The 57,129-nt window shown below is 36.3% G+C and carries 65 protein-coding genes, 1 pseudogene and 1 riboswitch (2 of these 67 running past the window's edge); of the genes and pseudogenes, 52 read left to right on the top strand and 14 right to left on the bottom strand.

Features of this window, described 5'->3' with window-relative positions:
• Positions 1-154 carry the beginning of a phosphopantothenate--cysteine ligase gene (locus tag HED61_RS16055; RefSeq protein ID WP_219645068.1) on the bottom strand. It extends 599 nt beyond the left edge of the window, so 154 of the gene's 753 nt are visible here — the first part of the coding sequence; it begins with the start codon at positions 152-154; the stop codon falls past the left edge of the window.
• Positions 151-1,140, bottom strand: a complete 990-nt coding sequence (locus HED61_RS16050) for an acrylyl-CoA reductase family protein (RefSeq protein ID WP_003127474.1) — start codon at positions 1,138-1,140, stop codon at positions 151-153. Before HED61_RS16050 ends, HED61_RS16055 begins: the two co-directional genes overlap by 4 nt.
• A 362-nt stretch (positions 1,141-1,502) precedes the next feature.
• On the opposite strand from HED61_RS16050, the gene HED61_RS16045 reads away from it, so the two are divergent.
• From HED61_RS16045 to HED61_RS16010, 8 genes are all read left to right on the top strand, one after another.
• On the top strand, positions 1,503-2,045 hold the full coding sequence (locus tag HED61_RS16045; RefSeq protein ID WP_003127476.1) for a helix-turn-helix domain-containing protein: 543 nt from the start codon (positions 1,503-1,505) through the stop codon (positions 2,043-2,045).
• 16 nt (positions 2,046-2,061) lie between these two features.
• Positions 2,062-3,150: an ABC transporter ATP-binding protein gene (locus tag HED61_RS16040; protein ID WP_003127477.1), complete on the top strand. Its 1,089-nt coding sequence runs from the start codon at positions 2,062-2,064 to the stop codon at positions 3,148-3,150.
• Positions 3,151-3,160: 10 nt separating this feature from the next.
• The gene (locus HED61_RS16035) at positions 3,161-3,970 is read left to right on the top strand and encodes an ABC transporter permease (protein ID WP_003127478.1); all 810 of its coding nucleotides are present in this window, start codon (positions 3,161-3,163) and stop codon (positions 3,968-3,970) included.
• Positions 3,967-4,803, top strand: coding sequence for an ABC transporter permease (locus HED61_RS16030; RefSeq protein ID WP_003127479.1), 837 nt, complete (start codon positions 3,967-3,969; stop codon positions 4,801-4,803). Before HED61_RS16035 ends, HED61_RS16030 begins: the two co-directional genes overlap by 4 nt.
• Positions 4,800-5,873 carry an ABC transporter substrate-binding protein gene (locus HED61_RS16025; RefSeq protein WP_195972049.1) on the top strand — a complete coding sequence of 358 codons (1,074 nt, stop codon included), beginning with the start codon at positions 4,800-4,802 and terminating at the stop codon, positions 5,871-5,873. The genes HED61_RS16030 and HED61_RS16025 overlap by 4 nt, the downstream gene beginning before the upstream one ends.
• 681 nt (positions 5,874-6,554) lie before the next feature.
• Positions 6,555-6,848 carry a hypothetical protein gene (locus tag HED61_RS16020; protein WP_005471757.1) on the top strand — a complete coding sequence of 98 codons (294 nt, stop codon included), beginning with the start codon at positions 6,555-6,557 and terminating at the stop codon, positions 6,846-6,848.
• Between the two features lie 335 nt (positions 6,849-7,183).
• Positions 7,184-7,993, top strand: a complete 810-nt coding sequence (locus HED61_RS16015) for a restriction endonuclease (protein ID WP_029487211.1) — start codon at positions 7,184-7,186, stop codon at positions 7,991-7,993.
• 70 nt (positions 7,994-8,063) lie between these two features.
• The gene (locus HED61_RS16010) at positions 8,064-8,894 is read left to right on the top strand and encodes a sugar phosphate isomerase/epimerase family protein (protein WP_219645069.1); all 831 of its coding nucleotides are present in this window, start codon (positions 8,064-8,066) and stop codon (positions 8,892-8,894) included.
• 264 nt (positions 8,895-9,158) lie between these two features.
• On the opposite strand, the gene add is transcribed toward HED61_RS16010, so the two are convergent.
• The 4 genes from add to HED61_RS15990 form a co-directional block, all read right to left on the bottom strand.
• Positions 9,159-10,175 (bottom strand): adenosine deaminase, encoded by a 1,017-nt coding sequence (gene add / locus HED61_RS16005; RefSeq protein ID WP_003127488.1) that lies wholly within the window; start codon positions 10,173-10,175, stop codon positions 9,159-9,161.
• Between the two features lie 264 nt (positions 10,176-10,439).
• Positions 10,440-11,549, bottom strand: coding sequence for an alanine dehydrogenase (gene ald / locus HED61_RS16000; RefSeq protein ID WP_219645070.1), 1,110 nt, complete (start codon positions 11,547-11,549; stop codon positions 10,440-10,442).
• A 207-nt stretch (positions 11,550-11,756) separates the two neighbouring features.
• Positions 11,757-12,473 carry a C39 family peptidase gene (locus HED61_RS15995; RefSeq protein WP_176333204.1) on the bottom strand — a complete coding sequence of 239 codons (717 nt, stop codon included), beginning with the start codon at positions 12,471-12,473 and terminating at the stop codon, positions 11,757-11,759.
• Between the two features lie 67 nt (positions 12,474-12,540).
• Positions 12,541-14,499 carry an ABC-F family ATP-binding cassette domain-containing protein gene (locus tag HED61_RS15990; RefSeq protein WP_219645071.1) on the bottom strand — a complete coding sequence of 653 codons (1,959 nt, stop codon included), beginning with the start codon at positions 14,497-14,499 and terminating at the stop codon, positions 12,541-12,543.
• Between the two features lie 215 nt (positions 14,500-14,714).
• Here HED61_RS15990 and HED61_RS15985 point away from each other — a divergent pair, with 215 nt between their 5' ends.
• Entirely contained in the window at positions 14,715-15,392 is a 678-nt protein-coding gene (locus HED61_RS15985) for a redox-sensing transcriptional repressor Rex (protein ID WP_060813607.1), read from the top strand.
• Between the two features lie 65 nt (positions 15,393-15,457).
• On the opposite strand, the gene HED61_RS15980 is transcribed toward HED61_RS15985, so the two are convergent.
• Positions 15,458-15,826: a thioredoxin family protein gene (locus tag HED61_RS15980; protein WP_156248190.1), complete on the bottom strand. Its 369-nt coding sequence runs from the start codon at positions 15,824-15,826 to the stop codon at positions 15,458-15,460.
• Positions 15,827-16,021: 195 nt separating this feature from the next.
• On the opposite strand from HED61_RS15980, the gene HED61_RS15975 reads away from it, so the two are divergent.
• From HED61_RS15975 to HED61_RS15955, 5 genes are all read left to right on the top strand, one after another.
• Positions 16,022-16,948: a permease gene (locus HED61_RS15975; RefSeq protein ID WP_003127494.1), complete on the top strand. Its 927-nt coding sequence runs from the start codon at positions 16,022-16,024 to the stop codon at positions 16,946-16,948.
• A 3-nt stretch (positions 16,949-16,951) separates the two neighbouring features.
• Positions 16,952-17,779, top strand: coding sequence for a TIGR03943 family putative permease subunit (locus HED61_RS15970; protein ID WP_029487208.1), 828 nt, complete (start codon positions 16,952-16,954; stop codon positions 17,777-17,779).
• Between the two features lie 165 nt (positions 17,780-17,944).
• A complete protein-coding gene (locus HED61_RS15965) occupies positions 17,945-18,211 on the top strand; it encodes an IreB family regulatory phosphoprotein (RefSeq protein ID WP_003127496.1) in 267 nt (88 codons plus the stop codon).
• A complete protein-coding gene (ruvX, locus tag HED61_RS15960; protein WP_005471772.1) occupies positions 18,211-18,642 on the top strand; it encodes a Holliday junction resolvase RuvX in 432 nt (143 codons plus the stop codon). Before HED61_RS15965 ends, ruvX begins: the two co-directional genes overlap by 1 nt.
• A gap of 22 nt (positions 18,643-18,664) precedes the next feature.
• Positions 18,665-18,988 carry a DUF1292 domain-containing protein gene (locus HED61_RS15955; protein WP_021149327.1) on the top strand — a complete coding sequence of 108 codons (324 nt, stop codon included), beginning with the start codon at positions 18,665-18,667 and terminating at the stop codon, positions 18,986-18,988.
• Between the two features lie 84 nt (positions 18,989-19,072).
• On the opposite strand, the gene HED61_RS15950 is transcribed toward HED61_RS15955, so the two are convergent.
• From HED61_RS15950 to HED61_RS17030, 3 genes are read right to left on the bottom strand one after another with little or no spacing between them, the layout of a single operon-like run.
• Complete coding sequence (locus HED61_RS15950) at positions 19,073-20,218, bottom strand: site-specific integrase (RefSeq protein ID WP_002321409.1); 1,146 nt, start codon at positions 20,216-20,218, stop codon at positions 19,073-19,075.
• A 50-nt stretch (positions 20,219-20,268) separates the two neighbouring features.
• Positions 20,269-21,033 carry a helix-turn-helix domain-containing protein gene (locus tag HED61_RS15945; RefSeq protein ID WP_002321408.1) on the bottom strand — a complete coding sequence of 255 codons (765 nt, stop codon included), beginning with the start codon at positions 21,031-21,033 and terminating at the stop codon, positions 20,269-20,271.
• Between the two features lies 1 nt (position 21,034).
• The gene (locus tag HED61_RS17030; RefSeq protein WP_111230898.1) at positions 21,035-21,265 is read right to left on the bottom strand and encodes a P44/Msp2 family outer membrane protein; all 231 of its coding nucleotides are present in this window, start codon (positions 21,263-21,265) and stop codon (positions 21,035-21,037) included.
• Between HED61_RS17030 and HED61_RS15940 the strand changes: the two genes are divergently transcribed.
• From HED61_RS15940 to HED61_RS15880, 14 genes are all read left to right on the top strand, one after another.
• On the top strand, positions 21,168-21,395 hold the full coding sequence (locus HED61_RS15940; protein ID WP_002340430.1) for a helix-turn-helix transcriptional regulator: 228 nt from the start codon (positions 21,168-21,170) through the stop codon (positions 21,393-21,395). The genes HED61_RS17030 and HED61_RS15940 overlap by 98 nt on opposite strands.
• A 12-nt stretch (positions 21,396-21,407) precedes the next feature.
• On the top strand, positions 21,408-21,692 hold the full coding sequence (locus tag HED61_RS15935) for a helix-turn-helix domain-containing protein (protein ID WP_002321406.1): 285 nt from the start codon (positions 21,408-21,410) through the stop codon (positions 21,690-21,692).
• Between the two features lie 48 nt (positions 21,693-21,740).
• Positions 21,741-21,872: a hypothetical protein gene (locus tag HED61_RS16945; RefSeq protein ID WP_002321405.1), complete on the top strand. Its 132-nt coding sequence runs from the start codon at positions 21,741-21,743 to the stop codon at positions 21,870-21,872.
• 63 nt (positions 21,873-21,935) lie between these two features.
• The gene (locus HED61_RS15930; protein ID WP_211182504.1) at positions 21,936-22,847 is read left to right on the top strand and encodes a DUF6017 domain-containing protein; all 912 of its coding nucleotides are present in this window, start codon (positions 21,936-21,938) and stop codon (positions 22,845-22,847) included.
• Positions 22,840-23,058: a hypothetical protein gene (locus HED61_RS15925; protein ID WP_002321403.1), complete on the top strand. Its 219-nt coding sequence runs from the start codon at positions 22,840-22,842 to the stop codon at positions 23,056-23,058. Before HED61_RS15930 ends, HED61_RS15925 begins: the two co-directional genes overlap by 8 nt.
• Positions 23,045-25,720 carry a pLS20_p028 family conjugation system transmembrane protein gene (locus HED61_RS15920; RefSeq protein ID WP_219645072.1) on the top strand — a complete coding sequence of 892 codons (2,676 nt, stop codon included), beginning with the start codon at positions 23,045-23,047 and terminating at the stop codon, positions 25,718-25,720. The genes HED61_RS15925 and HED61_RS15920 overlap by 14 nt, the downstream gene beginning before the upstream one ends.
• A 13-nt stretch (positions 25,721-25,733) precedes the next feature.
• Positions 25,734-25,919, top strand: coding sequence for a hypothetical protein (locus tag HED61_RS15915; protein ID WP_002340434.1), 186 nt, complete (start codon positions 25,734-25,736; stop codon positions 25,917-25,919).
• Positions 25,920-25,922: 3 nt separating this feature from the next.
• Positions 25,923-26,261 carry a hypothetical protein gene (locus HED61_RS15910; protein WP_002320997.1) on the top strand — a complete coding sequence of 113 codons (339 nt, stop codon included), beginning with the start codon at positions 25,923-25,925 and terminating at the stop codon, positions 26,259-26,261.
• Positions 26,262-26,409: 148 nt separating this feature from the next.
• Entirely contained in the window at positions 26,410-26,907 is a 498-nt protein-coding gene (locus HED61_RS15905; RefSeq protein WP_002320996.1) for a plasmid mobilization protein, read from the top strand.
• Entirely contained in the window at positions 26,892-28,229 is a 1,338-nt protein-coding gene (locus HED61_RS15900; protein ID WP_219645073.1) for a relaxase/mobilization nuclease domain-containing protein, read from the top strand. Before HED61_RS15905 ends, HED61_RS15900 begins: the two co-directional genes overlap by 16 nt.
• A 22-nt stretch (positions 28,230-28,251) precedes the next feature.
• Positions 28,252-28,554 carry a hypothetical protein gene (locus tag HED61_RS15895; protein WP_100970556.1) on the top strand — a complete coding sequence of 101 codons (303 nt, stop codon included), beginning with the start codon at positions 28,252-28,254 and terminating at the stop codon, positions 28,552-28,554.
• Positions 28,547-29,041: a hypothetical protein gene (locus HED61_RS15890; RefSeq protein ID WP_100970555.1), complete on the top strand. Its 495-nt coding sequence runs from the start codon at positions 28,547-28,549 to the stop codon at positions 29,039-29,041. The genes HED61_RS15895 and HED61_RS15890 overlap by 8 nt, the downstream gene beginning before the upstream one ends.
• A 76-nt stretch (positions 29,042-29,117) precedes the next feature.
• Complete coding sequence (locus HED61_RS15885; protein WP_048945431.1) at positions 29,118-29,420, top strand: hypothetical protein; 303 nt, start codon at positions 29,118-29,120, stop codon at positions 29,418-29,420.
• A 110-nt stretch (positions 29,421-29,530) separates the two neighbouring features.
• The gene (locus tag HED61_RS15880; protein WP_002322861.1) at positions 29,531-29,779 is read left to right on the top strand and encodes a type II toxin-antitoxin system Phd/YefM family antitoxin; all 249 of its coding nucleotides are present in this window, start codon (positions 29,531-29,533) and stop codon (positions 29,777-29,779) included.
• Between the two features lie 229 nt (positions 29,780-30,008).
• Here the strand turns inward: HED61_RS15880 and HED61_RS15875 are convergent, their stop codons facing one another.
• Positions 30,009-30,782: a hypothetical protein gene (locus HED61_RS15875; RefSeq protein WP_100970554.1), complete on the bottom strand. Its 774-nt coding sequence runs from the start codon at positions 30,780-30,782 to the stop codon at positions 30,009-30,011.
• 104 nt (positions 30,783-30,886) lie between these two features.
• Between HED61_RS15875 and HED61_RS15870 the strand changes: the two genes are divergently transcribed.
• The 3 genes from HED61_RS15870 to HED61_RS15860 all read left to right on the top strand — a co-directional run bounded on the left by HED61_RS15870 (position 30,887) and on the right by HED61_RS15860 (position 34,952).
• Entirely contained in the window at positions 30,887-31,132 is a 246-nt protein-coding gene (locus tag HED61_RS15870) for a helix-turn-helix domain-containing protein (protein ID WP_025479813.1), read from the top strand.
• 134 nt (positions 31,133-31,266) lie between these two features.
• Positions 31,267-33,141, top strand: coding sequence for an ATP-dependent nuclease (locus HED61_RS15865; RefSeq protein ID WP_100970553.1), 1,875 nt, complete (start codon positions 31,267-31,269; stop codon positions 33,139-33,141).
• Positions 33,138-34,952, top strand: coding sequence for an ATP-dependent helicase (locus HED61_RS15860; RefSeq protein WP_100970552.1), 1,815 nt, complete (start codon positions 33,138-33,140; stop codon positions 34,950-34,952). Before HED61_RS15865 ends, HED61_RS15860 begins: the two co-directional genes overlap by 4 nt.
• Positions 34,953-35,473: 521 nt before the next feature.
• Here the strand turns inward: HED61_RS15860 and HED61_RS15855 are convergent.
• Positions 35,474-35,758: pseudogene (locus HED61_RS15855) on the bottom strand (site-specific integrase); the annotation flags it as partial.
• A gap of 342 nt (positions 35,759-36,100) precedes the next feature.
• Positions 36,101-36,610 (bottom strand): helix-turn-helix domain-containing protein, encoded by a 510-nt coding sequence (locus HED61_RS15850; protein WP_219645074.1) that lies wholly within the window; start codon positions 36,608-36,610, stop codon positions 36,101-36,103.
• A 241-nt stretch (positions 36,611-36,851) separates the two neighbouring features.
• On the opposite strand from HED61_RS15850, the gene HED61_RS15845 reads away from it, so the two are divergent.
• From HED61_RS15845 to HED61_RS15825, 4 genes are all read left to right on the top strand, one after another.
• The gene (locus HED61_RS15845; protein ID WP_219645075.1) at positions 36,852-37,199 is read left to right on the top strand and encodes a DUF6176 family protein; all 348 of its coding nucleotides are present in this window, start codon (positions 36,852-36,854) and stop codon (positions 37,197-37,199) included.
• Positions 37,200-37,235: 36 nt separating this feature from the next.
• A complete protein-coding gene (locus HED61_RS15840) occupies positions 37,236-37,766 on the top strand; it encodes a GNAT family N-acetyltransferase (RefSeq protein ID WP_219645076.1) in 531 nt (176 codons plus the stop codon).
• 880 nt (positions 37,767-38,646) lie between these two features.
• Positions 38,647-39,984: a 2-hydroxycarboxylate transporter family protein gene (locus HED61_RS15830; RefSeq protein ID WP_219645077.1), complete on the top strand. Its 1,338-nt coding sequence runs from the start codon at positions 38,647-38,649 to the stop codon at positions 39,982-39,984.
• A gap of 18 nt (positions 39,985-40,002) precedes the next feature.
• The gene (locus HED61_RS15825) at positions 40,003-40,776 is read left to right on the top strand and encodes an amidohydrolase family protein (protein ID WP_219645078.1); all 774 of its coding nucleotides are present in this window, start codon (positions 40,003-40,005) and stop codon (positions 40,774-40,776) included.
• Positions 40,777-40,828: 52 nt separating this feature from the next.
• On the opposite strand, the gene HED61_RS15820 is transcribed toward HED61_RS15825, so the two are convergent.
• Entirely contained in the window at positions 40,829-41,953 is a 1,125-nt protein-coding gene (locus HED61_RS15820; protein ID WP_162787463.1) for a PucR family transcriptional regulator, read from the bottom strand.
• A 218-nt stretch (positions 41,954-42,171) separates the two neighbouring features.
• Between HED61_RS15820 and HED61_RS15815 the strand changes: the two genes are divergently transcribed.
• The 17 genes from HED61_RS15815 to HED61_RS15735 form a co-directional block, all read left to right on the top strand.
• On the top strand, positions 42,172-42,498 hold the full coding sequence (locus HED61_RS15815; protein ID WP_113849237.1) for a hypothetical protein: 327 nt from the start codon (positions 42,172-42,174) through the stop codon (positions 42,496-42,498).
• 13 nt (positions 42,499-42,511) lie between these two features.
• Positions 42,512-42,910: an acetyl-CoA carboxylase biotin carboxyl carrier protein subunit gene (locus HED61_RS15810; RefSeq protein WP_176333108.1), complete on the top strand. Its 399-nt coding sequence runs from the start codon at positions 42,512-42,514 to the stop codon at positions 42,908-42,910.
• A gap of 35 nt (positions 42,911-42,945) precedes the next feature.
• Complete coding sequence (locus tag HED61_RS15805; RefSeq protein WP_113849239.1) at positions 42,946-44,061, top strand: sodium ion-translocating decarboxylase subunit beta; 1,116 nt, start codon at positions 42,946-42,948, stop codon at positions 44,059-44,061.
• Between the two features lie 10 nt (positions 44,062-44,071).
• Complete coding sequence (locus HED61_RS15800) at positions 44,072-44,209, top strand: OadG-related small transporter subunit (RefSeq protein ID WP_176333107.1); 138 nt, start codon at positions 44,072-44,074, stop codon at positions 44,207-44,209.
• Positions 44,210-44,222: 13 nt separating this feature from the next.
• Positions 44,223-45,614, top strand: coding sequence for an oxaloacetate decarboxylase subunit alpha (locus HED61_RS15795; protein WP_219645079.1), 1,392 nt, complete (start codon positions 44,223-44,225; stop codon positions 45,612-45,614).
• A 13-nt stretch (positions 45,615-45,627) separates the two neighbouring features.
• Positions 45,628-46,686 (top strand): [citrate (pro-3S)-lyase] ligase, encoded by a 1,059-nt coding sequence (gene citC / locus HED61_RS15790; protein WP_219645080.1) that lies wholly within the window; start codon positions 45,628-45,630, stop codon positions 46,684-46,686.
• 9 nt (positions 46,687-46,695) lie between these two features.
• Complete coding sequence (citX, locus tag HED61_RS15785; RefSeq protein WP_176333104.1) at positions 46,696-47,235, top strand: citrate lyase holo-[acyl-carrier protein] synthase; 540 nt, start codon at positions 46,696-46,698, stop codon at positions 47,233-47,235.
• A gap of 299 nt (positions 47,236-47,534) precedes the next feature.
• Entirely contained in the window at positions 47,535-47,834 is a 300-nt protein-coding gene (citD, locus tag HED61_RS15780; protein WP_113849242.1) for a citrate lyase acyl carrier protein, read from the top strand.
• On the top strand, positions 47,831-48,727 hold the full coding sequence (locus tag HED61_RS15775) for an aldolase/citrate lyase family protein (RefSeq protein ID WP_162787464.1): 897 nt from the start codon (positions 47,831-47,833) through the stop codon (positions 48,725-48,727). The genes citD and HED61_RS15775 overlap by 4 nt, the downstream gene beginning before the upstream one ends.
• Positions 48,724-50,274: a citrate lyase subunit alpha gene (gene citF, locus HED61_RS15770; RefSeq protein ID WP_113849243.1), complete on the top strand. Its 1,551-nt coding sequence runs from the start codon at positions 48,724-48,726 to the stop codon at positions 50,272-50,274. Before HED61_RS15775 ends, citF begins: the two co-directional genes overlap by 4 nt.
• Before the next feature lie 284 nt (positions 50,275-50,558).
• Complete coding sequence (locus HED61_RS15765) at positions 50,559-51,902, top strand: CitMHS family transporter (protein WP_113849244.1); 1,344 nt, start codon at positions 50,559-50,561, stop codon at positions 51,900-51,902.
• A 69-nt stretch (positions 51,903-51,971) separates the two neighbouring features.
• Entirely contained in the window at positions 51,972-52,841 is an 870-nt protein-coding gene (citG, locus tag HED61_RS15760) for a triphosphoribosyl-dephospho-CoA synthase CitG (protein WP_176333101.1), read from the top strand.
• Positions 52,842-52,850: 9 nt separating this feature from the next.
• Entirely contained in the window at positions 52,851-53,207 is a 357-nt protein-coding gene (locus HED61_RS15755) for a CidA/LrgA family protein (RefSeq protein WP_113849246.1), read from the top strand.
• On the top strand, positions 53,200-53,886 hold the full coding sequence (locus HED61_RS15750; protein WP_219645081.1) for an LrgB family protein: 687 nt from the start codon (positions 53,200-53,202) through the stop codon (positions 53,884-53,886). The genes HED61_RS15755 and HED61_RS15750 overlap by 8 nt, the downstream gene beginning before the upstream one ends.
• A gap of 36 nt (positions 53,887-53,922) precedes the next feature.
• Positions 53,923-54,981, top strand: a complete 1,059-nt coding sequence (locus tag HED61_RS15745) for an AbrB family transcriptional regulator (protein WP_113849248.1) — start codon at positions 53,923-53,925, stop codon at positions 54,979-54,981.
• Between the two features lie 787 nt (positions 54,982-55,768).
• Positions 55,769-55,938, top strand: a riboswitch (M-box (ykoK) riboswitch).
• 136 nt (positions 55,939-56,074) lie between these two features.
• Entirely contained in the window at positions 56,075-56,758 is a 684-nt protein-coding gene (locus HED61_RS15740) for an MgtC/SapB family protein (protein WP_225585974.1), read from the top strand.
• Positions 56,759-56,762: 4 nt separating this feature from the next.
• Positions 56,763-57,129, top strand: the 5' portion of a protein-coding gene (locus HED61_RS15735) for a GNAT family N-acetyltransferase (protein WP_081131899.1). It continues 107 nt past the right edge of the window; 367 of the gene's 474 nt are visible here — the first part of the coding sequence; its start codon is at positions 56,763-56,765; its stop codon lies beyond the right edge, outside the window.

The raw sequence follows: 57,129 nt of genomic DNA, 5'->3' as shown, positions 1-57,129 counted from the left end.
TTGCTTGACGAGTTGTGACATAATCAATTTCAATCCCTTTTTCTAATAACGCTTCAGCGATGGCTTTGCCTAATGAACCTGTTGAATGATTCGTGATCGACCGTACTGAATCAATTTTTTCGGAAGTTCCGCCGGCAGTGATCAATATTCTCATGCTTCTGATGCCACCTTGACGATCGTCCGACCTTGATGGGTACCGGCTAATAAGGATGCGAGTGTTTCCGGCAATGTTTCAAAGGTAATCTCATGACTATGCAGCTGATCTGCGACATACCAGCCTGTTGCTAGACGTTGCCAAAGTTCGTTACGAGTGGCAGTGTCAACATTGACCGAGTCAATACCGATCACGCGGATGCCGCGAAGAATAAAGGGTAAAACCGTCGTTTCGATGTTGATCCCCCCAGCATTTCCGCATAAAAAGGCACCGCCGCCGTAACGGATTTGCGGCAATAATGCGGAAAGAAGGGAACCGCCGACGGTATCAATAACTGCCGCTACTGTCTGCTTCGCCAGCGGTTTGATTTTTTCTGGTTGCCAATCAGCTGGATCAGTGATTTTGGTTGCTCCTAATGCCAATAACCAGTCTGCCTCTTTTTTACGAGAAAGTGCGACGATGTTTGTATAGCCTAACTTATGCAGCAATGCGATGCTGATACTTCCGACACCTCCGGAAGCTCCGGTAATGACGATCGGCGCTTCTTTTTCAAGGGCAAGTTTTTCAAGTTCGGTGACAGCCAGTGCCGCAGTAAAGCCAGCAGTACCATAACACATACTATCTTTAGCCGATAAAGTTTCTGGTCGTTTGATCAGCCAATCAGCCGGTACCCGTTGGTATTGGCTGAAGCCACCGGGATGAGAAACACCTAGGCCGTAACCTGTCAGCAGTACTTGGTCGCCGGTTGAAAAATCCGGACTTTGACTTTCAATGACTTCACCAGCCAAGTCGATGCCTGGTGTCATCGGATAAGTACGGATAACACCGCCATTTTCTTTAGCTGCTAAAGCATCTTTATAATTGACATCGGAATAAGCGACTTTGACAAGAACGTCTCCCTCAGGTAAATCTGTCAGTTTGCAGGTCTTTAAAGTGGCAGTAAATGTTGGTTCATTTGTTACGATATAAGACGAAAATTCTGTCATTCAAGGCAACTCCTTTAATGGTTTGAACTCATGATACCATAATCTGGTTGATTTTTAATCATTGTTGCGAAACAGATGATTATTCATGAGCCAATTTCTTCGTTAGAATGAGAGAAGGGTATTGAGAGCTACTGAATGAAAATGGCTAAATAAAGGCATTATGTGACAGCTGCCCATTGGCTGCAGCTCATTTAGTCAATAAGAAAGCTTCGAAAAATTCTCTTCAAAAAAGGTAAAAAAAGACTTGTTTTTTTTAGAAAAGTTTGTATACTGGAAAAAGTGAAATTAAACTTGAAGTTTACTATTAGCAAACTTTTTTTGTGGGAATTTTTTACTATATTTTTGATCGAGGGGGAATGTAGATGGAGATTGGCGAGAAGCTCCGCAATTTGCGGGTCCAAAAAAATCTGACACAAGAAGAATTAGGGGAACGAACCGATTTATCCAAAGGGTACATCTCCCAATTAGAAAGGGATTTAAGTTCACCTTCAATGGAAACTTTTTTTACGATTTTAGAAGTCCTTGGAGTGACCCCGGAAGAATTTTTCCGTCAAGAAAATGCAGACCATCAAGTGGTCTATCGAGAAGAAGACAGTACGAGTTATTATGATGAAGAAAATGGCTATGAACTGCGGTGGCTGATTCCAGACTCGAATGAAAAAGAGATGGAGCCAGTCGTGTTGACTTTTGAGAAAGCCGGCGAGTATAAGACATTTGAACCTTCTTTAGCGGAAACTTTTATTTATGTTTTGGAAGGAACGATTGCACTGAGCCTCGGGGAATCAGAATACAAAGCACGTAAGGGACAGTCCATTTATTACCAAGCAACAGAACCGCATCAATTGAGAAATATCGGCCGGCAAAAAAGCCGCGCCTTGATCGTTGTAACTGATTCTTATTTATGATTTAGGGGGAAAAAGTGTGGGAAAAACAATTATTTCGTTCAATAACGTGGTCAAGCGATTTGATGATGATGAAACCGTCTTGAAAAATGTTAGTTTTGATATTGAAGAAGGGCGTTTTTATACGCTTTTAGGTCCTTCGGGATGTGGGAAAACCACGATCTTACGGATCATTGCCGGATTTTCCGAAGCAACAGAAGGCGATGTTTACTTTGATGGCCAGCGTATCAACGATGTTCCGGCAAATCAGCGACAAGTTAATACTGTCTTTCAGGACTATGCGTTGTTTCCACATATGAACGTGTTCGAGAATGTGGCTTTTGGCTTACGGATCAAGAAGCTGCCGAAAGACGAAGTCACAAAGAAAGTCAAAGAAGCATTGCGATTGGTCCAACTTCCAGGTTACGAAAATCGTGAGATCAGTGAAATGTCCGGTGGACAGCGTCAACGGGTGGCGATTGCGCGAGCGATCGTCAATGAGCCGAAAGTTTTACTCTTAGATGAACCTTTGTCAGCTTTAGACTTGAAATTACGAACAGACATGCAGTACGAATTGCGGGAACTGCAGCAGCGATTAGGAATTACCTTTATCTTTGTGACCCACGATCAAGAAGAAGCATTAGCGATGAGTGATGAGATCTTCGTCATGAATAAAGGAAAGATCATTCAAAGTGGGACACCGGTAGACATTTATGACGAGCCGATCAATCATTTTGTGGCGGACTTTGTCGGCGAAAGTAATATCGTGAATGGCACGATGATCGATGATAATTTAGTCGAGTTTGTCGGCAAACGCTTCGAGTGCGTGGATGGCGGTATGCGGGCGAATGAACCCGTTGAAATCGTGATCCGCCCAGAAGATCTAAGTTTGACCACCGCTGAGAAAGGGAAATTGATCGTTGAGGTAGACACGCAATTGTTCCGCGGCGTACATTATGAAATCATTTGTTACGATGAACAAGGCAATGAATGGATGGTCCATTCGACTAGAAAAGCCAAAGAAGGCAGCAAGATCGGTTTGTTTTTTGAGCCTGAAGACATTCATGTCATGCGTTTCAATGAATCAGAAGAAGATTTTGATGCTCGTTTAGAGAGCTACGAAGATTAGGAGGGAGCACATGACGAAAATGCGTCGTTTCTATGCAATACCCTATGTCTTTTGGTTATTGCTATTTGTTATCGCACCAGTATTATTGATCGTCTATCAGTCCTTTTTCGATATGGATGGGAATTTTTCACTGGTCAATTATCAAAGTTATTTAGGTTCCGGCAAGTATTTGATCATGACATTGAACTCCGTGTGGTATGCCTTTTTGATCACATTGATCACGCTGGTCATCAGTTATCCTACGGCTTACTTTTTGACAAAACTACGTCATAAAGACTTATGGTTACTGCTGATTATTTTACCTACATGGGTCAATTTGCTGTTAAAAGCCTATGCCTTTATTGGTATTTTTGGAATTCATGGCAGCGTCAATCATTTTTTGGAAATCATGGGTGTCGGACCAAAACAGATTTTGTTCACCGATTTTAGCTTTTTAACGGTAGCGGTCTATATTGAGCTGCCCTTTATGATCATGCCGATTTTCAATGCACTAGAGGAGATGAATCCTTCATTGATTAGTGCGAGCCGTGACTTAGGAGCGAACAGCTATGAGACTTTTCGCCGGGTCATTCTGCCTTTGTCATTGAACGGTGTCAAAAGCGGCGTACAAGCAGTTTTCATTCCTTCTCTTTCACTCTTCATGCTGACACGTTTGATTGGAGGAAACCGTGTAATCACGTTAGGAACTGCGATTGAGCAGCATTTCCTTGTGACACAAAACTGGGGCATGGGTTCGACGATCGGTGTGATTTTGATTATTGCTATGTTCTTAGTGATGCTCCTGACAGGTGAGAAGAAAAAAGGAGGACAACGAAAATGAAAAAATTCCGCTGGTCAAATCTTTATCTTGTCGTTGTCTTTATCCTATTGTACGTCCCAATTTTTTATTTGATTTTTTATTCCTTCAATGATGGCGGTACAATGAATGACTTTACTGGGTTTACCTTTGAACATTACCAGTCCGTCTTTCAAGATACACGTCTGATGATCATTGTATTGAATACCTTTATGCTGGCATTTTTATCCGCCCTTTTAGCAACAGTGATCGGCACGTTCGGTGCGATGGGGATCTACTATACGAAAAAACGGCGAACACGAACAGCGTTGTTAAGTTTGAACAATGTCTTACTGGTTTCTCCAGATGTCATCATTGGGGCCAGTTTTCTGATTTTCTTCACGATGATCGGAAATTTGTTCCGCGGCTTTAGCCTAGGTTTCTTTAGTGTGTTACTGTCTCATGTGGCCTTTAGTATTCCCATCGTTGTTTTGATGGTTTTACCAAAGCTACAAGAAATGAATGATTCCATGATTGATGCCGCTCGTGACTTAGGTGCCAATAATCTGCAAGTCATCAAGAACATTATTTTGCCGTTTCTGACACCGGGGGTCATTGCCGGCTATTTCATGGCTTTCACTTATTCACTGGATGATTTTGCTGTGACGTTCTTTGTAACAGGGAATGGCTTTAGCACACTTTCTGTAGAAATCTATTCTCGTGCCCGTCAGGGGATCAGCCTAGAAATCAATGCCTTGAGCACATTGGTCTTTTTATTCTCAATGATTCTAGTCGTAGGGTACTACTTTATCAGCAAAGAAAATGTGTCGAAAAAACTACGTAAAAATCGGCGAGCGGAGGTGGCAAATCTGCGATGAAAAGATTACAATCTTTGGTCATAGGAATTGTCGCCATCATTTTGGTACTGCTGTTTGGTGTACGGGAGTTGGAACATTCTTCAGGAATGGCGGGCGCCAAAGTTTTGAATATCTATAACTGGGGTGATTATATCGATCCAGATCTTTTGAAGAAGTTTGAGAAAGAGACCGGCTATAAGGTCAATTATGAAACCTTCGATTCCAATGAAGCAATGTTTACGAAAATTCAGCAAGGAGGAACGTCCTATGACATTGCCATCCCAAGTGAATATATGATCCAAAAAATGATGGAAGAACACTTGCTGAAACCTCTTGATCACAGCAAGATCAAAGGGTTAGACAATATTGATCCCCGCTTCTTGGATTTAAGTTTTGATCCTGATAACCGCTATTCGATCCCATATTTTTGGGGGACTCTTGGTATCGTCTATAATGATAAATTTTTTGCTGAAGGTGAAATCAAGGAATGGGATGATCTGTGGAAACCAGAACTAAAAGACAGTATCATGCTGATCGATGGCGCGCGGGAAGTCATCGGTCTAGGGTTAAACAGTTTGGGGTATTCATTGAACAGTAAAGACGACAAACAGCTTGAAGCAGCCTTCAACAAATTGCGCAAAATGACGCCAAACATCAAAGCAATCGTAGCAGACGAAATCAAAATGTATATGGCAAACGAAGAAGCCTCTGTCGCTGTGACTTTCTCGGGAGAAGCAGCCGATATGATGTATGAGAATGAACATATCCATTATGTGATCCCATCCGAAGGATCCAATCTTTGGTTTGATAATATGGTTATTCCCAAAACGTCAAAAAATGAAGAAGGGGCCTATGCATTTTTGAACTTTATGCTTGAACCAGAAAATGCTGCCCAAAATGCTGAGTATATCGGTTATTCCACTCCAAACAAAAAAGCACTCGCGTTATTGCCAGATGAAATCACGCAAGACAAACAGTTCTATCCTTCAGATGAGCTGATGAAGCATTTGGAAGTCTATGAAAATCTAGGCGCCCAATATTTAGGCATTTATAATGACCTATTTTTGGAGTTGAAGATGTATCGAAAGTAAGTATGCAGCTGATTGACTGATACAAGGGAAGGAAGCAAGTTTTAAAAAATCTTTCCCCATTGTGTTTTAAAATAGTTACAGCTTCCTAGCGACCTGTAGAGAGACAGCAAAAGTCTTTGTCTACAGGTTTTTTTGTCTTAGAAAAGAGTCGCTGAGACAATTGGAAGCAGCTGCCCTGCAGAAGAAATACTAAGCAGTACTAGGTCGAAATAAGGAATAGTCCCAAACAAAGCGCTATCCTATAAAAACTAAAAATACAATGCGTCAGTTACAGTAACTTTTTTTGAAAAGTCATGGGTTTATAGCCGTAGTTTTTAGAATGAATCAGCTAATTCGAAGATAATAATATGGAATTTTTCTAGAAATTATCGCATGAAATGACCCTTGATTGAGAACGCCATGAAAGGTGGGAGAAATGCAGTTGTGTATATAAGCGAAAGCTGTCTCTTCTTTCCCAAGAAGACTGGATGATTTTGGAATCTGTTTTTCTTTGGCTTAAAGGGCAAAATAGTTTGTTTTTTTGGGAGATTAAATTTATACTAATTTTTATAGCTAATTTAGTGACTTGTTAAGTAGATACGAAACAACTCCTGAATTAGAAAACAAATGAATGGGAAAGCGAATGTTTGATGACAGCTATCATTCGCTTTGCTGAACCGTTTGCCTAAGGAGTGGAATGTTGTGCCAGATTTAGTAAAGTTTGTATTGGTTATCTTAGTTATTTGGGTTATTTATCAATTGGTTACTTCTGTTTTATTTAGCTTGTCGCAAAAAGCCGTTAAAAAACGACTGAAGAGTAATAAGATGACAGATCAACAACTTGTAAACTTGTATCATTCTGTTGCAAAGTCAAATCAATATAATACGATGCAAGCCATATTTTCTTATGGAATTTTTTACAAAAGTCATGAAAAACAAAGTAATGAAGTGTACAAGTTGTATCGAGATGAAATGGAAAAAAGAAACTTGCTATAAAAGAAATTTTAATGTCACTTATTTTTCTGATAAGTGACATCAAACATAGATATGGCTAAAAAATAGATCCTTCTTTGCAATTTTGTGAGGAGGGCTCTATTTTTTTGAGCAAACAAAATAAATAGGTGAATAAAAAGGGACTCTTTTTTTGATGGAACATCGTCTCTGCGCTTCTACTGGTGATAGTAGTGTAACAGTAGAATTTTTAAAGAGTCTAGCTAGATATGCAATGCTGCTTATCAAAGACAGGATTTCATAAAAATCTATGAATCTAGTTTGTTTAGGGGTATTATAAATATAGCAACAAAGTGGATAAACAATCTGGAGGAGGAAGCATGATTCAACAATTTTTGCAAAAATTTACACGAAAAACTGGGAAAGTAGAACAATCATTCGAAGTAGTATCTAAAGAACACAGAGAAATAAAAGGGCTTTCTTTTGAACAAAACGAAGATGAATCGATCGTTATGGACTTTTTGAATCATATGGACAGAGAGTATGACACAACGCCTGCAGGACGGAAACAGCAAGGGGATGCCTTTGAGCAATTTTTGGCAGCGGTCTTTCGGCTAGCAAACTACGATGTTGAGATCACCAGAAAAAGCTATCTGCAAGGCAAACAGGTCTACACTGGTGATGACAATGTAGACTTGATTTTAAGCAAAGATGCGGAACGGATTGCTGTTCAAGCCAAACATTACCGCTTGAACACGAAAGCACCCAACTTGATCACAAAAGAGTTTGTCAATAAATATTCAGGAATCTCAGATAAAAATTGGACAAATAAACTTTTTATCACAACATCTTTATTTAATCCCCATGTTTATTTAGAGATCGAGAAGAATGAAAAAGCACAAAACATTGAATGGTATGACAGGTACGGGTTATTGCAGTTGTTGAACACATTGATCCCAGAAACAATGGAAAAGCACATGTTTTTAAATAGTTTGCCAGAACAAGTAGTCAAATGTCCGGAATGTGAATCAGGGTTTATTGTCCAAAAATGGAATAAGCAAAAACATAGCTATTTCAAAGGATGTACGATGTTTCCAGAGTGTGCCCATACGGAAAGTGTTTCATTCAGGCACACACGTAAAAGTTTTACTACGTCCTCAAAAGAACTAGATAATAGCATTTCTTCTTAGGATAACTGGTACTCTAAAAAGCTCATTTGTTGAACGAATCAGACACTTAGTAGAAGAAAGGAATGAAAAGATGTTTAATCTCGCTGTTCGTGGCCACGACTTAACCAAGGTTTGTGATCCACAAGATCTCGCTTGTCAAATCGCTGAAAAAGGCATCAAAAATGTTCAATTTGCACTAAATGCTTCATTTCCGGAACTTAGTGCTGCTGCCCAGATCAATCCGGGAATGGGGACTTTTTTTAAAAATGAATTTGGGCAACAGAATGTTCAAGTGGCATTGTTGAGCTGCTATAGTAATTTGATTCATCCAGATCCTCATGAACGAGAAAAAATTCTGCAGAAATTTGAACGCTATCTTTTTCATGCACGCTATTTTGGGGCGTCAATGGTTGCTTCGGAAACGGGTTCCGTTATTCCCACACTTGGTTACAGTGAAGAAAATTTCACAGATGAAGTTTTTGATGAGCTTGTAACTGTTGTCCAGCGGTTGGTAAAAACCGGGGAACGTTATCAAACAATGGTTGGGATCGAAGCGGGATTAAATCACCCCCTATTTTCCAATGACCGAATTCAGGAATTGATCGCAAGCGTTCCTTCTGATTTTCTGGGCATCGTCTATGACCCTACCAATCTCATCACTCCAGAAACGGCAAGTAAACAAGTAGAAATCGTTGCAGAGGCCTTTGAGAAGTTTGGTGAACGAATTGTCTGTCTCCACTTGAAAGACTACGTGATTGAAGAGGACCGCATTGTTTCTGTCCCTTTAGGAGAAGGAATCATTCCTTATCAAGCCATTTTACAAATCGTTGACCAATACAAACCTTATTGCTATGTCGTATTGGAGGGAACAAAAGATGAAGGAATCAAACGGGCGGTTGCTATGATAGAGGGGCTAAGCTGAATCGAATGAACCCATTGGCAAAAAAATCATTTGACGTCAAAGAAGTGATTGCCTCTAACCGCGAACACATTTAGAGAGCACGCTTATTTAAAAGAAGCGACAGCATAAGTTAGAATGGGACAAACAGACACTAGCGCATAATCCTGCCAATATTCTGAATTAACGCTCAAAATATGCGATGAGGCTGTTTGTGTTCTGTCCCGTTAAACGTTAATCTGTCGCTTCTTTTTTTGTTGGGAATGATACGTTCTAATTGAGGCTGTTTTATTCGTTGATCTGCCAATGACGAATCCTATGGATCAGCTGTTCTTTCTCTTTTTCACTGGCAAAGGAATGGCGGGCGGCGGTCTCATTCAATAAGCGCAGCTCACTTTCCGACATTTGGCAGTGACGGGTCATGTGTATGTATTCATCAGTCAATGTTGTTTTAGAAACGGTGCGGTTATCTGTGTTTAAGCAAAAAGGGACCCCAGCTGTCAGCCATTCCCTGAAAGGATATTGGTGATAATCCGTGATGGCTTTGGTATGCACATTACTAGTAGGACAACCTTCAATACAGATTTGATTGCGGGAGACAAAATCTTGGGCTTTCTTATCCCCTTTCAAAATGATACCGTGGCCAATGCGTTTTGCACCACTTTCGATTGCTTGATAGACATTACGGATACAGCCGCATTCACCGGCATGCAATGTCAATTGCACGTTTTGACCGTCTATGAAAAGTTGGTAAGTTTGCGCTAATTTGGGAACATAGTCATCTTCTTCAGGACCAGCTAAATCGATGCCCACGACTTTCTCTTCAGAAACAGACTCCGAAAAAATCTGGGAGATTGCAGCAGCAGACTCTTGCCGCATCCCGATGATCAAGATATTCCCTTTTACCGGATAGATGGACTCCGCACGAGCGATCCCTCTAGCTACTGCTTGAATCGTTTGTGGGCAGGAAAGACCCTGTTCCATTGACTGACTAGGAGCAAAGCGGATTTCGATATACGCGACACCATCTTCAAACGCTTGTTCCATGACATCAAACGCTGCGGCTTCTAATGCAAATTCACTTTGGAGATAAGGAAGAACAAAATCAAAGCGTTCCAAGTACTCATTAAGATCAGAACAGTCTTGGGGGGCTTGCATCCGTTCTTCAAGGATCGACAGTTCTTGTGGAATAGGCAGATTTTGCTGATTGGCGATCTTAAGTAATGTTTCTGGACGAATCGATCCATCCAAATGGCAGTGCAATTCTACTTTAGGGAAGGCTTGGATTTGGCTTTTCGTTAACACGTCATTCCTCCTCGCATACGCAGGGTACGCTGAATTTTTTTATGTATGAATATAGCATAGATACGGGTTATGTGCTAGTGAAAAAAGGAAATTCTCATGATAAAACTCTCCCTCTCAAAAAAGCTTCTATAAAAAGCCTCTATAAAAAGCCTCTATAAAAAAGCTCCGGTCAAAAAAGCTCGTATCAAAAAAGCCGCTGCCATGGGAGGATTGTCCCATGGCAGCGTACGATTTTGTTGAGCTGGCACTTTTTTGCTGAGAAAACTAAATCAGCTCTGAGAGATCGACGGCATCGATCGCCAGATCTTGTGCGGCTTCCTTCAACGTGAAGTGACCGTCAAATGCGATGACACCACGCGCCAGTGCAGCGTTTGTTCTTAATGCCTTTTCAGGATCGGCAGCTAATTGTTTAGCGTAGGGTAATGTGGCGATACTCAATGCCAATGTAGCAGTCTGTGGAACTGCGCCAGGCATATTGGCAACAGCATAATGGATCACATTTTCTTGGATGTAGGTAGGATCGTCATGAGTAGTGACACGATCTTCTGTCTCAAAAATGCCTCCTTGATCAATCGCAATATCTACAATCACTGATTTTTCTGCCATGGTTTTCACCATCTCACGAGTTACTAGATTTGGCGCTTTTTTGCCTGGCAGCAAGACGGCGCCAATCACCAAGTCTGCTTGTTGAATAGCGGCTTCAATGTTGAAACGATTAGAGAAGAGTGTCTGAACTTGTCCGTCAAATAGCTGGTCTAATTCTTGTAAGCGTGGGATGGATACATCGAGAATCGTGACTTGCGCACCTAGCCCTAACGCCATTTTCGCGGCATTGGTTCCGGCAACGCCACCACCAATAATCGTGACCTGACCTTTTCGAACGCCCGGGACACCGGACAGGAGGACTCCTTTGCCGCCATAGATTTTTTCTAAGAATTGTGCGCCGATCTGAACTGCCATTCGACCAGCAATTTCACTCATTGGAGAGAGGAGAGGCAGCGTCCCATTAGCCAGTTGGACATTCTCATAGCCAATCGCTCGAACCTTGGAGGACATGAGCGCTTTTGCTAATTCTGGATTGGCAGCAACATGTAGGTAAGTAAATAACAGCAATCCCGCTCTTAAGTAGGAATACTCTTCTGGCAGCGGTTCTTTGACTTTCATCACCATGTCAGCCGCCCAGACGTCTGCAGCGTTAGCAACGATCGTTGCGCCGACTGCTCGATAGGCTTCGTCTGAAAAAGTTGATCCGATACCTGCATTTGCTTCAACCAAGACCTCGTGCCCTTCTTGAACCAATTCATAGACGCCAGCTGGCGGCAAAGCTACACGATTTTCATTGTTCTTGATTTCTTTAGGAATTCCGATTTTCATATGCGTCACACCTTTCTTTCTTCTATTATAAAGGAAAGCGGATCCATTGTAAGGAGAAAGCGAAGATTTCTCAAGGTAGCTGTCAAGAGGCGCGGTCATTATCAACATGCATTGATGAGGACTATTTATAAAAAAACTACCTATAGAGTGTCAAGAAAGAGGTAATCGTGCTTGATCCTTCCTGACAACTTATAGGTAGTTTCTTTTTTATAAATTGGTACTTTTGTCCTCTGTAAATGTCCAAAAATGTAAACTTTGAGCAGCGATTTCTTCCAATGAATAGGACGTTAAATAATGTTTTTTTTCCGGCGTATCGTTTGGATCTAAAACAACCACATTTTCGTCTTGCATAGCAGCCAGCACCATGATATGACCAGTATCTGTGAAATCTCCACTGGTCACAGAGACGATCACTGGCTGTCCAACTGCCAGATAATTGGCTACTTGCGCGGTGTCTATGCCCAAATCGTGATACGAGTAACCAAAGGAATCCGAAAAATCAGAGAAAATCCGCCAATCGGTTCCTTGCCCATCGACATAGTAGCTATCTTGTGCCCAATCCAAAACTTCAAGCGGCGAAACGTTATCCTCTCGCAAATAAGCGAGTACCATTGAAAGAGAGAGCAGGGCACAGCCGTTATCGCTTAAAGTTTGCGTACCATCTGAACCATAGGAATAATCAGCCCATTCTTCATTTGTTTGTAGGTAAAGAGGCGTAGTCACTCCATTTTCTTGTAAATACTCGTTCGCTTGTTCATTGTAAGCTGCTTGATCAAAATCCATGTCATCCATCATGGGATATTCTTCATAATCTTGGCTGGAATAGCTCACATGAGAAAGTCGGATAAATGCAGCAAAAATCAATAATAAACCCAACAAAACAAGAAAGACATAACGCTTTCTTTGTTTCCCTTTTTTCTTCATAGCTTCCCTCCTGAAGTATCGTGCCTTTTTTGCCTTACTTCAAGTAAAGCAGAGGGAATGAAGGTTGTCATCCGCCTGTGGACTGATTCGTGTCAGTTGTTTCTAGTTCTTCCAATTCCAGACTCGTGTTTTCCCAAGCTTCCATCAGCTGTTCTTGCGTGGCTTGGACAGTCTCCATTGCTTGATTCAGCGAAGACAAACGGACGTGGTCGTTCAATGCGTCAGGACGAGTCATCGCTTGTTCGATTTCTTCAAGCTCTGCTTCGGTTTTGGCTAGGTCTGCTTCAATTTGAGTGACTTTACGCTGCAATGAGCGAATGGCTTTTTGTTGTTCTTTGCTCTGGAAGAAAGATTGTTTGCCTTGTGAGATGGCTTTCTCTTGAACATCAGATTGCTGCATCGCAGCTAGTTCTGTTTCTTCCAGTTTTTTCTCCACGTAATAATCATAGTCCCCTAAATACAATTTGCTGCCGGTTTCAGATAATTCAATGACTTTGGTCGCGATTCGATTGATAAAGTAGCGGTCATGAGAAACAAAAAGCAATGTGCCTTCATAATCAATCAAGGCATTTTCGAGTACTTCTTTGCTGTCGATGTCCAAGTGGTTAGTCGGTTCATCTAAGATCAGGAAGTTGTCATGATCCATCGCAAGTTTTGCTAAAGCGACCCGTGCCTTTTCGCCGCCACTGAGCAATGTGATTGGTTTTTCAACATCTTCACCAGAAAAAAGGAAACTTCCTAAAATTGTGCGGATCTCTACTTCTGGCGTAGTGGGGTGCTCATCCCATAATTCTTTCAAGATTGTTTTTGTTGAATGGAGATCTGATTGGGTTTGATCATAATACCCAATTGAGACATTGGCACCTAGATGAACGTCACCGCGAATCAAAGGAATCTTGTGGATCAGTGATTTTAATAATGTCGATTTGCCAATTCCATTAGGGCCGACTAATGCAATGGCATCTTTCCGGCGAACATCCAAATCAATCGGCTCGGATAGAACAGTCTCTTGATAACCGATGGCTGCGTTGGCTACTTGCATTACCACATTGCCAGAAGGTTTACTGATTGAAAAAAGGAAATTTGCGGATTTTTCATCTCCTTGAGGCCGATCGAGCCGCTCCATTTTTTCTAATTGTTTGCGCCGGCTTTGCGCCCGTTTAGTTGTGGAGGCACGAACTAAATTACGCGCTACAAAGTCTTCTAATTTATTGATTTCTTCTTGTTGTTTTTCGAAAGCTTTCCATTCACTTTGCAGCTGCTCGGCTTTCAAAACCAGATAACGACTGTAATTCCCTTTGTAATGGTGCATTTTCCGTCGGCTAAGCTCATAGACCTCATTGACGACTTTATCTAAGAAATAACGGTCATGAGATACAATCAAAAGAGCACCGGCATACCCTTGAAGATAGTTTTCAAGCCAAGACAATGTCTCAATATCCAGGTGGTTAGTCGGTTCATCCAAAATCAAAATATCTGGCTTTTGCAACAGCATCTTTGCTAGTGCTAGACGAGTTTTTTGACCACCAGACAATGTTTCAATGTATTGCTCATAAAAAGTGCCGTCGAACTTAAAGCCGTGTAGAACAGAACGGATCTCATTTTCATATCCGTAGCCGTTTTTTTCGGCAAATTCATGTTGTAGCTGGTCATATTCTTTTAATAGACCATCATAATTGACTGCTGTCGGGTCTGTTTCTGAAATGGCGACTTCTAATGAGCGCATCCGCTGTTCCATCTGTCGAATGCCGGCAAAAGCCGTCAACATTTCTTCCCAGACTGTAGCAGTACTGTTTAAACCAGTGTCTTGGGCAAGATAACCTAGTGTCGCAGTTTTATTTTTGGCGATCGTTCCTTTGTCGGGGCTTTCGATCCCGGCAATGATTTTTAACAGGGTCGATTTTCCGGCGCCATTTCTTCCCACAAGCGCGATCCGGGAATGGCTGGCAATCTCTAGGTTGATATTCTCAAATAAAACTTCAGCGCCAAATAGTCTAGCGATTTGATTTGCTTGTAATAGTATCATATGTATTCATTCCTATTCTTGAAGTCACTTGTCTCCTTGGTTGCAATACTATCAGTCTATCACATTTTGTGATAAACAGCGATTATGAAAAAAGAATGATTGTATCATTAAATAAAAAAAATTTCAAATTGTGAGCAATCAAATTGATTTTTGAGCAAACTATTTGATATGATAGCTACATCACACGTGAATTTTTCACAATGGGGGAGTATTTCTTGAAAGATCATCAAATTCCAAAGGCAACAGCGAAACGTTTGCCTTTGTATTACCGCTATTTACGCATCTTGCACAATGCTGGAAAGTTGAAGGTTTCATCTACTGAATTAAGCGAAGCTGTCCAAGTGGATAGCGCAACGATTCGTCGCGACTTCTCTTATTTTGGGGAATTGGGAAAACGCGGCTATGGCTATGACGTGGAAAGCCTGATGCAGTTTTTTGCTAAAACGTTGAATGAAGACCACATGACAAATGTCGCGCTAGTAGGTGTTGGTAATCTAGGTAGCGCACTGTTAAAATATAAATTCCATCAGAGCAATAGCATTCGGATCAGTGCTGCATTTGATGTGAATGAAGATATCGTAGGACGAATCGTGGATGGCGTTCCTGTCTATCCAATGAGCGATATGAAAGAACAAGTGAAGATCCAACAGATCGATGTCGCGATCTTGACGGTTCCCGCACAACATTCGCAAGACTTAGTCAATGAGCTTGTGAAAGCAGGGATCAAAGGAATCTTGAACTTTACGCCTGCGCGCATCACTGCACCAAAAGGTGTGCTGATCCAAAATGTTGATTTGACCAATGAATTACAAACACTGATTTATTTCTTGCATTCTGGCAACGTTTTAACGACAGATGAACCGGAAAACCACGAAACGACTGAATCAGAATAAAACCCAAAAACACTGTCTTTCCATCAACCTTCGCGTCTAGTAGGTGATGGAAAGACAGTGTTTTTTTATTCCATCAGTTGATCAAAAAGATCGTCATAAGAGATGGTCTCGGTTTTGGTCAAGGCAGTCCTATAACGATCAATAATAGCAGCCAGCCTATTAAAATCAATGATTCGTGCTTCTCTGTGGCGTTCATCTCCTTGAAAATAAAGAAGGACGACAGGAGCAGTCAATGCTGAAAATTGGCCAGCCGCCTCTGGGACTTCCGCTACATCGACAGCATAAAGTGGAACATTCTTCTCTAAAGCTAATTTATTAAGACGAGGTTTGTCTGCTAAGCAGACACTGCAAGCCGGCTGTGAGAGATAAATAAGTGCCAATGGGGTTTCTTTTATCTTCGTCAGCAGTTCATCTAATGTATTCATTTGTATCATGCAAATTCCTCCAAGCAGATTCTCTGTCTAATGTACGTTTTGAGGGACAACTTGTCAAAGAAACTGCTGGAAAAGAATAAAAACTAAAGCAAGCTTTAAGGTGCCAGCAAAGACTGTAAAAAACATTGTGCATTGAGGCAAAAAAACGTATAGTAGTTCCAGCGCAATTATTTTTTTATAAAGAAGGTTGAATATATGTTACAAAGCTTACCTAATTCTGTTTTGCAGATGAGCGTGATCTTTCTCTCCATCGTCATTGAAGCTTTGCCTTTTGTCTTATTAGGCTGCTTGATTTCAGGGGCGCTGCAAGTTTTTCTGACGCCAGAACGAGTGACAAAAATCCTGCCAAAGAATAAATTGGCCTCCATTGCAATGGGGTGTGGTTTAGGCGTTTTCTTCCCGTCTTGTGAATGTGGAATCGTTCCGATCGTCAATCAATTCGTCAAAAAAGACGTACCAGTTTACACGGCTTTTGCTTTTATGCTGACAGCCCCTATTGTGAATCCCATTGTGATTTTTTCGACATTCATCGCATTTGGCAATTCAGCGAAGTTTGCCTTTTTGCGAGTACTTGGCAGCTTGTTGGTGGCAATGGTGGTAGGTGTTTGGCTGGCTTATTTCAGTAAGCGAGAGATTTTGAAAACCCAATTGATCACAGCTTCAGAGGATACCCATCAAGGACATCACCATGGGCATGCTCATGATACAGGTTCTGAGAAACGAAAATGGTCCCATCAAATACGGCATTTGTTGCAACACAGTATTGATGAATTCTTCGATACTGGTCGGTATTTGATCATTGGCGGATTGATTGCAGCAGCGATGCAGACGTATTTGCCAACGGGAATGATGTTGACTTTGGGTTCTACGAAATTCTTGGCGGTATTGGTCATGCTTGTTTTGGCATTGACGATGTCGCTGTGCTCTGAAGCAGATGCGTTTATCGGTTCTTCGCTGCTTAGTCTGTTCGGCGCCGGTCCAGTCGTGGGTTTTCTGGTCTTTGGTCCTATGGTGGACATCAAGAATCTTCTGATGATGAAACGATATTTTACCGGTCGTTTTATTGCAACAATGGTGGGATTAATTGCTGTTGTAGTCTCAATTTATGCATGGGTGGTGTAAACAATGATCCGTTTTTTGATTTTATCTGGATATTTTGAGTTGATGATGTACTTGCAGGTATCAGGAAAACTGAATCAGTTCATCAATGTCCACTATCGTTATCTAGCGATTCTTTCGATGATTGTCGCTTTATTTTTGGCATTAGTCCAGTTGTATTTTTGGGTCAAACAAACGCCTGATGAACATGAAGATGAGCATCACCATGGACTCGAAAAAAAATCTCAGCGCATCATTGCGTATTTCTTATTAGCATTGCCAATCATTGTTGGTTTGTTTTTCCCAACAGTCAGTCTGGATACGACCATTGTTGAAGCAAAAGGGTTTAATTTCCCGCTGAGTGAAGAGTCTGTCGGCGATCCCGAAATGAATACCCAATACCTTAAACCAGATACTAGTCTTTATTACAATAAAGATGATTATGACGAGCAAATGACGACTTCGTTAGCGAAGTATGCCGATAAACAAACGATTGCTGTCACCGACGAGAATTATTTGGAACTCATGGAATTGATCTATACGTATCCAAGTGAATTTATCGGGAAAAAAATCAGCTATGACGGTTTTGTTTATCACGCAGCGCAAGATGATCGTAATGAAATCTTTCTGTTTCGTTTTGGGATCATTCACTGTGTAGCGGATTCAGGTGTTTTTGGATTACGTGTTGAGTTACCTGAACAAACGGTTACCGAGAATGACCAATGGCTGCACATTGAAGGAACCATCCAGTCGCAATACTATCAACCCTTTAAACGAGATTTGCCAATGGTAGTCGTTGACCAAGAACAAACCATCGAGGCACCGGCTAACCAATATGTTTATCGATCATTCTAGCGAAATGAGAGAAATATCGGTTTTTTTGAAAAAGTTCACAAAAATATCATAAAGCTTTGTTATAATAAAGATAAACTAGTGCAGATGTTTGTAGTTTTACAAAACGTCGAGTACAATAGAAACGTACAATGTGCTAAAAAACAATATAAAGAGAGGTGTCGTGAAATGGGTTTTACAGATGAAACAGTACGGTTTGATTTTGATGATAGCCGCAAGAAAGAAATCAGTGAAACACTGGCTATCGTGTATCGTGCATTAGAAGAAAAAGGTTATAATCCAATCAATCAAATCGTCGGTTATCTCCTTTCTGGCGACCCGGCTTACATTCCTCGTTATCGGGATGCCCGGAACTTGATTCGTCGTCATGAACGCGATGAGATTTTGGAAGTTTTGATTCGTTATTACTTAGGAAATCACGGGATCAACCTATAATGAGAGTCATGGGTTTAGATGTCGGTTCACGAACAGTTGGTGTAGCTGTTAGTGATCCTATGGGATGGACTGCGCAAGGGATCGAGATCATTCGAATCAACGAAGATGAAAATGACTTTGGCTATGATCGTCTTGGAGAATTAGTCAAAGAGTATGAAGTGACTCGTTTTGTGGTGGGACTGCCCAAGAATATGAATAACACCATTGGTCCAAGAGCAGAGGCTTCACTAGCTTACGGCAAGGCCATCGAAGAACGTTTTGATTTGCCTGTTGACTACCAAGACGAACGCTTGACGACTGTTCAAGCAGAACGAATGCTAGTTGAACAAGCCAATACATCTCGTGCCAAACGTAAGAAAGTCATTGACAAATTAGCAGCAGTAATGATTTTGCAGAATTATTTAGATGGTGCTGGAAAACAACTGTTTTAGTTTACAGAAAAGAGGAAAAAATATGTCAGAACATACGCATGATCACAATCATGATCACAACCACGACCATGAAGGTCACGAACACATTACATTGGTCGATGATCAAGGCAATGAAACATTATACGAAATTCTTTTGACAGTAGATGGACAAGAAGAATTTGGACGCAACTACGTGTTGCTTTATCCAGCTGGAGTACCAGAAGAAGAAGATGTCGAATTACAAGCCTATGCCTACGTTGAAAACGAAGATGGTACAGAAGGCGAATTAGAACAAATTGAAACAGAAGCTGAATGGGACATGATCGAAGAAGTCTTTAACACATTCATGGCTGAAGAAGAAGAATAAGCTTTAAATGGTAGCTGAACCCTTGGTAGATAAGGGTTCAGCTTTTTTGTATTTTGAATTGAATACGAGATTGAATACGTTCCGCTAGAAATTTAGGTGCTCTGCAAGCTTTTCAACGGTTTTTTCTTTGGTTTCTTTAGTTAGATGAGCATAGGTATCCATTGTTAATTTGATTGATGAGTGTCTAAGGCGTTCTTGAACTTCCTTCATGGAGACTCCTGACTCTAACAGCATACTAGCATGAGTGTGTCTGGTTACATGGTTACCTAGAAATGGAATACCAGAATTCTTGCAGATTGTTATCATACGAGAATAAATAGCGTGTTTAGTAATGATTTCCTTGTAGATTCCACAAAAAATCATTGTTGGATCAGTAATACCAAGGGTTAACATATATCTTTTTTGATTGATTTGCCATTTCTTTAGCCAATTAATGGTTTTATTGTCTAAAGATAGAGAACCATAGCTATTTCTCGTTTTTGGACTTGAAATTTTGTACCCATATTTTGTTTGGCTTAAGGTTTTGTTTATAGTGACGGTGTTTGAATTAAAGTCAATATCTGACCAATCTAAAGCTAAAGCTTCGCTAATTCGACAACCACTAAAAAATAGAAAGCGAAGTAGCGTTTTATCGTAGTCGGCTCTATAGGTGCTTCTTTTTGATTCCAAGTATTGGAAGAGACTTTCTAGTTGATCCCGTGAATAAATTTTGACAGTATCTTTCTTTTTTTCAACGTTTCTATTGGGCATGATTACAAGTTCACAGGGGTTTTTAGTAATTATCCCTAAAGTCATTGCATATTTGAAAATACGGCTTGCAGTAGAATGTAGGACTTTATATTGATCTGTTGTTTTAGCCCACTGATTCAATATCTTCTGAACATGTTTTGTAGTAATTTCTTTAATTCTAAACTGCCCATATTTTGGAAGAATCCATTTATTAAACTTAATCTCAATTTTTAATTGAGTGACTTCCTTTACAGTAGTTTTATAGCTCTCATACCAGAGATCATACACTTCTTTGAAAGTTTCGTTTGTTTCCTTTTTAAGTCCGTTCTCTTCAAAGTCTACAAGTAGTCTATTAAGCTCGATTTGAGCTTCTTTTTTTGTTTTAAAATTTCTACGTGTAGTACGGACTTCTTTACCAGTTAATGGACTGATTCCAAGGTAGGTCTGAAATAGCCAAGCTTTGGTTCCGTCTTTCTTTTCATATTGCTTAATTGTTGCCATTGTTTTTCCTCCTATCAGTTGCGTGGCGTGCTTTTGATAGAAAAAATGAATTAAAAATTATTGTGGTTTTTTGAAAGAATCTGTGCGGTATTGCTTCCTTTTTGGAATGGAATGCCAAGCGATTTACAAATGGTATATATAAGTTTTTCGGTATCTTCAGTGTTTACAGTCATGGCAGAAAAATACGCATCTATTGACTCATATGGATTATTTAATTTATAAGAATCGTCAAATTTCTCAAGTAATGCAATTCCATATTTATAAATTAAATCCGTATCGCCGTATTTATATCCGCTGTTAGATACTCCTTCATGAAAGGAGGATAAAAACCTATTTTTAAACTTGTCAGAGGAGATGGAATGTCTCTTATTTATAAAGTCCTCCAAATCCAGTTCAATAATGTCTAGACAGTAATCATTGAATATAGGTAAGTATATCTTATTGAATAGTCGTAAAATAGAATTTTCGTAATCAGGAAACTGTAAATTTTCCGAAATAGGCATTAAATCATTATAAATAGTATCTACTGTTTCAGGAAAATCATTCAAAAAATTTGTGTATCCTTCTTTATCTAACAATGATGAAATAAATTCTTTAAAAGTTCCCCATAATAACCAGTTAATATCTTTATGAGCAATTTTAGCAATTTGAGTTAGCCTGTCGTTATTAGGTAAGCTAATCCCTCGCTCCCAACGCGAAACAATACTATCTGCGGCGGTAGGAGTTATCTTTTTTCCGAACTCTTTCATGGAAAGCCCGAGTTCTTTACGAACTAAACGAATACGGTTTCCTACTGATGTCTTATTAAGGTTCATATTATATCCCTCCGACAGTAATGTAACACAAAAACGGAATGGAATCTACGAAAAACGACGGGTAAGTATTGACGGACAATGAAATAAATGCTATTCTATCGTTGGTAAAGACGAAAAAAGACGAGGTGGTAAGGTTGGACTCTCCAGTTAGAAAATACCGCAGGTTCTGTGGATATAGACAAAAAGAACTTGCGGAGTTATTAGAAATATCGGAACTAACGTATCGTAACAAAGAGAAAGGAAGGGTGCCGTTTAAAGATTATGAAATAGAAAGAATCGTAAAGCTATTTCATAAAGATGGAATTCATTTAGATATTGTGGATATTTTTTTTAGTGATTTGAAGACGAAAAAAGACGAATGAGGAGTGGGCATCATGGATGTATCGAGTGTACAAGTTATTCTACCGCCAGATCTTGATCAATCATTACGTAAATATTTTTATCAAGTTGCTAAGGAAGCTGTTGATCAAGTTCGTATTGAGACATCTTTAAGCAAAGAAATTTTCCGGCTTGGAGAAGCGTGTGAATATTTGAGTTGTAGTAGAAGTACACTAAAAAAATTCATTAATCAGCGTGGTTTAAAGGTGAGTATCATCGGAGACTGTCAATTTATCAGAAAAGAAGAGTTAGCAAGATTTATCAAAGAATATGAAATATAAAAAAAGTTGCGTGGTGTGCTTTTGATATGAAAAAAAGGAAGTGTTTGTTTGAACGATGATGAAGAAGCAAAGTTGAGTTTAAAAGAAATCAAGATTTATTTTCTATTTGATTTAATAAAAGGTGAATATACAAAAAAAGAGTGCTCCTTACAGTTTGCAGACCGGAAGAACACTCAATAATAAAGTTCTGTGAAAACTTTATTTGACTACATTTTAACATTGACAGGAGGAAGTGTGGAATTTATGGCAGAAAAACGTATGTTGTCAAAAACTTTTTTAAATAATGCGAGTTTTATGAAGATGTCGGATTCAGCAAAATTATTATATGTATATCTGAATGTAAACGCAGACGATGATGGGATTGTCGAAGCATATCCATATGTACGGATGCTTGGAACCCCTGATGATGACGTGAAAATTCTTTTAGCTAAAGAATTTCTCTATATGCTGAATGAAGATTTATTAGTATTTCTTCCCCATTGGCTGCAAAATCAAACGTTAAGAACTACAAGATATACACCCTCTATATATCGATTTAAATTATTAAATAGTAATCCAGACTTTTTTACAAGATTAAAACAAATTAGTATTGAAAAAATTTTAAAAGCAGGTCAAACGGAAATGCTTCGAAATGATTTGATTGAAAAATGGTATCCCGTTGGTCTACCAAAGGACGACCATGGGCATGCCCAGGTTAGATTAGGTCAGGTTAGTTCAGATCAGAGTAGGTCAGGTAAGGTTAGTTTAGGTGAGATTAGGGAAGATCAATCTATCAATCTATCGGATGACATGGAAGTCGAAATTATGAGACAAAAAATAAAGAATCAAATTGGATATAATGCGCTAAAATCCAATCCTTGTTACAAAAGAATTGTTGAAGATATTGTTAATATAATTCAATCAATATACTCTGAAAAGAGCAAAACATACAGGATAAATAGAGAAGAAAAATCTGCAAATGAAGTGATAGAAAAAGTAGAACAACTCAATCAATTTGATATTGAATCTGCTATTGATTCATTTAACGCAATTGATCATGAGATACACAATCTCAATCTTTACTGGATTACAACTTTATATAACTGCAAAAATACTGTAAGTTCCAGAGCATATAATAACTTTGTTACTCAAACAAGAGAGGTGTTATATGATTGAAAATCGTCTAATAGACCAAATCTGCTGTCTCGATCAAAATGTAGATACTCTCGAATTAATCGAGAGTATCTGCTTTAACACCGTGGTTCTCGATTTAAGAGCTGAAAATGACAATTGTGTAACTCATATCATAATTAATCAAGAAATGGCTCAGAAGCTCTCGGAGAGTCTCAAAAAATGGGCTGAGGGAGGTAATAATGAAAATAGTTAAAGAAAAGATTGCCAGTAGAAAAATACACTGGTTAGCTTTGAGCATACTTGTTTTAATGTTTATCGTTGTTTTCACCGGTAATGTTGTTCAAGCAAGCATTTTCAATTGGTTTGATGACACAGAAAGTCAAACTGAATTTTTGAATAATCCTCTTTATCAACCGTACTTGAAAAAATTCAATGGAGACTTTTACGGACAGTTCGGCATGTGGATAGGCTGGGGAGTCATCAAAGCAATGTTTGCAATCACAGATGGTATTCAAAATATGATTCCCGAAGTGTTAGATTTGTTTAGCTTTATTGAAAATACGGGAATGAATAAAGTTTATCAATCGGTCTTAAGTACAGTTGTTATTGGTTTAATGATACTTTCACTGATGATTATCGGATATAAGATGGTGATTGGCAAAGGGAATTTGGATTTGAAATCCGTTGGAATGAACGTTGTTATGTCGATTGCGTTGATTCTTTTAATGCCAACTTTAATTCACAGTGGAATAGAGTTTTCTAAAACTTTTTATAATGATACGACTACGATTACAAACTCAGACGAAGGTGTGGCGTGGTCACTGATTGAACAGGGAGTGACAGATTTAGCTTATATCAATAAAACAGATCAGTACTCAATGATTGATAAAACGAATGATCGGAACAATTTAACAAAGAAAAATTTTTGGAAAACGGATCTTACACAAGTATTGACAGATAATGTACTTGAAAAAATGGAAAAAGAAAACGCAACTGCTGATAATTTGCGTTATGAATTAGTTGAAAATTCCGATAATGAATTTGTTGCTTCAAAATTTGAGGATAACTTTTTATCTACATTTACAGATGGATTGAAATCGGGATATTATCGCTATCAAGCGAATCTATGGGGCATTTCAATTGGGCTGATAGCTTTAGCAATAGCCTATGTTTTTAGCGCCTTTGTGATTATTACTGCAATACTCGAGTTAGCATTTAAACGTGTACTCGGAGTTTTAGTATTTGCTACTGACTTAGAAACAGGACAGCGTTCAAAAGTTGTTCTATCAGATATTCTACAGTGCTATTTGACTGTAGGCTTTCAAGGATTTGGACTATCCATGTTTGCTATGTTTATCAATTTTCTGAACTCAGGACAAGGTATCTCAACAAATATTTTTATAAAAACAATTGCTTATATCTGTGCCGTTTTTGTTTTAATCAAAGGCAGTGGAACAGTCATGAGATACTTTGGTGTTGATATTGGACTCAAAGAAGGTTATGGGCAACTTGCTTCTGCTTTTGGTATGGGCGCAATGCTGTTTAGAAAAGGATCAAATGGATTTAATCGTGCTAAAGGAAGCGGAAATGGAAATGGATCAGACAGCGGAGAAGGAGAAGATCGAAAACCAGAAAAGAATTTCGGCGAAACTCTATCAAAAAAAGCTGGCAAAACTGGAAGAGCTTTGGGATATGCCCATGAACGTGGATTATCAGGTTTAGCTTCAGATGGAGCTACAATGGCTAGTGAAAGAGCAATAAAACCATTTAAGAGTATGCGTGATATGGCTAATGGTACCAAGAATAAGTTCAAAGAAGGTTTAGATGATGGTACCGTGTCCGCTATTAATAAAAATAGCAAACCTATGTTAGCTAAAAATAAAGAAGATGAAACTGGAAAATATGCTGATTCCATGCCAACACGTCTTTCGGATAGAAAAGATGGTGCTAAGGTTGAAAATGCCGATAGAATTATGTCTAGTTCTGAACGTATGCGTGAAGCAATGAAAAATAATGCTGAATCGAATAATAATCCTGTAAGTGCAATTCAGCAAAAAGTTCAACAAGATATTGAAGAACGTAAAAATGCTATGCACGGTCAAGCTAAGTCTGCTGAAGAATTAATTAATCAGAAGCGACAGGGAGCGAAATACACGCCTGAAGCAATGAATCGTGAGGAAATGTTAAGCAAACGTGTAGAAGGGCGTACAGGCGCTAATATGGACGAAAAAGAAGCGTTGACCAAAGAAAGAATCCAAGAAGCTAAAAATTCAAATACCGGATTAGAAAAATTGGTCAAAGAAAATGTACAAAATTCTACAAGTAGTCAAGGTGGCCGATCAGTAGATGTCCGAGAAAATATTCAAGGTTCATTGAATGGTCATGTCGGACGGAATGTTGATGTAAGAGAGAATTTACAAAGTTCTTCAAATGGTCAAGGTACTAAGACAATTGATGTTCGAGAAAATCTGCAAAGTAGCAGTACAAGTCAACCAAAAACAGTAGATGTTCGAGAAAATGTACAAAATTCTACAAGTAGTCAAGGCTTTAAATCAGTGGATGTCCGAGAGAACGTGCAAAGTAGCAGTGCAAGTCAACCAAAAACAGTAGATGTCCGAGAAAATGTACAAAGTTCTACAAGTAGTCAAGGGTTCAAAACAGTAGATGTTCGGGAGAACGCTCAAAAAGATAGTGGAGAAATGAAAGAAAAAACACAAAAAATCAATATCGTTGAAGACAGAAAGTCAGCGAAAAAATTTGATTCAAATCATGAAACAGTGATTATTGATAGTGAAATCCGTGAAAATGATAAGGGATCAAAACCAAGACGAAGATTTACCTATGAAGACAACGAGTTATTCAGAGATACACTTAATGATCCTAATCCACTTTTCGATAGTTTACTTAAAAAATAAAGAGGTGATTTTCATGCAATTAATTCTACAGATTAGTACACATGATTTCTTAGAACTTGACGAATTATGTGAATCAGTAAAGAAAGCAACAAATGAAAAAATCACGGTCACTAATTATATTGAACTGATGATTCAAGAAGAATTAAAGATGAAAAATGAGCTTATGAATGAACTTAGTCACATACAAAAAGGAGCATGAAAAATGGCAAGGAAAAAACAAAAATCAATTGCAGATTTGAAAAAAGAACTCGCCGAGTTGGAGAGAAAGCTTTATCCCGAACTGGGAAAGTTTGCCTATGAAAAAACAGGAATTTCATCAGTAAAAGAGTTTGAAGAAACTTTTGAGATTAATCAAAAAGGTACTCGAGAAAAATGGCAAAAGGCGGTAAATTTCGCGAATAGCGAATTTACCCTAGTGCATGAATTTCTTGCAAGCGATCAATTGTTGGAAACGAAGTTCCAACAATTTTTGAGAAGAAAAGGAGAGACAGCGTATCGAATTTTCTATCGAGAAGAGACGCAAGAAGAAAGTGTTAGGTAGCTGATTTATCGACTATCTAATCTCGATAAAATGCGGAGCATGAGGGTGCTCGTAGGGAGTTTACTCCCTCGACAAGCGGGGAAGGGTTCCCTTTCCCCTCGCTTGCTTCTTTTGAACTTAAAAATAATATTGGAAAGGAGAAGTGCGCATGGCAATTGATGTCAGTAAACTACCATTAGAAGAAAGGCGAAAGCGATATAAACGTAATGAAGATAGTCGACGACAAAATAGGCCGATAAAGTTTCGAGTAGACGATTATCAGTACCAAGAGCTAGAAAAAACAGCAGACATTTTTGGTTTATCTGTTCCAATGTACGTGAAGAAAATCGCAGTAGACAACGCAGGGAAAAGTCTAAAATATACCGATCGACAATATAAAGAAATTAATTTTCATTTACTAGCAATAGGAAGAAATTTGAATCAATTAGTGAAAACAGCAAATTATTTGCGTGTTCAGTTAAATAAAAAAGATACCGAGATACAAAAAGAAGAACATCAGAGTGTTTACTTATCTTTTACAACTAAGCAAGAGCGCTTAAAGCGGCTATATGCTAAAAAAAATGACTTAATGATACAAATAAAATCAATAAGTGATCCATTGAATCGCTTGGAAAAAGAGTTGAATAAGTTATGGGCTCGATTATAAAAATTGCTTCAAAAAGTAGGAGTATTCATAATACAATTTCATATATGTTAAATAAACAAGAAGATTCTGAACTCGTGACAGGAATTGGCGTATCGAATGATTTAAATGCTATTGAGGATTTTAAACGAACCAATGAAATTTTTGGTGATAAAGGGAAAATAAAGCTTTGGCATTTTACACAAAGCTTTGATCCACTAGAAGATATTTCCGCTGAAAAAGCACATGAGTTGGGTGTTAAGTGGGCAGAAAAAATGTTTCCTAACCAGTCAATTTTGGTCGTCACACACACAGACAAAGGGCATGTTCACAATCACTTTGGTATTTCACCAAACGATCAGCGAACAGGAAAGAAAATGGATATTCGAAAGAATGATATTCGAGTTTTGCAGGCCTGGAATGATAATATACTTATTGATAATGGAATTAGCCCACTTGATATGTATAAGTATAATCATTTAGTTGCAGATCGTGAAAATTGGAAAGAACGTGAATTTAGAACTGAAAATAAGATTTCAAATCGAGAAAAAATAAAACTAGCTGTTTCTGAAGTTGCTCAGTATGCGAAAAATTATGATGACTTTCATGCGGAATTGAAGAAAAAACATTCTGTTGAGACCTATCGATTTGCCAAAAATCAGCGTATTGGGTACAAACTCTTAGATTCTGAAGGTGGGTTAATCTTAAAGATTGGCGGAAAGCGTTTAGGGCAAAACTATGATATGAATTATCTTGATGATTTGTTCACAGAAAATAAAAAAGCGGAGCAAATTCAATCTGAAGAGGTACTCACTGAAATTGCTATTCGACATCTTGGTAAATCGTTAAATGGTAGAGCGGATAGTAGAATTAATTGGCAAGAACGGGCGCAACGCTTTGAATTAGATAATGAGAATATACCATTTCTTAGATCATCAAAAGATTATGAAGAATTTTATGACAAATATAAATTTGAAATAGAGGACAGAATAGAAATTTTATTAGATGTTTTTGGTGAGAATAAAGACCAATTCTTTGGATTTGCAGTGGAAGAGGAACCTTTAAAGTATAAGAAGAAATGTGTAGATTTGGTGTATAAAAAAGTTGTTTATGATATCTCAGAGAGTTTATCAACTGATTATAACCAATCTAACATTCATGATACTGAACCCACTTTAGAACGTAATTTTAAGAAGCGTTATATTCAAGAAACAAAACGTGTTCTTTATTTATTTAATCGTGCAATTGATGATGGTACGATTGAAAAAGCTCGGAAAGAGTATGAAAAAACAGCAAGAGAAATTGATTATCAAAAACAACAAAATCAATATGATATGGATTTTTAAGTAAACAGGGAGAGGGAAAAGAATGTCTGATCCGTATATTAAAGTATATTGTTCAAAGGAAACAAAAGAATTGTTTGACAGCTTTTATGAGAAGAATAAAGGAACTCTTGGAACGAAAGCAAATATGTTTCGTGTGATGGTTTCAAATTTGCCAATGTTGGCTAGTCAATCAAATAAAAAAGTTAGTGATCCTGAAAGCATTAAACTTGAACAAACAATTTCAGAACTAGAATCAATTATAATGAAAAAGTTGAATGGTATTGATCAAAAGTTATCGTGTTCTCTAAAAAATAAATACAAAAATGAGGAGGGGAAAGATGTTTAAAGTGTATTTCCCGTTTCAGTGGCTAGTTAAAGGGATTCTTTTAGTGCTACTAGGATTGATTCTTTTTGGAAGCTATATAACAATTAAAGCCAGATATTTTCCAGAAGAAAAGCCGATAAAAATTGTAACAAAAGATTTAAAAATAGGTGAAACTTATCAGGCAGATGGGGTTGAGTTAATTTTTAAAAAGGTTGAATTGACCGAAAAAAGAAATGAATTTGCACAGCATGATCGTGTATTACAAGTGACCTATACAATGAAAAATGATACAGAAAATCCGATACGTCCGCAACAATGGTCGATTGAAAATAAGAATGGTGAAGAACTTTATGAGTATGCTATGATATTGGATAATCCAGAGTATATTGAAAATGGTAAATCAGAAACAATAAATTACTATTATGAATTACCTAGTGAAAGGCAGGAATACCAAATCGTAGTACGTAGAGCGAATGGTTATTTTGTTGGATTACCCTTTAATTTGTAAGTCTTATTTTGTTAGTGGTTTTTAAGTTAATGTCATTTTTGTGATTATTGAAAATGAAAGTGAGGAAATTGGAAGAATGGCTGATGAAAATAAAGTTGTTCCGCTTGAAACACTAGTGATAAATAAGGAAGAGTTTGAGCAACTTTTTCTTGATTTTTTTGTTCAATATGACAGGATTTATGATTTTAGTTCGTCACTAGATTTATTTGAATTAGAAGCAGAAATAATAAAAAACAGTCAAGAGGAAGATGGTAACATTATCATTTCAGTAGAAAAATTCAATGAATTATTCTCAGAAACATTTGAAATAGATACAGATTATTATCAACCACAAGAAGTTTTTCGATCGTTTAGAGATCAGATTATTGGTATTAGTTAAACTATAAAATGAAAGCTTAATAAAGCAAGCGTTGAAAGAATTATTCCTCAACGCTTGCTTTATTTGATGGGCGCTTCATAATAGAGGTATAGAGAAGAGAGGTGTTCATTTTGGATACTATTACTCCAACAAACTTCAAAAAAAATATAGGTAAAGTGTTGCAAGAAGTAGTTCATTCAAATTCTGAAATAGAAATTACTAGGGATTCTAAAAATGGATTGAACGATGGCGTCATTATGATTTCTAAGAGAAAGTGGGAGCTGCTACAAGAAGAACTTTATTTACAACGAACGGGTACATGGGCTTATGTATCTGATTTAATGAAAAACGAGAAGGAAGATGACTTTAAAGTAGTTTAGTATGAAGGTCGATTGATAAAACGATGTGGATTAATGCTAAATAATGAGTAATTTTTCAATAACACAAAAACTGTGTACAGTATTAGAAGTAGAGAAACGCTAGCGTCGAAAAAAAGATATTTTTCGTGAAAAGTAATAGGGGCTAAAAAGAAAGTATACAATTTATTTATGTTTCTAAGCATATAAAAAAGAGCGTTGAAAGGAATATTTCTCCTTCAACGCTTCTTTTTTAGAAGATTTTAATGACCATCTCAGCTTCATTTTCAGGTTTAGGTAATTCATGGAAGCTTGTGTTTATCGTGCTTAATTGATCAACTAACCATGTTTTACTTTTTGACTCGTAGACAAATCTAAAATTAATATCATTGTTCTCGTGTTGAAGAGGTTTCTCCAAATAATCTGGTGAATATTCATAGTCAACGTAACCTGCTAATACAAAAGAAAGCAATCCATTATTTAGTGTCAGATTTAACGGATGGTCGTAAGCTTTTATTTTTTTTAATGTCATATTGTACATATCTTCAGCCATAAAAGTTGAGTTCATGATTTCATCTTGGGTTTCATTAAAAAAGTTATCCGAATAATCGCTTATTTTTGAAAAGTTTTTATTGGCACCAGCCTCAAAAAATTGTTCAACTTTTTCAGTATAAAGTTGTGCTAATGCCCCTTTTTCAATATTAACTTTAATATTTTCATGTCTATCAATTTGTGTGCTGTTCAGTAAGGGAAGATCAGCTTTTAGTTTTATATCGTCTTGATTTCTTTCAATTTCAATTGGCAAAATCTTTTCAGTAGATTCAGTTTCTGATAAAGGAACATCTAGTTTTTTATCATGATAATAAGCTTCAAATCCATCTGGAACCGGAAAAAAATGTATTGGGTAATTCTTTTCTGAGGTTGTTGTACTAGTTTCCGTACTTGTATAGCTTGTGTCAGAAGTGGTACACCCGCTTATAGTTCCGATGAGTAAAGCGCAAGTTAGAATGATTGCAAATTTCTTCAAAAAAATTCCTCCTTAAAATTGAATGTGGACTAATACTAGTCCCATTGTAGCATACCGAATCTTTAAGATTAATAAGAAAAAGGACTAATTTTAGTCCGAAAGGTGTGCTATTCTTGAAAGAGGAAAAAATTATTGATAAAGAAAATGTAATCGGTAGCAATATTAGACGAATCCGATTAGAAAAAGGAATTGGTCAAACCGAGCTGATTAGAGACCTACAGCTTCATAAAATTGCTATAACTAGGGAAACGTTGGTTAAGATTGAAGGTGGCCGCCAACACATTAAATTGGATCAATTGAAAGCCATCAAAGATATTCTACAGGTGTCTTATGAAGATTTGCTTCAATGACTACTTGTAGTCATTGGGAATAGATTATTTATGTTATGTCTATATCTGTTATAAAAAAATATTGATAAAATGGTAGAGAAATTATAGTGAATGTTTTGTAGCTACACAAGTAAATTTGTCGAGGAGTGTTATTTATGGGTGTTTGTATAGAAGAATTAAGAATTAGAAATTATAAGTGTTACGAGAACGTTGATATTAAATTGAATGAATCGAATCTTTTACTAGGAGTTAATAACGTGGGTAAGACTTCTTTGCTAGAAGCTTTAGAACTTTGCTTTCTCCAATATAAAAGAGTTAATGGAGATATTATTTTTGTGAAAAAGGATGAGATACTTTCTAAAGATAAAGTAATAATATTAGATGTATTGATTGGTTCAGATACTGAAGAATTTGATGATAAATGGTTTGACTTATTTGGTGAATTGATTTTTGAAAAAAATAATAATCAATACATAGGTTTGAGGACTACAATAAAATACAATCGATTAAAGGGTGATTATGAAATTGAAAAGAAAGGAATGAATGATTGGCCAGATTCCCAAGAAGTTGAATCATTCGAAAATTTCAGTACCCAAAGAATTACTAAAAATCTGATAGAGGCATTTCCTGTGTTCTATTTAGATGCAAAAAGAGATATTGTATCTGAAATGAGTGATAAATTTTCATATTTTGGAAAATTAGTAAAAGATATTAAGCTTTCGGAAGCTAGTTTAGAAGAAATGGAAAGGCATTTGAATGAAATTAATGACAATATTGTAGAAAATAGTGAAGTGCTGAAGCACTTATCTAATAGTCTAAATGAAATAAGCCAGGTTTTAGATTCCGGAGAGAGCTCTATACAAATAAATCCTGTAAGCCGGAAAATTAAAGACTTGAACCAAGGTATGGAAATTCGATTTACAGATAAAAACTCGGAGTCTTTTTCAATTGCTAACCAAGGAATGGGTACTAGAAGTTGGGCTACGTTTTTAACGTTATCAGCATATATAAAATGGAAAAATTCTGAAATGGAAAATAAAGATATTGCTTTTCACCCTATTTTACTGTTAGAAGAGCCAGAGGCTCATTTGCATCCTCAAGCACAAAGAAAAATTTATAAACAAATGAATAATCTCAAAGGACAAAAGATAATTAGTACACATTCGCCCATAATTGCGTCTCAAGCCAATATTAACGAAATTATTCATGTCTATAAGAAATATGATCATTCAAATACTAATCATATTTTAACTGGTAGTTTGAAGAAAAATGAAATCAGGAAAATTAAGGAGGAAGTATTTAAAACTCGAGGGGATGTGCTGTTTGCTGATATTTTAATACTATGTGAGGGGGAAACTGAAGATCAGGTTCTACCATTATTCTTTAAAGAATATTTTGGTTGTGAACCTTTTGAACTAGGAGTCAATATATTAAGTGTTGGAGGTTATGGAAAATATAAACCATTTCTCAGAGTGGCAAAGGATTTAGATATAGAGTTATTCATTTTGAGTGATGGCGAGAAAAAGGTAGTTCGAGATTTGAAAAAGCATTATGGGAAAATTTATGAAGTAGATACTGATGACAATATTATTGATGAAAGAATCAAATTTTTACCAGAAGAAAATGATTTCGAAAAATACTTAGTGAGCAATGGATATACCGAAGAATTACTGGAAGTTATTGATAAAATAGAAGGTACAAAGAATTACTTGGATAAGTATATACAGAATAACAACGGTAAAAAGAGAAAGAGACAAGCAACGGAACAAGTGTGCCCGGAATGTAAACAAAATATCTTTGATGCTCCTACAAGAAATTATGATGGTGATGAAGGTTTTAAAGAAGCTCTTTTGGAGTATCTGTCAGCACACAAAACAGAATACTCCTCCTTAATAGGAGATGTTATTCTTAAACGCAAGGATAAAACAAAAATACCCCAAATTATTCAAGAATTATTTTACGAGATTTCAAAAATAAAATCTTTATCAATTGAACCACTATTCAAATTATCTAGGGAGGAACAAGCATGAAACTAACTGTAGATCAGCAAAAAATTGTCGATTATATAGATGGTCCTTTACTAGTAACTGCAGGACCGGGTAGTGGAAAGACAAGAGTTTTAACACACAGAATTGCAAACATTTTAAAGTTGAAGAAAGGTAAAGTATTAGCTTTAACCTTTAGCAATAAAGCTGCTGAAGAAATATCAGAGAGAGTAAAAACTCAAATTGATGTAGAAAGCCATGAAAGAGTAAAAGTAGAAACCATCCATAGTTTCTGTTTAGATTTAGTTCTAAATAGAGGTGCTGAGATTGGACTTGATCCTAATTTAGCAGTCATTGAGAATATAAATGATAAGATTGAAATGTTAAGAAGGGCACATCTTAATTCAAAGATGTCGCTTCCAGAAGATAGAGTACTACGCGAAGAATTAAGAAACATTGAAGAGCATAAGAAAAATTTTTTGTACCCAGAATATCTTACTAGCAATGATAATTTTCGTGATATTTTCGAAACATATAATAATTTATTAAAGTCTAATAGAATGATCGATTTTAATGATATTTTATACTACTCTTATAGAATTTTATTAGATATTCCGTCAGTACCGAAAAACTATACTAGGCTGTACAGATATATACTAATTGACGAAGCACAAGATTTAAATAATACACAATATAGGATAATAAGAGCATTAACTGCTAACTTTGAAAATCTGATGATGGTTGGAGATTCAGCACAATCAATATACGGGTTCAATGGATCAGATAGTAGGATCATGACTAAATTATTTGTCAATGATTATAATCCTAAAACGTTTTGTTTAGAAGAAAATTTTAGATCAACATCCAAAATTATAGAAGCGGCTAATAGAATACAGCCAGATTCAAAATCAATGTCCGTTTATCCATTAGAGGGAGAACTTCAAATTTTATCTTTTGAAAATGAAATTGAAGAAGCCAATTGGATCAGGCTTAAAATTCAAAATCTGTTAGAGAATGGCAGTGAATGGGTTGAAAATGAAATAGCTTTGGAAGATATCGCGATTATAGGAAGAAATAGATATTTATTTTCAAAACTTGAAGAAGAATTTGTTGATAATAAAATAGAATTTTCTTTTGGAGGATCAAATTCTAACTCAGAATGTGAAACCGTTGAAATGAAGATATTCGAGCTTGGTTTAAGAATATTAATAAATACACATGATGATTTACATTACAGACAATTAAATAAATATCTTTCACGTGATAATACGGAAATGAATTTTTTAGACGATTTATTGACAAATAGTGAAGTTAACTCTCCCGAGGTAGATAAACTGGTTTTTGGTGCTATAATTAAGGCTTGGAATATATTATCAAGTAATCAAGAAGATTTTATAAAAGCGCTAAATGTAATAAAAAAAGCCATTGATGATGGGGATTTTAGTGAAGAGTTTAAGTTTTTAATTCAAAATGATATAGACTTATGGGAGAAACGTTGGAAAAAGTATGCTAAACAATCTGTAAGAGGAGATAGAAGTTTAGCGTATTTTAGAAATCAAGTATCTCTGGGCAAATTAGACTTCAACAATGGCTCCGGGGTTTCATTCTTAACCGTGCATATGTCTAAAGGTTTAGAATTTGAGGTAGTCTTTATAATCGGAATGGTAGAGGGCACTTTCCCTGATTATAGAGTAAAAACTTCTGAACAAGAAAAAGAGGAACTAAATAATATGTTTGTTGCTTTAACAAGAGCCAAGAGAGAGTGCTACTTAACTTATCCATTAGAGAAAAAAATGCCGTGGGGGAGTAATAAAAGGCAAGTAAGGTCTAGATTTCTAAATAGGATTCAAAATTGATTCTTTATTTAGTAACTTTATGAGTGCTTTGTATGTAATATAAGAAGTTTGTTGTTCGAAGAATTTTCGTCTATACTAATAATTTTGCTATCAAAAGCATGCACTCAACTAAAATACAATTGAAAAACCACTCATTAGAAATTATTATCAATAGAGTGATAAAGTTTATTGATGAATTATAGAGATATGAACTATCCTTTATTTTCGTTAATGAACTTAACTTCATGAGTGAATAAGAATAACTTGAATCCTCAAATAACTTCTCTACCTGCTGTTTTGGATACGATATTGGCTACGTTCTCTATGGTAGTACCTGATAATATATACTGTCAGTCTATGGCAATTTGTTAAATGAAATATCTATATAAAGCCTATTCCTTTCCTTTGATTCCCAAAAGAGTCATTGGAAGGCAGTGTAGGGTAATTCGATTTTTATCGCTAGAAACGTTTATATATAAGCGTTTCTGGCGTTTTTGTTTTTTCAAAAAGTCTACTAACTACAAAACTAACTACAAAAAAGATTAAAAGAGATATTTTACCTTTTCAATGAATTGAGCGAATTGATCTGCACTTCGTTCTTCCCGTTCGGGGTAGAAGTAGTTATAAACTTGACGGGTAATTTTAGAATCTTTATGACCGACACGATACATAATGTCTTCTAAATTCATATTCGCCATTGCGCAAAGAGAAACGTGTGTCTTTCTAAATTCATGAAGTGTAATCCGTTTCAGATTATATTTCGTAGCAATGACATCATACCAATCATTTGGCTGACTAGGACGGCAGAAATCCTTCTCCTTGTTGGGAATACTAATAGTAGTATCTGCTTCAAATTCTCGTTTTTTCAAGTCCATAAATGTATCCCTTGATGGTATATAAATTGTTTATAACGAATATAGAAGTAACGGTAAAAAAGTGACTAGTATTATGATACTAGTCACTGCGATAATCATTATAAGGTTGTAAGGGAGAACGGCAATTCCAGCAATTAATATTTCAATCAGGATGCATAAGCTATTACATGGTCAATAGAAATATAATTAACGTAGGCAGGAACAAAGCAGTTAACCATATAGATTAACTATCTGTGTTTTGAATAGGAAATTATAGATAAAAAGTTTAACTTATATTTCCAATGTAACGTAGTCTTACACTTTCTTTCGTATATAGTAAATCCCAGCAACTGCTCCAATAAGAATAAGTGGTGCGAATCTAACAAATAGCCATTCAAATGCATGAAGACTTACTCCTAGAACAGCAGTTTCAGGGTCATTGTAATTCCAATCTAAATAGGAACTTTTAAATACAATTAAGCTCACTGAAATTATTACTATAACAGCAAAGAGTGTAATAAGTAATCCTTGAATAATTTTTTGCTTAGTTCTCTTCCTTTGTGCAAGTTGTAAATTTATTACCTCTAATTTTTCTGAAATTACTTTTAAGTCATCACCTTTAGTTTCAAAAACCTTTTCTCCAAGTAAAGTGCTGACAGGGGTTTCTAGTATTTCCGACAGGGAAATAAGCATATCTGAATCAGGAACTGACAATCCTTGTTCCCATTTAGAGATTGTTTGCCTTACTACATTCAGTTTAATAGCTAGTTCTTGTTGTGAAAGCCCTTTTGATTTTCTGATTGCCTTTATATTTTCATGTAACATTAAATCTGTCCTCCTTTTTTTATTTTCTAACAATATTGTATGAGGAGTTTCTCGTTGCTACAAGCAACGCATTTTAACATTCAAGCTATTTACAAACAATTCTAGTTCTTAAGAATATTATATACCATTAATTGCTCGAAGTAGTAGTTGCTTATTTTTGTCTTGTGCCTACTTTAAGAGCAAAAATATAAGCTATAAATAGTGATATACTAGTAATATGACGATGAAAGGAATGGATTTCATGCTTCAGAAAGAACTGACAAGATTTAAAGTAAAAGTAGGAAAAACGGCTATAGTTGATGAATGGATGTCGTTCTTAAATGAGCATATGGAAGAAACATTACTCACATTGGAAAATGAAAAAATGTTTGTTGAGACAATCTTTAGAGAACAGCTCAACGGGGAAGAATTTTTGTACTGGTATTCAATACAAGGAGAAGGTGGAATTCCTGTTGAGAATTCTGAAAGTTGGATTGATAAAAAACATTTAGAGTATTGGGATGAATGCATAGATTCTACATACAAACCAATCGATTTGGCAACTGAAGTGGTGATGATTTCTGAAAAAATACGTAGTAATATGAAATAAAAACAACTTTCAAATATAAGAATTGGGGCTGAGATAATGTTACATACAAAGAAAGTAACTAAAGAACTGAAAGAGTATAATGAGATTATCAGTATTTATCATTCTTCTTTTCCAGAAGACGAAAGACTACCAGTGTGGTTAATAAATTTGTTTAGTATGCGGAAGAAGATCTATTTCCTTGCCTTTTTTGATGCTTCTAAGTTTTTAGGATTTTCGTACATATTTCAAGACGAAGAACAGAGCTTCGTGTTATATTTAGCGACTGATCCAAGCCTTCGATCTGAAGGATATGGTAGTAAAATACTTGCATGGATAAAAGAAAATTCTCCTTCACATAATATTGCGTTAAATATTGAAACAGTGGACAAAAAATTTGATAACTATGAGCAGAGACTAAAAAGATTGCATTTCTACCAAAAAAATGAATATTTTGATACACAATTAAGAATTTCCGAAGAGGGGAATAGCTATTCGATACTGGCTAACAGTGCTCAATTCTCAAAAGAAAAATACTCACGTTTAATCAAGCAATTCTCGTTTGGACTTTATAGACCAAAATTTGTTTGATTTCCAGAAAATCCTATTATTAGAGTTCTCCTTCTCAGGTTAACGTTGATGACTATTTGTAGAATACCTCGTGCGATGTTTTCCATTTTAGCGTTTTTGGGTCTATCGTTTAGTTTATAAATGGTGGACTCAATATTTTTTTTTACAGAATTCATATCCTAACGCTTTGGCAGGTACTCCGTATCAATTGGTTGTTTTTTCATTGATTTTCATAAAAGTAGTTTCCGGATTATCTCATTATAATAAGGGGATTGATCTAGAATTATTTTTCTTCAACCTTTTCGCTTATTTTTCCGATAAGATTTTTTCGCTAAAGAAGACGCATAGGATTTGAATTTTGAAGTATTCCTCTTAATCTCCCTCATTACAATTGAAGGAGCTTTTTTATCAAACGTTCAATTCTACGAATGGAAAGTCCCAAACTATGGTATAAAAATATCTTTTCTCTCGTACAGTAAGTGTGCATTATAAAGTCATAGGTAAACTCCTCTTGATAGTTATTATTAGTTAACACCATTATAACAGGGAGCGACTGTGACTTTTTTGTTGCACTTGGATTAAAAATTCTAGCAGATTTAGCTGGCTTACTTCTTAAATGGGTAAGATCTTAAATTCATTTTTCATAAATGCCATTTTAGATCAATGCTTCTATTTTTCTTTTCGCTTAGAATAGTTCGTCAATTACAATATTCTAATTTACTACCTAGCAGTATGAAGATAGCAGAAGAGTGTATCATTGTCTTTGTAAACCTTTACAATATTAAGATATCTTCGTAGAGTTTTAATGGATTGTTGCACATTTTAAAGAAATCGCTTTCTTGAGATGATAAATAAACAATACCGGTAATTGAATATAAAAAGGATGGAGAAAAATACTCTAATGGAAGAAAAACTATTAACAGGAGCAAAAAAAAGTAGAATAGGAACAGTTATTTCATTTTATGATATTTCGCCTAAAATTTTTATACCCTTGGCTATACCTGTCATTCTTTCTGGTTTTTTATGGGATAATGTGCCAGTCCAATTAATTGGAGCAACTGCAATTCTTTTAACTTTTGGGATCCTATTAGGAGAAATTGGTGAAAAAATGCCATTTTGGAACAAGTATTTAGGTGGAGGAGCAACATTTTGCTTAATTACAATGTGTATTTTGTCAGGTGCAAAGTTATTACCTACAACATTTTCTGAGAATGTGAATGGTTTTATGTCGGATTATAATTTTTTAACTCTGTTTGTAAGCGTTATCGTTGTTGGCTCGATTCTGGGAATTGAACGAACTCAGATTTTTAAATCTTTAGGATTGTATATTCCTGCGATTATTTCTTGTATAGTTGGTTCCTCTATTTTTGGTATTTTAATTGGGCTCCTGTTTGGAAGACATCCATTAGAAATACTAACTAGCTATGTTTTTCCTATGCTAGGAGGAGGGATTGCTGCTGGTGCAATACCTATGTCACAAATTTATTCTGAAATTACTGGCAGTGATGCGACACAGTTTTTATCTCACGCAGTCTCTGTAATTACAATGGGCAACCTAATAGCTATTCTACTAGCTGTTGTATATGATTTCATAGGTAAAAAAATTCCTAGAATGACTAGTAATGGAATTTTGATGAAATCCGCGAAAGAAAATATTGCTGATGAGGATGATGGTGAGGAATATGAGCTGTCTCCAACAAACATCATTGCGAGTTTTTTTGTTGTAGCAAGTCTATTTATGACTGCTACTATACTTTCAACGAAAATTTTGCCAACAATTTTAGGAGTTCCCATTCATACCTTTGGTTACCTAATTGTTTTGGTAGCTATTGTAAACGCAATTGGTTTTTTACCTGATCCATTACGATATGGTTGCATGAAACTGCAAAAAGTTTTTGGTGGTAGATTAGGTTGGATTATGATGACAGGTGTAGGTATGTCTTTGATTGACGTTTCAAATTTAGTATCAGTATTAAATTTTGAGACAATAGCTATCGTATTTTCAATTGTCTTAGGAGGCTCAATCTTTGCCGGATTCTTTGGAAATTTTGTTGGATTCTATTTTATTGAAAGTGCGATGACAGCGGGACTCTGTATGACAGATATGGGAGGAGCCGGTGATTTAGCAATTTTAGGTGCGGCTAATCGATTAAGTTTAATGAGTTATTCATCCGTATCTACTCGCGTGGGTGCTGCAATTATTCTGTTATTAGCCAGTATTACATTTACTTTTCTATAAGTCGGGAGGAACTATTAAGTGAAAGTTTTTGATGCACATTTTCATATAATTGATTATAAATACCTTATTCAAGAGAATAACGGATTTAAACCAGACGAATTTACTTATTCTGATTATGATGAAAAAACTAGAAAAATGGGTTTGGATATTGAAGGAGGTGCGATTATCTCTGGCTCGTTTCAGGGATTGGATACAAAATATTTAGACGTAATTAAAAAAATTAAAGAGCAGGATGGAAAATCAGATTTTGTTGGTGTAATTAATTTACCTCCAGATATCAATTATAAACAAGTGTTAACCCTGAATGAGCTTGGTGTAACTGGAGCGAGATTCAATATCTTCCGAGGAAATGCTACCTCAGTAGATCAACTGGTTGATATTGCTAATCGCTTATATGAGTTAGTAGGGTGGCATGTAGAAATACAGATTAATCCGGATGAGCTTGAATTGATTAAACCTCAATTATTGTCAATACCTCGATTGTCAATTGATCATGTAGGTTTAAGAAAATCTTCTTTGAAACATTTGTATGAGTTAGCAGAAGCCGGTGTGAAAATTAAAGCATCAGGTTTCGGACGCTTGGATTTTGATCCTATAGAGCCACTCAAAAAAATTCATCAAATCAATGAAAACTGCTTAATGTTTGGCACAGATTTACCCTCTACAAGAGTAGACCCAGATAAGGTATTCTCTGAAAAAGACATTCAGAAGATGGCAAATGCATTTACTGAGCATGAATTGAAACGAATTCTATATGAAAATGCGTATGACTGGTATATCAAGAGACTCTAAACACAAAAGAAGTGTCTGGGAAAAAACTAAAAATAGTTTTTTCCCAGACACTTTAACTTTGTAAATTCAGATTTCTAAATAGACAAAGTTGGATAAAAAGAAAAGTACAATTATATGGCTGAAATAAGTCACTATTAACTAATTCAGATAATTTTTTAATTCGATAATAGACAGTGTTTTTGTGAATATACATGCTCTCTGACGTTTTTTTCGTATCCATATTATTCTTAAAAAATTGAATGAGCGTTTCAATCAAATCATGATTTGACTTGGAAATTTCAGTTAGAATTGGAAAAGAATTAGAGATAAAAAAATGTTGATCATTGTTACTTACACTAGTTAAAAGCAATTCAATTTGATTATCATCAACGAAAAAAATCGGTGTATTTAAATTTTTACGAGCAAAATTTTCATGTAATTCTGTCATCTTTTTAAATTCTGTTCTGTAGCTTTCTAATGTCAAACATGGTCTACTTACAACAAATTGAGAACCTAAAGCAAGTTCTTCCATAATTTCTTCTCTAATTCCCAAAAGATCTTGTTCAAAATTGTTACTTTCTTTTTTGAATAGAACAAACTTGTCATCATAAAGATAAGCGGCATATTCTGAGTAACTATAAATACTGTTTTTAAGAATTTTATGGACGGTGTTCAGATTTTCTTGAACTTCTGTTTTGTCGGAGCTATTTCTGACTACCTTTTTAAAATGGGTAATATCAACTAAAACTAGTCTTCGGGTGACCGAATGATCAAAATGCAAGAGATTAGCTCTTTCTAGTAGATTGTTAAAAAGATCACTTGTATCTCGTAAAAGTAATTCTGTAAGAAAGTCATTTAGCATGTCAATCTTTCCGCCATAGGAATAATCATTTACAAAATCCAAACTTGTTTCCAAAGTGTTTTTTAATGTAGTAGCAAATTTTAATGTGTAACTGCTATTCATTTGATCAACTTTTTTGAATCTTAAAATGAAACCTATTTCTTCCTGAATAGCGATAGGAATATAGATTTCATTTTTATTTTCAGCAACATCAACAAATTGAGTTTGTGAGATATACAGATCAAACTCGTTGGTAAAGTAATTATTCCCTTTAAGATCAAACATTTCAATTTGGTACATTGTAATGTCAGACAAAAATTTTTTGGTAAAAAGCAAATTTAGTTTAGAAATATGCATTGTTTTCCTCCTGGTTTGTTTTTCTGTCCAAAAAACCAATGATATTGCAAACCATTTATGTGTATATGGACATAGATACAGTGACATAATTCACTTACACTTAAGGAAAATAATGAGTGGGCAAATTCATTATAACTTACTTATTGCAAGTTTGAGAAGAAAAAGATGAAAAGGTTTTCTTTACTTGTGAACACACGCATGATTGGAAGGAGGAAAAAATGAGTTTTTTTAATTTTTGGAGAAACAAAAAAAAGGAGATCCCAGAAAAAAAGATGAATACTGCTTTACCACAAAACGAGCAAAAAACAACCTGGAAAGCAATAACATTGTATGTTGAAGCAGACTTTAGAGATTTTCAACTCGTAAGTATTATTACTTCGGCGATTGCAGCAAACGATGATCCCAAAAGTGAGTTTGTGGTAAAAAAGATTGTACAAATTAATCCAAGAGTAAAGGAAATTGCTTTAATTATGGCCAGTGTTGCAACTGGGGATGAAGCACAAAAATACTATGTAGTAAAAAACATTAAAGAAAAAGAAGATTAAGTGGAGGCCGATGATGCTAAGAAAATTTAAAATTTCAATAGACAACAAAGAATATTTGGTGGAAATGGAGGAAGTTGGCGTAGAGAATCGCCCGGTAACTGATGTCGCAGTAGCGCCTGTTCAACAAGAAAAAACTGCAGAAATATCAAAAATGGAGGAAGCAGTAGTAACCCAACCTAAAACTACAGCACCTGCTTCAGAAGATGCGTTAACTGCTCCAATGCCTGGAACTATTTTAAAATTACTGGCAAATGTTGGTGATGTGGTTAAACAAAATCAACCAATTATGATCTTAGAAGCAATGAAAATGGAAAATGAGATAGTTGCTAACCATGACGGGGTTGTAAAAGGAATCCACGTCAAACAGGGGGATGTAGTTAATCCTGGCGATCCGTTAATAACAATTGGTTGATTTATTGATATTTATTTGGAAGAGGAAGTGACTTTTTGGAAACGTTAATTGAAGGAATTATAGGCATGGGGCAAGAACCTGGGAGAATTGTCATGATGGTTATTGGAGCTATCTTGATGTATTTGGGAATTAAAAAAGAGTATGAACCAACATTGCTGGTTCCAATGGGATTAGGAACAATTCTTGTAAATTTTCCAAATTCAGGTGTCCTAAGTGCTGGCGGAGAAGCAGGGCCATTTCAAGTCTTATTTGATTTCGGTATTAGTACAGAATTATTCCCGTTATTATTGTTCATTGGCATAGGAGCTATGATTGATTTCGGACCATTATTACAAAACCCGTTTCTATTACTCTTTGGAGCTGCTGCACAGTTCGGTATCTTCTTTACAATTATTGTTGCAGTGTTGTTAGGCTTCGATTTGAACGATGCCGCTTCAATAGGGATTATCGGTGCTGCAGATGGACCAACATCTATTTTTGTAGCAAATACTTTGAATTCAAAATATATGGGAGCAATTATGGTTGCTGCTTACTCATATATGGCTTTAGTGCCAATCATCCAACCAGTTGCTATTAAGGCAGTAACGACTAAACGCGAACGGAAAATAAGAATGTCCTATCGAGCTGGAGAGGTATCTCAAACAGCTAAAATTTTGTTTCCAGTCGTCATTTCAATTGTAGCTGGTTTAATTGCTCCTGTGTCGTTACCATTAGTTGGCTTTTTGATGTTCGGAAATTTATTACGAGAGTGTGGCGTGTTGGATCGTTTATCGCTTACAGCTCAAAATGAATTAGTAAATATCATCAGTATATTACTTGGATTATCTATCTCAGTAAAAATGCAATATGAAGAGTTCTTGCAAATAGATACTTTAATGGTTATCGGATTAGGACTGGTGGCTTTTGTGATGGATTCGATTGGTGGTGTTCTTTTTGCCAAGTTGTTGAACCTATTCCGTAAGGAAAAAATCAATCCGATGATTGGGGCAGCTGGTATTTCAGCATTTCCGATGTCAAGTCGCGTTATTCAAAAAATGGCAACTGAAGAAGATCCCCAAAACTTTATTTTGATGCACGCAGCTGGTGCCAATGTATCAGGACAAATTGCTTCAGTAATTGCTGGTGGATTACTTCTTGCATTACTAGTTTAGGAGGAAAAAAATGACGACAGATTTATTGAAATCATTAGAGTTACTAGTTTTTGGTTGGGGTGGAGTATTTATCGTCATTCTGATTATCTATGTTACTTCACAGCTTTTATCTCGAATGTTTCCTGTAAAAAAAGATAAACAGAGTTAAAGGAGCTTAGTTCATGAAAAAAATTCAATTTACAGAAACAGTTTTACGTGATGGGCAACAAAGCTTAATTGCTACGCGAATGCCTACTTCGGATATGATGCCAATTCTACAAACTCTGGACCAAGCTGGATATCATGCATTAGAAATGTGGGGCGGAGCAACGTTTGACTCTTGTATTCGTTTTTTAGATGAAGATCCTTGGGAACGCTTAAGAAATATTCGTGCTAAAGTCAAAAACACTAAGATGCAAATGCTGCTAAGGGGTCAAAATTTACTTGGTTATAAAAATTATTCAGATGATGTCGTACGAGCTTTCGTTGAAAAATCTATTGAAAATGGAATTGATATTATTCGCGTCTTTGATGCTTTAAATGACGTTAGAAACTTAATAACGTCCATCATTACCGCCAAAGAAGCTGGAGGACATTGCCAAACAGCAATTTCCTATACTACCAGTGATATCCATACAATTGATTATTTTGTTAAGCTTTCAAAAGAAATGGCACAGGTTGGAGCCGATTCGATTTGTATTAAAGATATGGCAGGAGTTTTAACACCTTATACCGGTTTCGAATTAGTTAGTCGCATAAAAGATTCGATTGATATACCTGTTGAAGTTCATACGCATGCTACGAGTGGAATCTCTGAGATGACATATCTTAAAGTCGCCGAAGCGGGTGCTGACATAATTGATACCGCAATCTCATCGTTTGCTGGTGGAACAAGTCAGCCTGCAACTGAGTCTGTGGCGATTGCACTAGAAGAATTGGGATTTGAAACAGGACTGAATATGAATAAATTGTCCGAAATTGCGGATTATTTCAATCCTATTCGAGATCGATATAGAGCCGAAGGAATATTGAATCCTAAAGTTAAAGACATTGAACCAAGAACGCTGATTTATCAAGTCCCAGGAGGAATGCTATCGAATCTGTTAAGTCAATTAACAGAACAAGGACTACAGGATAAATATGAGGAAGTTTTAGCTGAAGTTCCAAAAGTTAGAAGAGATTTAGGGTTTCCGCCGCTAGTCACCCCTTTATCACAGATGGTTGGTACACAATCGCTAATGAATGTTATTTCTGGAGAAAGATACAAATTGATTCCTAATGAAATTAAAGAGTATGTTAAAGGGATGTATGGTAAGCCACCAGCACCTATTTCAGAAGAAATTCAGAAGAAAATTATTGGAGATGAAGAAACCATCACAACCCGTCCTGCTGACCTGCTTGAGCCGCAATTACCGCAGTTTAAAAAAGAAATAGCAAAATATGCAAAAACAGAAGAGGACGTTTTAATGTACGCATTGTTCCCAAAACAAGCTAAAGATTTTTTAGGTAGGAGAGAAGATCGATTCTATGATGTTCCAATTCAAAAAATAAATGTTTCCATTGATATAAACTAGTAAGGAGAGCTTTTTGATGAGTGAGTATGTTGTGACAAAAATATTCTCTGAAAATCGCAAAAATTACGAACAGGTTATGGAGCTTCTAAAAAAAGAAGATATTCGAATGGATAAAAATTTAGAATATACTTGCGGAATTTTTGACAGTGAACATAATCTGATTGCTACAGGGAGCTGTTTCGGAAATACACTTCGATGTTTGGCAGTAAGCAGCCAATATCAAGGTGAAGGATTAATGAATCTAATTGTTACTCATTTAGTAAATTATCAATTCAATAGAGGTATTTTTCATTTATTTGTTTATACTAAAACTGGCTGCGAGAGTATTTTTAAAACTTTAGGATTTTATAGAATTGCTAAAGTTGCTGATCAACTAGTCTTTTTAGAAAATAAGAAAAACGGTTTTGAAAGCTACCTGCATCAATTACAAGCAAATACAGAGTCTGTTTCGTCAGATTCTAAAATTTCTGCAATTGTTATGAATGCTAACCCCTTTTCTTTAGGCCATCAATATTTAATTGAAAAGGCGTCAAAAGAAAGTGATTTGGTTCATGTCTTTGTTGTGAGTGAGGATACTAGCGTATTTCCATTTTCAGTAAGAAAACAACTTATCGAAAAAGGGACTTCTCATTTAAACAATATTGTCATTCATCCAACAGGGCCGTACATGATTAGTAATGCTACTTTTCCAAGTTACTTTCAAAAAGATGAAGAGTCTGTGATTAGAAGTCACGCACTTTTAGATGTTGTTTTATTCGAACAGATTGCTTTGAAATTGAAAATCAAATTCCGATATGTTGGTGAAGAGCCATTTAGTATGGTCACTGGTATTTACAATCAAATTATGAAAGAAGAATTTAGCAAAATAGGGTTGAAGTTAATAGAGATAAAAAGAAAAGAAAATAATAAGCAAATCATTAGTGCATCAAAAATACGACAAGCAATAAAAAATGATGATATGGATATAGTGAAGACTATGGTTCCAGAAACTACTCTGAACTATATTCTTAGTAATGACGCAATATCTGTAATACAAAAATTAAAAATGACCCCGAACGTGGTTCATTATTGAGGTGATTTTGTGGGGTTTAACATTTTTTCGAATGGCATAAAAGTCACAATGGCGGACATGCTTCAAGCAAGAGAAAATCGCACCATCCTACAAACTAAATTGTTGCGAGCAAATCCCCAAAGTGTTTTGATTAGCCTTACTTTGAATATTCCCGGACCAGTAAAAAATGTAGCGATTTTGAAGGAAGTCTTTGATGTACTTTATAATGAGATAATCGCAAGCATTGATGAAGATCAATTATGCTCTTCATGGTTTTATCACCGGAAAACGGGATCAGAATTATTTATACTGTTATTTGGCAATCCGGCAGAAATTAAACATGAAATGATTAAGATCGAGAACACAAATATTTTTGGTAGACTCGCAGACTTAGATGTTCTCTATTTAAAGAATGAGAAGTTTGTTGTTACCAGCCGTAAAGATTTTAACATTGATCCAAGAAAATGCTACCTCTGTGGAAATGATGCAAAAGTTTGCGGGCGAAGTAGAAAGCATTCGTTAGACGAAATCCAACAGGCTATTTCAAGAATCATATTACACGCAATTTAATTGAGGAATGAATCAGGTGAACGTTATGTTCTACAGTTGGCTAGTGATGATATGGTATGCTGCCATATCATCACTAGCCATTTTCTATTTATATACTTCATTAGGAAAGTTTTACTTATATTTTCCTATAATTCATGTCATAAAGAATCTTCAAAAGCATTAGAAAGATTGTCTTATGTCACAGAACAAAAAAACGTTTTCGTAAAGGATTTTTCTTGTGTATAGAAACATGTATCCCAACAGTAAGAGTCGCTAAACTTATCTTGTAAATGAAAAAATTTACGGAAGGAGATTTTTTAATGGAGCTAAAGCACAGTGCTGTAGCTGGAAGTTATGAATCTAGTGATGTTTATGTGGTCGTTGAACCTAACGAAAGTGGACTGAACATTGACATTGAAAGTAGCGTAATGAGCCAGTACGGTAAACAAATTAGGGAAACAATTGAAAACGTTTTAAATCGCTTGGAGGTTGATCACGCTAATGTAACAGTCAATGATAAAGGAGCTCTTGATTGCACAATAAAAGCTAGAGTAGAAACTGCTGTTTTACGTGCATGTGAAGTGAAAAAAGATATTGCATGGGGGGAGACCATCGTATGATTAAGAACAGAATTCGAAGAACCATGATCTTTTTGAATATGCAAAGAGCTTCACTCGTGAAAGATGCATTTGTATATAAACCGGACTGCGTGATTTTTGATTTGGAGGATGCTGTAGCGGAAAGTGAAAAAGATTCTGCGCGAATCCAACTTTACCATACTTTAACTGAATTAGACTATCAAGGTGTTGAAAGATGGGTTCGTATCAACGCGTTAGATTCTGATCTTTTTGAAGAAGATATACGAGCTGCTGTTGCTGGGGGCGCAGAGGGTATTCGTTTGCCTAAAACGGAAAAAGCTGAAGATGTTCAACTAGTTGAACATCTGGTGGAAGCAGCTGAAAAAGAATTTGGCAAAGAGGTGGGTTCTACAATGCTAATGGCTGCTCTGGAATCTCCTTTAGCAATCATTAATGCTTATGAAATTGCTTGTAGTAGTGAAAGACTGATGGGGATTGCACTAAGTGCGGGAGATTATACTCGTACAATGCATTCTAAGAGAACCAATGAAGGTAAAGAATTATTTTATGCGAGAAGTCAGATGTTAGTCGCTGCTCGGGCAGCGGATGTTATGGCCTTCGATACGGTTTACACAGATGTAAATGATATGGAGGGCTTCGTGAATGAAGTGCAAATGATTGCGGATATGGGATTTGATGGTAAATCATGTATTAGTCCGAAACAGATCAGTGTGGCACATGAAATCTTTAATCCTACACAAAAAGAAATTGATCATGCAATTCACGTCATTGAAGCTGTTAGAGAGAGTGAGGATCAAGGAATTGGTGTACTAGTGGTAGATGGTAAGATGGTCGATATTGCATGGGTTGAAGGCGCTCAACGTGTTTTAAATCTTGCCAAAGCTTCTGGTCAGTATAAGGGGGATTTAGCATGAAAAATGTGTTAGGAAGAGAAATTCCGGATGAATTATTAACTAAAGGACAAGAAGTTTTTCAAGGACAATACTATCGAGATGGTTATGTCTATACCAAAAGTGCACCTACTGTTTCGGCTCATGTAAAACCATCCGGAGATAAGATTGTAGCAGATATTCGAGAGGCTATTATTAAAAGTGGTTTGAAGGATGGTATGACGATTTCTTTCCATCATCATTTTAGGGATGGAGATTATATTGTAAATATGGTAATGAAGGAAATTCATCACTTAGGCATCAAAGATTTGTTTGTGTGCGCATCAAGTTTAGGAAAAGCGCATAATTATTTAGTTCCATGCATGGAAGATGGTACTGTGACTGGTCTTTCTACAAGTGGCATTCGCGATGAAATTGGCGAAGCAGTTTCAGCAGGCAAATTAAAGAACTTAGCATACATCAGAACACATGGAGGACGAGCTCGGGCAATCGAAGATGGTACCATAAAGATTGACGTGGCATTTTTAGGAGCCCCGACAAGTGATGCTTACGGAAACGCAAGTGGAAAGGGCGGAAAGTCCGATTGTGGAGTTTTATCATATGTTGATGGCGATGCTAAGTATGCAGATAAAGTGGTAATTATTACCGATACGTTAGTTGAAACACCTAACTTCCCTGCTAGTATTCAGGGAGTAGACGTAGATTCTGTGGTAATTGTTGATACAATAGGTGATCCTTCAAAAATTGTCTCAGGTGCACTGAGATTAACTAAGGATACCCGTGAGCTAAACATGGCAGAAACAGTTGCAAAATGTATGTATCATTCAGGTTATTTTAAAGATGGCTTTACTTTCCAAACGGGGGCAGGAGGCCCATCTTTAGCAACGACTATTTTTTTGAAGAAGTATATGGATCAAGAAAAAATCAAGTGTAAATGGGCAATGGGTGGAATCACCGAACCAATTGTGAATCTTTTCAAAGAAGGTTATATCAATAAAGTCATTAATGATCAGGCATTTGATCTTGCTGCGGTAGCATCAGTGCATACTGATCCCAATCATTTTGAAATATCAGCTTCACAATATGCGAACCCGTTTAATAAGGGTGCTTTTGTAAACCAACTGGATTTTGTAATTCTGGGAGCTTTGGAAGTTGATATCGATTTTAATGTCAATGTTGTTCAGGGAACGACTGGAATTTTACAAGGTGCTCCTGGTGGTCATACAGATACTTCCGCAGGAGCTAAAGTATCAATTATTGTTGCGCCTTTGATCAGAAGCCGGTTGGCAACCGTAAGAACAGAAGTTACATCAGTTACTACGCCAGGTGAAAGCATTGATGTGGTGGTAACGGATTATGGTGTTGCTGTAAATCCTAAACGACAGGATTTAATAGATGCTTTTAAGAAAACGGATATTCCTTTGAAAACAATTGAAGAACTTCGTGATTTAGCTTATCAATATGCTGGAGAACCGGAAAAAATAGAATTTGAAGACAAGGTTGTCGCAATGATTGAATATCGTGATGGGACAATTATTGATGTCGTTCGAAAACCAAAAAACTTGAATTAGAAAATATTTTGGAGGCAAGGACAGAAGTTTTTAACTCTGAGAACCAAGAGAAGGTACGTTCATCTTCGAATCACTGCCTTCTTCGTGGTTCAACGCAATAAGAAGAAATTCACGAAAATGGTATGAAACACGAAAGGTTCCTATCAATATTGAATGATTCCTGATTGGTGCATTTCAAATTTTTGTGAAGTTCAGCATATTCTCGAAGGAGTAACTTCTGTTCCCGCCGTTTATACGCTCTAGGAATGGATATATTGCTGTCTTATTAAAGAAGGAGGCTTGAAATGATTCTTACAATTTTAGCATATTTGATGATTATTGTTTTTATGGTAGCGATACTAAAAAAATGGTTGTCACCTTTTACTTCATTAGTGTTAGTTCCATTAGTTTTTACACTTGTTGCTATATTAGCAGGGGTTTCCAATGAAGGCAACATTGGCGAGTTTTTTTTAGAAGGGATTGCAACAACTTCTAATACAGGAATTATGCTACTTTTTGCTATTCTGTATTTTTCTATTATGCTGGATGCAGGTTTATTTGATCCTGTGACAGCAAAAATGATTCATTTTGCTAAAGGTGATCCGATGAAGGTTCTGGTTGCAACTGCAGTCGTTGCGGCAGCAGTATCATTAAATGGAGATGGAACAACAACAACCTTGATTTGCTGTTCAGCCTTTATTCCCATATACAAAAAATTAAATATGAAGCTAATGAATTTAGCAGTATTAGTTATTCTGCAGAATACTATTATGAATTTATTACCATGGGGCGGTCCAACTGCTCGTGCAATGGCTGTTTTGGAAGTTGATGCCAGTATCCTTTCATATCTCGCACCTGGGATGGTATTATCAATTATTTACGTGATTGTTTGGGTGGCTCCAAGGATGGGAAGACAGGAACGCAAACGATTAGGAATCACTCAGATTAGTGATGATGAGATCAATCAAATGATAGCGATTACAGATCCGGATATATTGGCGATTCGTCGTCCAAAGAAATTTATTGCAAATAGTATTTTAACAATAGCTCTAATTGCTTGGCTTGTAGCAGGATCATTTATTGAAAAAATTTATGTATCTCCGTTGCTATTATTTTTAGTTGGGACTTGTTTAGCATTAATCCTTAACTACCCAAAATTAAAAGATCAATCGGCCCGCATCGGTGCTAATGGTGGAGATGCTGTGCAAACTGTAATCTTGGTTTTCGCTGCAGGAGTGTTCATGGGCTTATTCCAAGGATCAGGAATGGCTGACGCTCTAGCTCAAAGTTTTGTGACAATTATTCCTAAACAACTGGCTGAATACTGGGGTATAGTAATTGCTGTAATTTCTGCTCCAGGAACTTTTTTCATTTCAAATGACGGGTTTTATTTTGGGGTCATGCCTGTGTTAGCAGAAGCAGGTAGAGCTTACGGATTTACCAATATGCAAATGGCTATCGCTTCTCTGATGGGCCAAGCATTTCACTTACTGAGTCCATTAGTTGCATTTATTTACTTATTGGTTCGACTGACTGGAGTAGATATGGGGCAATGGCAAAAAGAGGCAGGTAAATACGCTTTAGGTGTTTTTCTCATTTTTATTATCTCATCAATACTTTTAGGCTATTTGCCATTAAGAATTAGCTAAATATATAACAATTCAACTCCTAGTGATTTGTGAAAAGTTTCTAGGAGTTGAAAAGGAGGAGTGTGATGAATGGATACGATCACTGCAGTAGCAAATATGGCCATTGAAGCTTTATTGTATGAAGTTGCGCTATCACCTAAACCAGGATTGGTGGATCGTTATGATAATGGTGCTCACACGGATATGGATTTTTTCTTGTTTATAAAAAGTATCCAAACGTTGGCGCCTTTTTTTGAGATGTATATCAGTACGGGTTATAAACATACAGGAAGTTTATCAGAATTATTTCAGAAAATTAGAAAAATAGGACAACATGCAGAAGGAGAGATGCTTCATTCAACGAATAACGTTAATACACACAAAGGAGCTAATTTTTCTTTTGCAGTTATTCTTGGATCTGTTGGTTATTACATACAAAAAGAGAGAGGAAGTAGCTTTTCTCTACCTTTATCTGAATCTGAAACTAGCCAAATTTTCTGCATCGTGAAAGAGATGTGTCATGGTTTGGTATCAAATGATTTTTCTATTGTTGATGAGAAAAAAATGAGCTATGGTGAAAAAATATACAAAAAATATAACCTAACTGGAATTCGAGGAGAGGCAGAAGCTGGATATCCGACTATACAGACGGAAGTTTTGCCAATAGTTCGAAGTTTAGATGGAGAAAACAAAGAAGAGCTGTTATTGAATACTTTACTTATCCTAATGAGCGTAACTGAAGATAGTAATCTGATACATCGTGGTGGGGTGAATGCTTGGAAAAAGGTGCAAAATGATAGCAAAGCTATATTGGCTCAAAATTATAACTTGAAAGAGCTGATTATAGTTTTAAAAGAATACAATAAGGAGTTAATTGCAAATCATTTGAGTCCCGGAGGATCTGCAGATCTACTTGCTGTAACCATCTTTTTCCTTCTTCTTGAGAAAAAAATAGATTGAGGGGGAAAAATGAAATATTTAAAGCAAATTAGTATATTATTTGGAGTGAGTATTCTTGGTGATATATTGCATGTATTTTTACCAATTAGAATACCAAGTAGCATGTTGGGATTAGGAATACTTGTTTTGCTACTTATGACAAAAACTATCGCGGTTGAAGAGATTGAGGCGACTGCAAATTTCTTTTTATCTTTTATGCCGGTCTTATTTGTTCCTGCTACTTTTGAACTAATTGAAAAATGGTCACTCTTCAAAAGTCTTTTTTTTCAATTATTAATAATTATAGTGATAACAACGTTCGTGAGCATGTTGCTCTCAGGGAAAGTTACGGATTATCTTATCGATCGGAGAAAACTCAATGATTGATTCTATTCCTTATTTTGGCGCTTTTCTATGTTTCATTTGTTTTTTTGCCGGACAAAAAATTCAAAATAAAACTAAATCCGTACTTGCTAATCCCATTTTACTTTCCGTTCTATTTCTCTATTTTATTTCTTTTTTTATGAAAACAGAGTTCAAAAATTTTGATAAAGATGTCGAGATTTTGAATTATTTACTTACCCCAGCAACCATATGTCTGGGAGTGCCGCTTTATAAAAATTTTGAAAGAGTAAAAAAAGAATTGTTTCCTGTCTTGTTTGGAATTACATCAGGAGTGCTTATTAATTTGTTCTTGACTACTCTACTGTCTAGAATGCTATATTTAAGTAATGCTGAATATATAACTTTTCTTCCGAAATCAGTCACTTTAGGTGTAGGAAAAAATATAGCGGATGATCTAGGAGGAATTGTTGGAATTACCTCACCTATTATTATTTTGACAGGAATTTTTGGTAATATCATCGCAGACAAGGTTATTCGAATAATTAAAATTAGACATCAATTGGCAATAGGTGTACTAATAGGAACATCAACACATGCTATAGGGACCACGAAAGCATTTGAAATAGGAGATCTTGAAGGGGCTGCAAGTAGTTTTTCCTTAGTTGTAGCGGCTATTTTTACGGTTATATTAATGCCTCTATTTTCTAGTTTCCATTTGTAAAAAATTTGTTCATTGAATAAGAAAGTAGGAACTTAAATGGTAGTAAAGATAATAGAAACGTTGATTGTAGGACTAATTGGAGGAATAATTGCTAGGCGTATAAAAATGCCCGCTCCATTTATGACTGGGAGTATGCTTGCAGTTGCGTTTTTTTCAATGTTCACAGATCAAATGTATATGGCGAATAACTTGAAGATCTTTGCCCAGATAATTAGTGGTGCCTATATAGGACAGCAAGTATCAAAGAAAGATTTACTAAATTTCCCTAAATTGGGTAAATCGATTTTGTTATTGATGGCTTTTTTCACTTTCAATTTGTTTACTATGGGATTCCTATTTCACTCATTTTTCTCGTTAGATTTGATTACGGCTTTACTTTGCTGTATGCCTGGAGGAATAATGGATGTATCTTTGATCAGTATTGATATGGGAGCTGAAGCTGAGGTAGTCGCTACAATGCAATTAGCAAGGTTAGTTGGGATGCTCCTCATCCTACCATATTGGATAAGTTTTCTTTTAGAGCGTCTAGAAAAGAAAAATGGAATCAGTATTGAAACGACCGAAAATAAAACAAAAATGAAGAGAGAGTTGACAATTGGGATCAATAATCCCTTTATCAATGATGCCACTATTTTAATAGTTGCAGGATTGGGAGGGATTTTGGGTCTATATTTCCAAATTCCTGTTGGGGCATTAATGTTTTCACTACTTTTCTCATGTGGTCTAAAAATTTTAAAAAACACTGCTCAATTAAATAATAATATCCGCTATATTGCTCAAATTTTTGCAGGAGCAATCATTGGTAGTACCTTTAACAGAGACAGTTTAAGCCAACTTGGTCGCCTTCTTATACCTGCGGTATTGCTCCTATTAAGTTATTTAATAATTAATGTACTATTTGGGTACATTGTTTACAAACGAGGAATTCTAGATTTGAAGTCAGCGTTATTTGCGTCATCACCAGCTGGAGCAACAGATATCTCGTTGATTGCTGGAGAATTGGGTGGTGAAATGCCAAAAATTGCAGCTATTCAAATTTGCCGAACTTTATATACGATAATGGTTTTACCAAATTTGATTCGATGGTTAACTTGAAATAGAGAATGGGTTGACTATAGAGATAAATTTAAAATAGCATAGCAGTTTATATGAGTGAAGCAACTAGTAAAGTATGTTTTTCTTGAATGAGGATTTGCTATAAGATCAAAGTTTGTGGTATGAGAAATTTTTGAGATCATAGGAGATCTGGATTCAAAACAACTTGAAGGATCGGGAAGGGCCGTTGGGAAAACTTTGCTAGCTATTTTCTGCTTTTCTTTTGGAGATGCCAATGCATTGCTTTTGATTCTGTCCATTATACATAGTTGGCAAACAAAAAAAGGGTTGTTCGACATTTAGTGTTGCTAGAGAAAGAAACAACTGAAAACTTAGTCATAACCAGTTGGGCATAGTGCTTAACTGTTTTTTGTTATTTCTCTTTTAAATAACACGAATAATTCTAAAATGTATTTCCGAGCAGCGTAAAGCTAGAAAGAAAATAAAATTTTTTCAAATAATTTTTTTAATGTGAAATTAATAAATTTCCTTTTCGGATGACTGCAGGGAAGAACGATAGTTTGATAGTTTATCGACAAATGTCTGTTTCAATCATTAACAAAGATTATTTTAAAATGATCTTCATACGAGTGGTTTCACAGTGTTTTAAGATCGATTAAACCCAATATAAAAACAGCTTTGTTTTACACAAAATCTACTGAATTCTTGATTTTTATTCGTATAACGTACTTATACTTTTCTAATCGTATTAAAAAATCATGAGGCAAAACGGCAAAATAAAAATTGACAAGAAAAAACGAATTTGTTAGTGTGTACCTGAAAATAAAATATGATTTGTTAGGTGAGGCTCCTATGCAAACATAGGCTACTGCCCAAAAATGTCGAGAGACGCCAATGGGTAGAACAGGAACTGTCGAATACAAGGCTTTTCTTAAGGTAGCTAAGATGTTTGTCTTTACGTTGTATAGTGCCAAAACTCAACGATTAGATCAATGTCTTTTTTGTCTTGTTTTTGACGAATTTAGAGCGACTTTTCGCGGAGTTTTTGCGGAAAAGTCGCTTTTTTTTTGTGCCTAATGATTCGATTTTATTTTTAAAACGAGGAAAGGAGCAGGAGTATGTATTTTTGGGAATGATGGGTCTGAGTGTGCTGGCAGGAGGCCTTATTGGTGTTGAAAGACAGTGGAGAAAAAAGCTAGCAGGTGTACGGACGATGGTTCTAGTCTCGCTGGGAGCAACGATTTTTGTTTCATTATCCTCGATGGTTGCGTCTGATACGAGTCCTACTCGAATTGCTGCACAAGTAGTGAGCGGTATTGGCTTTTTAGCTGGCGGGATTATTTTGCGGGATGGTTTTAGTGTAAAAGGATTAAATACTGCAGCAACATTATGGTGTACAGCAGCTGTTGGCACAGTGATTGGCGCTGGTTATATCCAAGAAGGATTTTTTGCAGCGCTAATGATCATGCTGGTGAATAGTGTGATTCGTTTTCTTTCTCAAAGATTTGATCAATTTGCTGAAGGGTATCGAACAGAATCTCTGGAGAAGAACACAAATTCATTTTTGATCATTACCGGAAAAAGGTCTTCCGAGGTGGCTTTGCGGACAGAGGTCATCAATCAATTGGATCGGTATGTTCTTTCATTTTGCCATTTTGTTTGCCAAGACCTGGCAGAGAATCGGATTCAGCTGCAAGTAGAGATCGAGCCTGCTGCAAATGCTGATTTAGCAGTGAAAGAAATTGTTACTCAATTGTCGAAAAATAATCATGTACTAGAAGTTTTTCATTTAGCAGAGGAGGGAGAAACATGGTAAAACAGTGCTTACGTTAATCAGATGGGATAGTTGTGACTATAAAGAAACATTAGTTTTGCGAAACCAAGTGTTAAAGGTTAGTGCGGGACAACCGTTATTAAGAGAGTCTCCAGCAGAGGAGAAACAAGCTATTCATTTGGTGGCAAGGCAAAATAAGCGGATTGTCGGCACCCTTCTTTTGCACCCTTGTTCGTCTAAGTGTATGCAAATAAAACAAGTGGCCATTCATCCAGATTATCAAGGGCAAGGGTTAGGGAAGAAATTACTAGTGTATGCGGAGCAAATTGCCAGAAATTTAAATTACTCGACCTTATTTTTAACAGGAAGAAAGCAAGCTTGGGGCTTTTATCGGAGATTAGGATATAGCGAAA

Origin of the sequence: Enterococcus gallinarum, from assembly GCF_021496385.1 — a bacterium.
Lineage (GTDB): Bacteria > Bacillota > Bacilli > Lactobacillales > Enterococcaceae > Enterococcus_D > Enterococcus_D gallinarum.
Note: the sequence above shows the minus strand (reverse complement) of the source record. Positions and strands in the feature narration are given on the sequence as shown.

What these genes read in the sequence shown, in the direction of transcription:
- HED61_RS15925 (WP_002321403.1), top strand. Translation starts at nt 22,840, where the DNA reads ATGATTGAAAATCGTCTAATAGACCAAATCTGCTGTCTCGATCAAAAT.
- HED61_RS15920 (WP_219645072.1), top strand. Translation starts at nt 23,045, where the DNA reads ATGAAAATAGTTAAAGAAAAGATTGCCAGTAGAAAAATACACTGGTTA.
- HED61_RS15840 (WP_219645076.1), top strand. Translation starts at nt 37,236, where the DNA reads ATGTTACATACAAAGAAAGTAACTAAAGAACTGAAAGAGTATAATGAG.
- HED61_RS15885 (WP_048945431.1), top strand. Translation starts at nt 29,118, where the DNA reads ATGGCTGATGAAAATAAAGTTGTTCCGCTTGAAACACTAGTGATAAAT.
- HED61_RS16030 (WP_003127479.1), top strand. Translation starts at nt 3,967, where the DNA reads ATGAAAAAATTCCGCTGGTCAAATCTTTATCTTGTCGTTGTCTTTATC.
- HED61_RS15765 (WP_113849244.1), top strand. Translation starts at nt 50,559, where the DNA reads ATGATTCTTACAATTTTAGCATATTTGATGATTATTGTTTTTATGGTA.
- HED61_RS15740 (WP_225585974.1), top strand. Translation starts at nt 56,075, where the DNA reads ATGATGGGTCTGAGTGTGCTGGCAGGAGGCCTTATTGGTGTTGAAAGA.
- HED61_RS15810 (WP_176333108.1), top strand. Translation starts at nt 42,512, where the DNA reads ATGCTAAGAAAATTTAAAATTTCAATAGACAACAAAGAATATTTGGTG.
- HED61_RS15970 (WP_029487208.1), top strand. Translation starts at nt 16,952, where the DNA reads ATGATCCGTTTTTTGATTTTATCTGGATATTTTGAGTTGATGATGTAC.
- HED61_RS15955 (WP_021149327.1), top strand. Translation starts at nt 18,665, where the DNA reads ATGTCAGAACATACGCATGATCACAATCATGATCACAACCACGACCAT.
- HED61_RS15755 (WP_113849246.1), top strand. Translation starts at nt 52,851, where the DNA reads ATGAAATATTTAAAGCAAATTAGTATATTATTTGGAGTGAGTATTCTT.
- HED61_RS15930 (WP_211182504.1), top strand. Translation starts at nt 21,936, where the DNA reads ATGGCAGAAAAACGTATGTTGTCAAAAACTTTTTTAAATAATGCGAGT.
- HED61_RS16015 (WP_029487211.1), top strand. Translation starts at nt 7,184, where the DNA reads ATGATTCAACAATTTTTGCAAAAATTTACACGAAAAACTGGGAAAGTA.
- HED61_RS15950 (WP_002321409.1), bottom strand. Translation starts at nt 20,218, where the DNA reads ATGGCAACAATTAAGCAATATGAAAAGAAAGACGGAACCAAAGCTTGG.
- HED61_RS15800 (WP_176333107.1), top strand. Translation starts at nt 44,072, where the DNA reads ATGACGACAGATTTATTGAAATCATTAGAGTTACTAGTTTTTGGTTGG.
- HED61_RS15905 (WP_002320996.1), top strand. Translation starts at nt 26,410, where the DNA reads ATGGCAATTGATGTCAGTAAACTACCATTAGAAGAAAGGCGAAAGCGA.
- HED61_RS15995 (WP_176333204.1), bottom strand. Translation starts at nt 12,473, where the DNA reads ATGAAGAAAAAAGGGAAACAAAGAAAGCGTTATGTCTTTCTTGTTTTG.
- HED61_RS15830 (WP_219645077.1), top strand. Translation starts at nt 38,647, where the DNA reads ATGGAAGAAAAACTATTAACAGGAGCAAAAAAAAGTAGAATAGGAACA.
- HED61_RS15990 (WP_219645071.1), bottom strand. Translation starts at nt 14,499, where the DNA reads ATGATACTATTACAAGCAAATCAAATCGCTAGACTATTTGGCGCTGAA.
- citG (WP_176333101.1), top strand. Translation starts at nt 51,972, where the DNA reads ATGGATACGATCACTGCAGTAGCAAATATGGCCATTGAAGCTTTATTG.
- HED61_RS15750 (WP_219645081.1), top strand. Translation starts at nt 53,200, where the DNA reads ATGATTGATTCTATTCCTTATTTTGGCGCTTTTCTATGTTTCATTTGT.
- HED61_RS15975 (WP_003127494.1), top strand. Translation starts at nt 16,022, where the DNA reads ATGTTACAAAGCTTACCTAATTCTGTTTTGCAGATGAGCGTGATCTTT.
- HED61_RS15865 (WP_100970553.1), top strand. Translation starts at nt 31,267, where the DNA reads ATGGGTGTTTGTATAGAAGAATTAAGAATTAGAAATTATAAGTGTTAC.
- HED61_RS15850 (WP_219645074.1), bottom strand. Translation starts at nt 36,610, where the DNA reads ATGTTACATGAAAATATAAAGGCAATCAGAAAATCAAAAGGGCTTTCA.
- HED61_RS15890 (WP_100970555.1), top strand. Translation starts at nt 28,547, where the DNA reads ATGTTTAAAGTGTATTTCCCGTTTCAGTGGCTAGTTAAAGGGATTCTT.
- ald (WP_219645070.1), bottom strand. Translation starts at nt 11,549, where the DNA reads ATGAAAATCGGAATTCCTAAAGAAATCAAGAACAATGAAAATCGTGTA.
- HED61_RS15795 (WP_219645079.1), top strand. Translation starts at nt 44,223, where the DNA reads ATGAAAAAAATTCAATTTACAGAAACAGTTTTACGTGATGGGCAACAA.
- HED61_RS15745 (WP_113849248.1), top strand. Translation starts at nt 53,923, where the DNA reads ATGGTAGTAAAGATAATAGAAACGTTGATTGTAGGACTAATTGGAGGA.
- citD (WP_113849242.1), top strand. Translation starts at nt 47,535, where the DNA reads ATGGAGCTAAAGCACAGTGCTGTAGCTGGAAGTTATGAATCTAGTGAT.
- HED61_RS15895 (WP_100970556.1), top strand. Translation starts at nt 28,252, where the DNA reads ATGTCTGATCCGTATATTAAAGTATATTGTTCAAAGGAAACAAAAGAA.
- citF (WP_113849243.1), top strand. Translation starts at nt 48,724, where the DNA reads ATGAAAAATGTGTTAGGAAGAGAAATTCCGGATGAATTATTAACTAAA.
- HED61_RS16010 (WP_219645069.1), top strand. Translation starts at nt 8,064, where the DNA reads ATGTTTAATCTCGCTGTTCGTGGCCACGACTTAACCAAGGTTTGTGAT.
- HED61_RS15910 (WP_002320997.1), top strand. Translation starts at nt 25,923, where the DNA reads ATGGCAAGGAAAAAACAAAAATCAATTGCAGATTTGAAAAAAGAACTC.
- HED61_RS16050 (WP_003127474.1), bottom strand. Translation starts at nt 1,140, where the DNA reads ATGACAGAATTTTCGTCTTATATCGTAACAAATGAACCAACATTTACT.
- HED61_RS15965 (WP_003127496.1), top strand. Translation starts at nt 17,945, where the DNA reads ATGGGTTTTACAGATGAAACAGTACGGTTTGATTTTGATGATAGCCGC.
- HED61_RS15845 (WP_219645075.1), top strand. Translation starts at nt 36,852, where the DNA reads ATGCTTCAGAAAGAACTGACAAGATTTAAAGTAAAAGTAGGAAAAACG.
- HED61_RS16035 (WP_003127478.1), top strand. Translation starts at nt 3,161, where the DNA reads ATGACGAAAATGCGTCGTTTCTATGCAATACCCTATGTCTTTTGGTTA.
- HED61_RS15900 (WP_219645073.1), top strand. Translation starts at nt 26,892, where the DNA reads ATGGGCTCGATTATAAAAATTGCTTCAAAAAGTAGGAGTATTCATAAT.
- HED61_RS15935 (WP_002321406.1), top strand. Translation starts at nt 21,408, where the DNA reads ATGGATGTATCGAGTGTACAAGTTATTCTACCGCCAGATCTTGATCAA.
- HED61_RS15860 (WP_100970552.1), top strand. Translation starts at nt 33,138, where the DNA reads ATGAAACTAACTGTAGATCAGCAAAAAATTGTCGATTATATAGATGGT.
- HED61_RS15815 (WP_113849237.1), top strand. Translation starts at nt 42,172, where the DNA reads ATGAGTTTTTTTAATTTTTGGAGAAACAAAAAAAAGGAGATCCCAGAA.
- HED61_RS16025 (WP_195972049.1), top strand. Translation starts at nt 4,800, where the DNA reads ATGAAAAGATTACAATCTTTGGTCATAGGAATTGTCGCCATCATTTTG.
- HED61_RS15980 (WP_156248190.1), bottom strand. Translation starts at nt 15,826, where the DNA reads ATGATACAAATGAATACATTAGATGAACTGCTGACGAAGATAAAAGAA.
- HED61_RS15945 (WP_002321408.1), bottom strand. Translation starts at nt 21,033, where the DNA reads ATGAACCTTAATAAGACATCAGTAGGAAACCGTATTCGTTTAGTTCGT.
- ruvX (WP_005471772.1), top strand. Translation starts at nt 18,211, where the DNA reads ATGAGAGTCATGGGTTTAGATGTCGGTTCACGAACAGTTGGTGTAGCT.
- HED61_RS15775 (WP_162787464.1), top strand. Translation starts at nt 47,831, where the DNA reads ATGATTAAGAACAGAATTCGAAGAACCATGATCTTTTTGAATATGCAA.
- HED61_RS15820 (WP_162787463.1), bottom strand. Translation starts at nt 41,953, where the DNA reads ATGCATATTTCTAAACTAAATTTGCTTTTTACCAAAAAATTTTTGTCT.
- HED61_RS16045 (WP_003127476.1), top strand. Translation starts at nt 1,503, where the DNA reads ATGGAGATTGGCGAGAAGCTCCGCAATTTGCGGGTCCAAAAAAATCTG.
- HED61_RS15915 (WP_002340434.1), top strand. Translation starts at nt 25,734, where the DNA reads ATGCAATTAATTCTACAGATTAGTACACATGATTTCTTAGAACTTGAC.